This is a genomic window from Streptomyces sp. NPDC030840 (genome assembly GCF_055572015.1).
Window position 1 is genome coordinate 1 of record NZ_JBVIEE010000016.1, and the last position, 56,776, is coordinate 56,776.

Consider the following 56,776-nt stretch of genomic DNA (forward strand, 5'->3'; position numbering starts at 1 on the left):
GAGTCGACCGCGCCGGTGCAGGACATGTCGCCCACGGTCCGGTAGCGGATGAGGCGCTTCTCGACGGTCTCGCCGTCCTTGGGCCCGCCCCACTCACCGGCCGTCAGCCACATGCCGGCCCGCTGGAACACCTCGCGCTGGTGGGCGAAGTAGATCTGCGGCAGTTCGATGCCCTCGCGGGCGATGTACTGCCACACGTCCAGCTCGGTCCAGTTGGAGAGGGGGAAGACGCGGACGTGCTCGCCGGGGGCGTGGCGGCCGTTGTAGAGCTGCCACAGCTCGGGGCGCTGGCGGCGCGGGTCCCACTGGGAGAACTCGTCGCGCAGCGAGAACACCCGCTCCTTGGCGCGGGCCTTCTCCTCGTCGCGGCGGCCGCCGCCGAAGACCGCGTCGAACCGCTCGGACTGGATCTTCTCGGTCAGCGGCACGGTCTGCAGCGGGTTGCGGGTGCCGTCGGGGCGCTCCTTGAGCACACCGCGGTCGATGTAGTCCTGCACGGAGGCGACGTGCAGCCGTAGGTGGTGCTTCTCGACGGTGCGGTCGCGGTACTCGATGACCTCGGGGAAGTTGTGCCCGGTGTCCACGTGCAGCAGGGAGAAGGGGATCGCCGCGGGGGCGAAGGCCTTCAGTGCCAGGTGCAGCATGACGATGGAGTCCTTGCCGCCGGAGAAAAGGATCACCGGCCGCTCGAACTCGCCCGCCACCTCGCGGAAGATGTGCACCGCCTCGGACTCCAGCGCGTCCAGGTGCGACAGGGTGTACGAGCTGTCGGTCTCCGAGGAGACGGTCGCGGCGGTCGTCATGCCAGACCCCTTTCGACGAGCAGCTTGTGGACCGTGGCGGCGGACTCCTGCACGGTCTGGTCCTGCGACTCGATGCGCAGGTCGGGCGTCTCGGGCTCCTCGTAGGGGTCGTCGACGCCGGTGAGCCCGGAGATCTCGCCCGCGGCCTGCTTGGCGTACAGCCCCTTCACGTCCCGTACGGAGCAGACCTCGACCGGGGTGGCCACGTGGACCTCGATGTACGCGGCGCCGCTCGCCTGGTGGCGCTTGCGGACGGCCTCGCGGCTGTCGGCGTAGGGCGCGATGACCGGCACGAGAGCCTTCACACCGTTGCGGGCGAGCAGGTCGGCGAGGAAGCCGATGCGCTGCACGTTGGTGTGGCGGTCCGCGCGGCTGAAGCCGAGGTCGGCGGTGAGGAACTCGCGGATCTCGTCGCCGTCGAGCACCTCGACGAGGTGTCCGTCCTCGCGCAGCCGGTTCGCCAGCTCGTACGCGATGGTGGTCTTGCCGGCGCTCGGCAGACCCGTGAGCCAGACGGTGGCTCCGGTCGTCACGTGGTTCTCCCGGGGGTTCTGAGACGGTGTGGTGGGCGTCGGCTGTTTCGTGGCAGGCGGCGTCATCCGTGCAGCCCGCACTCGGTCTTGGCGCTGCCGGCCCAGCGGCCCGCGCGCGCGTCCTCGCCCTCCAGGACGCGGCGGGTGCAGGGGGCGCAGCCGACGGAGGGGTAGCCGTCCATCAGCAGCGGGTTGGTGAGTACGCCGTGTTCGGTGACGTACGCGTCCACGTCGTCCTGCGTCCAGCGCGCGATCGGCGAGATCTTGACCTTGCCGCGCTTCTCGTCCCAGCCGACGACCGGGGTGTTCGCCCGGGTGGGGGACTCGTCGCGGCGCAGGCCCGTCGCCCACGCGTCGTAGCGGGTCAGGCCCTCCTCCAGCGGCTTGACCTTCCGCAGGAAGCAGCACAGGTCGGGGTTGCGGTCGTGCAGCTTCGGCCCGTACTCGGCGTCCTGCTCGGCCACGGTCTGGCGCGGGGTGAGCGTGATGACGTTGACGTCCATCACGGCCTCGACCGCGTCACGGGTGCCGATGGTCTCCGGGAAGTGGTAGCCGGTGTCGAGGAAGACGACGTCCACGCCGGGCCGGGCGCGGGAGGCGAGGTGCGCGACCACGGCGTCCTCCATGGAGGAGGTCACGCAGAAACGCTTGCCGAAGGTGTCCACGGCCCACTGGAGGATCTCCAGCGCGGACGCGTCCTCGAGGTCACGGCCGGCCTGCTCGGCGAGCGCCTTGAGCTCGGCGCGCCTGGCCGCCTCCGGGTCACCCGCGTCGTTCACGGATGTGCCGGATGTATCGGAATCCGCCTGAGCGGTGGTCATATCTGGTCCCCTCCACTGTCGGCTCGCTGAAGTCCCCGGCTCAGCAGCCCGAGGAACTTCAGCTGGAAGGCTCGATTGCACGCCCCGCATTCCCACGCCCCATGGCCCTCATCGCTGGGACGCAGGTCCTCGTCGCCGCAGTAGGGGCAGTAGAACGGGGCGGCACGCTCGCTCACGACAGCGCCTCCTCGCCGGCCCGAGCGGCCCATGTGGCGAACCGCTCGCCGTCCTCGCGCTCCGCCTGGAACCGCTTGAGGACGCGCTCGACGTAGTCGGGCAGCTCGTCGGAGGTGACCTTCAGACCGCGTACCTTGCGGCCGAAACCGGCGTCCAGGCCGAGCGCTCCGCCCAGGTGCACCTGGTAGCCCTCGACCTGCTCGCCCTGGTCGTTGAGGACGAGCTGGCCCTTGAGACCGATGTCCGCGACCTGGATACGGGCGCAGGCGTTGGGGCAGCCGTTGATGTTGATGGTGATCGGCTCGTCGAAGTCCGGGATGCGGCGCTCCAGCTCGTCGATGAGCGAGGAGCCGCGCGCCTTGGTCTCGACGATGGCCAGCTTGCAGTACTCGATGCCGGTGCAGGCCATGGTGCCGCGCCGGAACGGGGAGGGCTTGGCGGTCAGGTCCAGGGCCTCAAGGGCCTCGACCAGCGGCTCGACCTGCGCCTCCTCGACATCCAGGACGATCATCTTCTGCTCGACCGTCGTACGGACCCGGCCCGAGCCGTGGGCCTCCGCCACCTCGGCGATCTTCGTCAGGGTGGTGCCGTCGACACGGCCGACGCGCGGGGCGAACCCGACGTAGTAGCGGCCGTCCTTCTGCCGGTGCACGCCGACGTGGTCACGCCAGCGCTCCACGGGTTCGGCGGGCGCGGGCCCGTCGACGAGCTTGCGCTTCAGGTACTCGTCCTCCAGCACCTGGCGGAACTTCTCGGCGCCCCAGTCGGCGACGAGGAACTTCAGGCGGGCGCGGGTGCGCAGCCGCCGGTAGCCGTAGTCGCGGAAGATGCCGATCACGCCCGCCCAGACGTCCGGGACCTCCTCCAGCGGCACCCAGGCGCCGAGCCGGACGCCGATCTTCGGGTTGGTGGACAGGCCGCCGCCGACCCACAGGTCGAAGCCGGGGCCGTGCTCGGGGTGCTCGACACCGACGAACGCCACGTCGTTGATCTCGTGGGCGACGTCGAGGAGCGGGGAACCGGAGATCGCCGTCTTGAACTTGCGGGGCAGGTTGGAGAACTCCTTGCTGCCGATGTACCGCTCGTGGATCTCGTCGATGGCGGGCGTGCCGTCGACGATCTCGTCCTCGGCGATGCCGGCGACCGGCGAGCCGATGATGACGCGCGGGGTGTCGCCGCAGGCCTCGGTGGTGGACAGGCCGACGGCCTCCAGCCGGTTCCAGATCTCCGGCACGTCCTCGATGCGGATCCAGTGCAGCTGGATGTTCTGCCGGTCGGTGATGTCCGCGGTGCCGCGCGCGAACTCCTGCGAGATCTCACCGATCACCCGCAGCTGCCGCGTGGTCAGCCGGCCGCCGTCGATGCGAACGCGCAGCATGAAGTACCGGTCGTCCAGCTCCTCCGGCTCCAGGATGGCGGTCTTGCCGCCGTCGATGCCGGGCTTGCGCTGCGTGTACAGCCCCCACCAGCGCATACGGCCGCGCAGGTCGTTGGGGTCGATCGAGTCGAAGCCCCGCTTGGAGTAGATCGTCTCAATGCGTGTCCGCACATTGAGACCGTCGTCGTCCTTCTTGAACTGTTCGTTGCCGTTCAGTGGGGTGAAGTGACCCACGGCCCACTGACCCTCGCCACGGTGACGGCTCACCTTGCGGCGGGGCGTGGCAGGGCGTTGCGGGGTGGCGGCCATGGCTGTTACGTCCTTCGGGACAGGCGGGAATGCGGCTCTGACCTGCGCGTACGGGAGCATTACGGCATGCGTGCCATACGTGCGCCTCGTTGCGCAGAGGGAGGCAGAAGGGGGGTGCGGCGAAGCTGCCCGGGGTCGGAGGCCCCTGATGGATGCAGCGGTCAGCTCGCCGGACAGATGGCGCTGGACATGCGGCCGAGGTCGACGTGCCGCCGACTCACCAAGGCAATTCCAGTTCCAGACATGACGGAAGCGTGTCATGCCTCTTTAGACTCAGTCCACCGTTATCCACATGGTGGACAGGGATGTCTCGCATACCGGGATACTGTGATGTGCGTCATGAAGAGGCTAGGCCCCAGGCCAGGGCCCTGGAGCCGGGACCTCCGGCTCCTGTTCGACCTTGGTGTCGAAGAGCCTGAACCCGCGCCGCTGGTAGTTCGCCATCGCGTGCTCCCCGTCCTTGCTGCACGTATGCAGCCAGACCCGCTTGGTCGGGGCCAGCCGCGGCCACCGCTCGGCCAGGTCCCAGGCCCGCGCGGTCCCGTACGACAGCAGGTGCCCGCCGATGCGCCGCCCCCGGAACGCCGGGACGAGCCCGAAGTACACGATCTCCACGACTCCGCCGTCCTGCGGTTCGAGCTCGACGTAGCCCGCGGGCGTTCCCCGGTCGTAGGCCACCCATGTCTCCACGCCGGGCCGCTCCAGGTGGTCGATCCACCGCGCGTACGACCACGACAGCCGGTCGGTCCAGCGGATGTCGCCGCCGACGGATGCGTACAGGAAGCGGCTGAACTCGGGGGAGGGGACTTCGGAGCGGACGATCCGGACATCGCCCTCCGGGGCCTCGGCGGGCAGGAGGTCGGCCGGGGACGTCTGCTCCAGGGACCAGGTGGTCACGGTGATGGTGGACATGGCAGCAGAAAATCACGAGGCCGGACCCGGCACCAGCGCCGGGCCCCGCGCCCGCATCGTGGACCCTCGGTGGACGCTCAGTTCATGGAACCGTTGACCGCAGACAAAGGCACCGCGTACAGCGCCCGTTCGGGAATGGCCACCGGCTCCCACTGGTTGTCCTGGTTCGCCGCCCACTCGGTCAGCGTCCACAGCTCGCCGGTCTTCTGGGAGTACGACATGGACTCGGTGTGCTGGCCCCAGCACGCGTACGACTGGTCGGCCGTGCACCGGGCGGCGTCGGCACCCTCCTCGTTCTGCCGCCACAGCGTGCCGTGCTTGCCGCGGCTGCCGGGGGCGTAGCCGACGTACCAGTCGGCCTTGCTCGCCCCGCTCGGCTTGTGCGAGATCACACCCTGCAGGCCGACCGCCTTGGTCTCGTACGCCTCGTCCGCGTTCACGATGTCGCTGGAGTTCGCCCCCAGCAGGCCCGTGCGGCTGAGCTGGGTGCTGAAGTAGTAGCGCCAGAGGCGGGCGGGCTGGGTGCCGCCCGAGCTGAACCACTCGTTCGCGACCAGGCTGTTGGGCGTCGAGGTCCGGTCCAGCGAGATGGAGCCGAAGCACGGGACCCCGTTGTCGTTCGACGCGTCGCACGCGCCGCCCGTCAGGTTGTACGAGCCGATGGCCGGCAGCACGTACTGGTAGCCGTGCGCCGAGTAGCCGCCGCTCACCTTGCCGACCGCGCTGCTGTTGACGTTGGCCTGGAGGATGCGGTGCATGTCGAAGACGAAGAGGGCGTTGTTGTGGTCGGCGCCGTTCTTCGCGGTGACGATCAGCTTGTCCTGGTACCAGACCATGCCGCCGATGTGGGAGCGCACGGCACCGAAGTCGTCGCCGCCCGAGAGGGGGGCGACGAGGAGGACCCAGCGGTACTTGAGGTTGTCCGGGTCGTTCGCGTCGATGAAGGCGACCCGGGCGAGGCCCTTGTCCTCCGCCGGCTCGCCCGCCTTGTGGTCGTTGTGCGTCCAGCCGGACAGGATGACGTTGTCCTCGCCCCACAGGCCGTCGTCGTCGGCGTCGGCGGAGGTGGTGACGGACTGGGGGAGCCACTTCTGGGTGGTGGCGTCGCCGGTGTCCCAGCAGTACGCGCGGGTCGCCGTGGGCTCGACCGGCAGGGCCGCCCGCTCGGTGTCGTAGCAGGCGGACTTGTTCCGCATGGTGTGGTTGGCGCTCTGCAGGACGCCGTGCACCCCGACGTTCCCGCCCATGTTGCTCGTCAGCTTGTCGAGGGTCGTCTCGCTGACCAGGTTCTCGTGCAGCTGGAGCTTCGCCATCTCGCTGCTCGACGAGGTGAGCGGCTTCAGGGGCCCCGGGTTGTCGCCGCCCGCGGCCTGCGAGGTGCTGATCAGGGTGGCCGCTGCGGTCAGTCCGAGCGCGGTGCCGGTCAGAGCGGCGCGCAGTGCACGGCCCCTTCTGCGTCGACGGTGCCTGCCGCGACTCATACAACCTCCCAGGGACGGCCAACTGCCTCTCATGATCAGCACGTTGACGGAGAGCCAGGTGGGGTGGCCTGGGAGTGATGCTACTTCAGAGGGCGCCCGTCGCGGTTGGACTCCTGCATAAATGCAGGGATATCCCTCACTCCTGGGCTACCGTTCGTTCACCCGCGCGCACGGACCACGCCCGGGGCCACCGAGTGCGGCAGCAGGTCCAACGGGTCGTCAGGCAGGAGGAGGTCGACCTCGGTGCCCTCCGTGAACCGGTACGGCCGGTGTTCCAGGAAGGCGCCCATGTAGCGGCGTACCCGGGACATCTCCGCGCGGACCGTGACGGTGCGGGCCGGGTCGCCGAACATGTCGTCGGCGAGGGCAGCGGCGGTGCGCCCGGTGGGGTGGAGGGCCAGGAGGTAGAGCAGTTCGGCGTGCCGGGGGCTGAGTTCATGGGTCCAGGACCCGGCGTCTCCCGACGCGGTGACCGTGCAGTGGCGGGGGTGCGCCAGGTCCAGCACGATACGGGTCGGGTCGTCGTCGGCCGGCTGTTCGGCACTGGGGCGTATCAACCACCCGCCGGGCAGGGGCTCGATCCGGCACAGGCCCAGGCCGGGCAGTCTGCGCCGGCCGGGGGAGAGGGACTTCGGCAGGGTCAGCCGGTTCGTGTACGGCATGCCGGTCACCGCGGCCGTCCAGCCGTCGGTGTCCACGGCCGCCGCCCGGCCGCCGATGCGCGCCAGCACCGGCGCGGCGACCGCGCGCAGCCGTTCCAGCGAGGTCAGGTGCAGTTCCCGCAGCCGGGCCTCGGCGAGCTTGGCGACCGAGCCGACGAGGGCGAGCGTGGAGGGGTGATACGTCTCCAGCGGGCCGCTGACGTCCACCGCGCCCAACAGCCGCCCGTCACGCGGGTCGGTGATGGGGGCGCCGGTGCACACCCACGACTGCAGGGAGCGCACGAAGTGCTCGGCCGAGACGACCTCCACGGGGCGGCGGGCCATCAGCGGGGTGCCGATCCCGTTCGTGCCGGCCACCTCCTCGCGCAGGTCACCGCCCACCCCGATGCCCTGTCCGTCCGCGCGGCGCAGCACGGCGTCGCTGCCCTCGCGCCACAGCATCCGGCCGTCGGCGTCCGCGACCGCCACGAGGTGCCGGGCCGACTCCGCATACGACAGCAACCCCTCGTGCAGCACGGGCAGGACGTGCCGCAGCCGTGAGGTCTGCCGGCGTCGCTCGACCTCGTCCAGGCTGAGCACATCGGCCCGGAAGTCGTGGTCGGGGTCGACCCCGCCGCGGACCGCGCGGTCCCAGGACTCCTTGATCTCCGGCCGCGGCGCCACCTTGGGCCGTTCTCCGGCGAGCGCGGCGTCGCGCGTCTCGCCGAGTACCCGTGCCGCCCGCCTCGGGTCCTGGGCGGCGAGCCGCGTGACATCCATCGGCGACATCGGCGAGTGCGCCACTCGATCCTCCTGGCGGACCCGTCCGCTGCCGGCCCTCTCCTGGTTCCTTCCGCCACGGACGTCCGCGTTCTGCGTTGACTGCGGGTCTCATAGTGTGCCGCCGAACGGCCACGGAGGGACACAGTCCGGCCACAGAGAGCTGATGAGTTGCAACCCCCTGCAACCCTGGCGAACGGCCGTACGGTGCTCGAAACTTGTTCAGCGCCGCCCGGTGGCGGCCGCGCGCCGGCACGGGGGGCCGAGTCAGCGGGGGTGGTGCCGTGTCGGCGCGGCATCACCCCCGCGCCGCCCACAGGGGTCCTTTCACTGTCCCGCCCGGGTCGCACGGCCTGGCACCGCACCTCACCGCGTTGCCGAAACGCCCACGTGGCTCCCCCCCCACTCTCGGCTTCGCTAGAGCGGGGACTCCCATCGAGGACCTTCCGGCGCCTTGCGATGCACGGCGCCAGACCACGCGACCTGATCGGACGCTCATAGCGAAAGGACCCCTCAGCCCCCCGTCCGCACCTCGTTGTCCGGCGCCCCGTCCCCCTCGGGCGGCAGGTCTCCGCGCTCCATCGGCCCGCCGGGACGCGGGGGCGGCAGGAGGAAGGCGAGCTCGGAGTCGGTCGGGCGGCGGGCCGCCTCGGCGGCGGCGCGCAGGGCGACCCGGTCGACCCTGGCCGTGTCACCGCTGACCCGGACCACGTGGTCCTTCTCCGGGACGGCGTACTCATGCTGCCCGCCGGAGACGCGGTACCACGTGTCACCGTCCTTCTCGCAGGTCACCGGCCCGCTCGCCCCCTGGCCGACCGGCTGCTCCGGGCAGCTCCCGGCCGTCATGGTGCCGCGGTCCACGAGGAGGAAGATCTGGGCGCCCTCCTTCCGTGACCAGTACGCGCTGGAGAAGCCGTCGCCGCCGTACACGCCGACGGACTGCCGGGCAAGGACGAACCCGGGGGACTCGGTGACGTGGACCAGCTCCGGTGCGAACCCCAGCGCCTCCGCCCGGGCCTGCAGCTCGGCCCGGTCCGGAGCGGGCCGCCGCGGCTCGGGGGCGCTCACCACCAACTTCTCGTCGGCGCAGCCCGTGAGCAGGACGGGCAGGAACGCGAGGGGCAGCAGTACGCGGCGTACGGCAGGGAACCTGCGTACGGCCGGGAACATGCGCTCATCCTGCCGCACAGCTGTTCCACAGGTGGCGCTCAGAGTGTTTTGCGTAGCACTACGCCATGCATGCACGCCTGTACCAACAGGTACCGGTGTCCGACCCCGTGGCGTCCGACTCCTCGGTGTCCGATTCCTTCAAGACCACCCCGGCCCGGCCTGCCTACGGTGACCGCATGACTCCACGATTCGACGCCATCGGCCTGGTCGCCTCCGACATGGCCGCCTCCGTCGCCTTCTACCGCCGTCTGGGCATCGCCTTCCCCGAGGGCGCCGAGACCCAGCCGCACGCCGAAGCGGAACTGCCGGGCGGGCTGCGGCTGCTGCTCGACACCGAGGAGACCGTCCGGTCCTTCCTCCCCGAGTGGCAGCCGGGCACCGGCGGCCGGACCTCGATCGCCCTGCGGTGCGAGAGCCCCGGGGAGGTGGACGCGGTGTACGAGGACCTGGTGGCCGCGGGCTACCACGGCGAACTCAAACCGTGGGACGCCGTGTGGGGCCAGCGGTACGCGGTCGTCCAGGACCCGGACGGCAACGGCGTGGACCTGTTCGCGAGCCTGCCCGGGTGAGGGCGACCGCTCAGCCCCCGAGCAGTTGTCCGAGCGGCCGGCCCGCCAGCTCCTTCACCTCACGTGCCAGGTGGGCCTGGTCGGCGTACCCGCTGCGGGCCGCCGTCTCCGCGAACGGCACCCCGCCGCGGGCGAGCCCGAGCGCGCGCTGAAGCCGCAGGACGCGGGCCAGCGTCTTCGGGCCGTACCCGAACGCCGTCAGCGAGCGGCGATGCAATTGACGTGCGCCGACGTCGAGCTCGTCGGCGGTGGCGGCCACCGGGCGCCCCGCGTTCAGCGCGGCCACGACCCTCCCCAGCAGCGGGTCGGGAGGCTCTGACTCGGCCGCCCGCGCCAGCGCCACCTCTTCGAGCCCGGTCGCCGGATCACCGGCCGCGTGCACCCGGGCCGCGAGGCGCCGCACCCGCGCGGCCGGCCACAGGTCCGCCAGGTCGACCCGCCGATCGCGCAGTTCGTGCGCCGGGACGCCCAGCAGGACAGGCGCCGTACCGGGAAAGAACCGCACCCCGGCCCAGCGCGTGGACAGGTCCTCGGCCCGCCCGGGAACGTACGCCCGCGTGTCCGGCCCGGCGACCAGCAGCCGTCCCTCCTTCCAGAGCAGGTCCATGCACCCGTCGGGCAGCACGAGCCCGGTCCCGGATCCGGACGGGGTGGAGGTCCACACCACGGCGCCCGTCAGACGGGACGCCCTCTCCGCATACACGGGCGCCAGGCTACGCCCCGCACGCCCGGCCGCGCCCTCCCCGGGGCGCTCACAGTAAAAGGACCCCTCAGTCCTCCGGAGGTGGCGCGTCCCCCTGCTTGGGCGCGCTCTTCGCATGCGTGCGCAGGCGCGACGTCACATCGTCCGGCGGCAGGAAGCGCGACCAGCGTTCCGGGAACTCCGAGGGCATGTCGGGGTCATCCGCGTCGGGCTCGGCGGAGCGGGCCGCGGCGGCCCGGGCGACGTACTCGGCGGCCTGCTCCTCGCGCAGCCGCTCGTTCGCCGCGCGCGCGGCGGCGGTGGCGGCGGCCGGCCAGATGTGGTCGATGGCCGCGTTGACGGCGGCCCCCACCAGTACCGCGAAGGCCGAGACGCCGATCCACAGCAGTACGGCCACGGGTGCGGCCAGGGAGCCGTAGATCGTCGGGCCCTCGACCGTGTTCGTCAGGTAGATGCGGAGCAGGAAGCTCCCCAGGACCCACATGCCGAGGGCCACCAGGGCGCCCGGGACGTCCTCCACCCAGGGGGAGCGGACCGGAACGGACACGTGGTACAGGGTTGTCAGGAACACGATCGACAGGATGATCACGACCGGCCAGTACAGGACCTGCACGACGGTCGTCGACCACGGCACGATGTCCACCACCGCGTCCGGCCCGGCCACCATCAGCGGCAGCGCGATGGAACCGATGATCAGCGCCACGATGAACAGCAGGAACGCCATCAGCCGGGTCTTCACGATCCCGCGCACCCCGTCGAGGCCGTACATGACGGTGATGGTGTCGATGAACACGTTCACCGCCCGGGACCCCGACCACAGGGCGAAGAGGAAGCCGATGGAGATGACGTCCGGCCGGCCGCCCTTCATGACGTCGTCGAGGATCGGCTGGGCGATCTGCCGGACACCCTTGTCGGACAGGACGGTGCGGGACGCCTCCAGGAGGTTGTTCTGCAGGCTGGCGATGGTGTTCGCGCCGGTCCAGTCGTCGACGTAGCCGAGCAGGCCGATCATGCTCAGCAGCAGCGGTGGCACGGACAGCAGCGTGAAGAACGCCGCCTCCGCCGCGAGCCCGAGGATGCGGTACTCGATGCAACTGTTGACGGTGTCCTTGAGCAGCAGCCAGGCCGTCCGGCGTTTGGAGACGTTCCGGTAGAGGGCGCGTGCCCGGTGGAGACGACCGGAGGCGCTCTCGGGAGACTCGGGGGGATTACTTGCTGGCTGCACGTCCTAAAGGTATCCGTCGTGGCAGGTCGTCCTCACCTTCCGGTACCGATGCCGGATACTGGTGACCGAGGCGCTACCGAAGGGTAGGTTCCGGGACATGGCAGCCAGCACCCATGAAGTGACCAACCAGGCTCCGCCCCTGGTGGCGTACGACGTCTTCGCCGCTGACCGGGCCCTCGTGGAGGCGGTCGAGCGGCACCTCGCCCCCCGGCTGCTCGACGACGTCCGCGACGAGCTCTCCCTGCTCGGGCGCACGGCCGGCTCCGCACAGGCACAGGAGTGGGGTGTGCTGGCCAACGAGAACCCGCCGAAGCTGCGCACCCACGACCGGTACGGCCACCGGATCGACGAGGTCGAGTTCCACCCGTCCTGGCACCGCCTCCTCGGCAAGGGCGTCTCGGCGGGGATGACGGCGGCCTGGGCGCGGCCGGGCGGGCACGTGCGGCGCGCGGCCTCCTTCGTGATCTGGACGCAGGTCGAGGCGGGCCACGGCTGCCCGCTGTCGATGACCCACGCCGCGGTGCCGGCGCTGCGCACCGACCCGGCGCTGGCGGCGGAGTGGGAGCCCCGGCTGACGTCGATGATCTACGACCACGAGCTGCGGCCCGCCGCGCAGAAGCCCGGCGTCCTCTTCGGGATGGGGATGACCGAGAAGCAGGGCGGCAGCGACGTCCGCGCCAACACGACGTCGGCGCGGCCGCTCTCCGAGGACGGCACGTACGAGCTGACCGGGCACAAGTGGTTCTGCTCGGCGCCCATGTCGGACGCCTTCCTCGTGCTGGCGCAGGCACCGGGCGGACTCACCTGTTTCCTGGTGCCGCGGGTACTGGAGGACGGCACGCGCAACGTGTTCCGCATCCAGCGGCTGAAGGACAAGCTGGGCAACCGGTCCAACGCCTCCAGCGAGGTCGAGTTCGACGGGACGTGGGCCCGCCGCGTCGGCGACGAGGGCCGGGGCGTGCGCACGATCATCGAGATGGTGGCCATCACGCGAGTGGACTGCGTGCTGGGCGCCGCCGCACAGATGCGGCAGGCGGTGGCGCAGGCCGTGCACCACTGCACGTACCGGGAGGCGTTCGGCGGCAAGCTGGTCGACAAGCCGCTGATGCGGAACGTGCTGGCGGACCTTGCGCTGGAGTCGGAGGCGGCGACGACGCTGGCGCTGCGGCTGGCCGCCGCGTACGACGACGGCTCGGAGGAAGAGCGCGCGTTCCTGCGGCTCTCGGTACCGACCGCCAAGTACTGGGTGACCAAGCGCGCCACACCGATGGTGGCCGAGGCCCTGGAGTGCCTCGGCGGCAACGGGTACGTGGAGGAGTCCGGCATGCCCCGGCTGCTGCGCGAGTCGCCGCTTAACTCCATCTGGGAGGGCGCCGGGAACGTGCAGGCGCTCGACGTGCTGCGCGCCCTGCAGCGCGAGCCGCAGGCGCTGAACGCCGTCCTCACGGAGGTGGGCCGCGCCCGTGGCGCCGACCACCGGCTGGACGGCGCGATCAAGAACCTGCTGACCGAGCTCGCCGACCTCGACGGCATCGAGGCTCGCGCCCGCCGCCTCGTCGAACGCCTCGCCCTCGTCCTCCAGGGCTCACTGCTGGTGCGGTACGCGCCACCGGAGGTCGCCGACGCGTTCTGCGCCTCCCGCCTCGGCGGCGACTGGGGCACGGCCTTCGGCACCCTGCCGCACACGCTGGACCTGGCGTCGGTGGTGGAGCGGGCACGTCCGGTGACGTGACGCGGGCCCCGGCGCCCCGTGGCTCAACTGCTGCCGTTGGCCAGCTTCAGGAAGGCGGTCCAGGCGGTGGGGGTGACGGTGAGGTGGGGGGTGGTGGGGGTTTTGGAGTCTCGGATGAGGATGGTGGTGGGTTGGACGGCGACTTCGATGCAGGCGCCGCCTTCGCTGCCGCTGTAGCTGGACTTGAACCACTCAAGTGCCGTGCCGGTCATCGCTCTCCCAGAAGCAGGTCCAGCAGGTCCCTCGTGTCTTCACTTGTGAGGGCCTGTGTCCGCAGCATCGCATATTTCTGGTTGAGGATCGCCACCTCGCTCGGGTCAGCGATGAGTTGGCTGCCCCGATGCGTTTCGGTGTAGGCGAGCCGCTGGTGTTCGGGCGTCTCCAGCAAGATGAACGGGCCGTCGAGCCCGGCGTGCGACGTGCGTCCAAGGGGCAGGATTTGCAAGGTGAGACCGGGGAGGTCGGCGTACTCCCGTAGGTGTCGTACCTGTTCGAAGTACACCTCGTCCCCGCCAAGCCGGTCCCGCAGCGCCGCTTCCCAGATCACGAAGCTTGCTGTCGGTGGCACCTTGCGGTGCAGGATCTCGCGGCGCTCGATGCGTGCCGCCACCAACTGCTCGATCTGGTCTTCGTCGTAGACCGGCACACGGCTGCGAAAGACCGCCCGCGCGTACAGCTCGGTCTGGAGCAGGCCAGGGATCACCACGCCCTCGTACCAGGAGATCGCGATGGCCTCCCGCTCCCGGTCCAGATACTCCTCCGCCCACAGCGGTACCAGATCCACCTCCGGCATGTACTGCAGCGCCTCCGCCAACGCACCCTTCGTGTCGAGGAGTTGGTCGAGCTGCTCGGCCAGATCCGGCTTCAGCGGCCGTCTCCCCTGTTCGATCGACGCGATCTGCTGCTCGCCGACGACGAACCGGTCGCCGAGTGACTTCTGTGTGTACCCGGCCGCCTGGCGGTAGAGGGCGAGCAGCGCGCCCACCATTTTCATCGCCGAGGCGTTCCTCCGTGCCCGTGACCGTGTCGTGGTGCTCATGCGGTCCAAACTCCCCATCCATGCGCGTACGTTCACCGCCGCGCGCCCGTACAAACCGCCTGTACGGGTGCACGCACTGTTCCATAATGGCCACTCAGCGTGACACTCGTTACGTGAACGCAGAAACCCCCCACCCGTCCCCCCGCGAACGCTTCTACCGTCGCGAACGAGCGTCCGTCCCCGCCGCCCGCGCCTTCACGCACGAGGCACTGGCCGACTGGGGCGTGCGGGACCGGGCCGACGACGTCGTGCTGTGCGTCAGCGAACTCGCCACCAACGCCCTCGTGCACGGCGTACCACCCGGGCGGGGCTTCCTGCTGCGGCTGCTGCCCCTGCCGTACGGCGGCGGGGTGCGCGTCGAGGTGCATGACAGCGGGGGCGGCGCACCGGCTGTACCGCAGGTGGACGCATGGGAGCCGGACGAGGGTGGGCGCGGGCTGCTGCTGGTGTCGGAGCTGGCGGACAAGTGGGGGGTGGGGGAGCGGGACCCGGGGAAGGTCGTGTGGTGCGAGTTCGCGGAGCTCGTCGACCGCTGATCAGGTCTGTTCAGACAGACCGCAGCCAGCCGCTGCCGCCCGCGCCGGACCGAGTGCACTGTGTCGCCGTGGGCGGCGGTTTCCCGGGTGTGAGACTGGTGGGCCCGCATGTTCAGGAGTCGCGTATTCGCCGTAGCCGTCGGTCGATCGTCACCCTGTGTCGGGGCTCTGCGGCATGATGACCGGCGTGAACGCCGAGATACTGATAGACGTCTGGCAGCGGCTCCTCGCCGACCCTCGCAAGTCGTGGGTGCTGTTCGAGCACGGCACTTGTGTCGTGCTGACCGCTCCGGAAGGGGAGCTTGCTGAACAGGCCACCGGCCTCCTGAGGAAGTTTGGCCCGGCGCATGCCGGGTCTTCGGCAGGAGACTTCGGGGTGATCGACCTCAAGGACGTCGAGGGATGGGTCGTCACCGGCCATCACAACGACGTCCTTACCTATGTAGGCCCCGATGAGCCTCAGGATCAATCGCAGATTGCTGTCGGGCTGTTCGGACGTTCCAAGCGCCACCGGGACGGTACCGAGCTTCGCATCGTCCACGTCGAGGACAAACGAGACTGAGCGAATCCAGCCTAAGAGGTCGCGCAAATAGAGTGGTGAGGTATGGCCCTGGTGGTGGGGCGGGCACAGGCATTGATGATCATGCGGTGTCTACGCTTCGTGATCGCCAGAGGTATCCGTGCCTACGTTGGCATCATGGCTGACTACCCCCGCTGTGGGACCAATTCGCCGCGTTGATTCCCGTCCGTAGCCTGATCCGCAAAGCCTCGGCCCTCTACCGGTGGGACACCCGACCCACACGCCGCCCCTGATGACCACCCATGTGCGCGGCCTCTTGCTCGTTCAGCGGTTGTCGTAGGCCGTGCGAGCGGCGTCGATGTGTGGCAGGTGCGTGATGCTCCATTCGAGCAGTGGCGCGGTGGCCTCGCGCAGGCTCCGGCCCATCGCGGTCAGTTCGTAGCTGACGTGCGGCGGCATGACGTTGCGGACCGTGCGCGTCAGGATCCCGTCGCGTTCGAGGTCGCGCAGCGTCACGGTGAGCATGCGCTGGCTGATGCCGTCGATGGCCCGCTTGAGCTCGGTGAAGCGCAACGGCTCGTCCTTGAGCATGCGCACGATCAGCAGCGCCCACTTGTCCCCGACGATCCCGAGGACTTCACGGGCCTGGCACGGGTCCTGCACGGTTACCTCCTGAGAACCGGGGCACCGAAAAGTGCCGTATTGCCCGGGGAGCGTCGTGGGGATCACGATGTTCGCGGTTACCAAAGAGTACCGAGGCACGAGGAGGAACCACACGACCATGGCCACATTTCTGCTGGTACACGGCGCCTGGCACAACGGGCGAAGCTGGGACCGGGTGGTCCCGCTGCTGGAGGCGGCCGGGCACCGGGTGCTCGCGCCGTCGCTGACCGGCTACGGCGACAAGGCACACCTGCTGAGCCCCAAGATCGGGCTCGGCACCCATATCGACGACGTCGCCGGCCTGATCGAAGACGAGCACCTCGACGACGTCGTGCTCGTCGGGCACAGCTACGCCGGGATGGTCATCTCGGGAGTCGCCAACCGGGTCCCGAAGCGGATCGCGCATCTGGTGTTCCTCGACGCGATGGTCCCCGAAGACGGCGAGACCGCTGTCGACGTCCTCCCTGTCACCCAGCAGCTCATCGACCTCGCCGTGGACGGCTGGCGGGTTCCGCCGATGCCCGAGCAGCCGCCGCCGCTTGGCTTGTTCGGCGTCACGGATCCCGACGACCTAGCCTGGTTGCGCTCGATGCTGTCGGACCAGCCGGTCCGGTGCCTGCGGGAGCCAGTCCTGCTGGACGACCCGGCCGCGCGCACGATCCCGCGCACACACATCCACTGCCTCGAGGGCCAGCCGGCGGACATCACCCGGCGTCCCGTCCCGGCAGGCGAACGAGTACGCGAGCTGCCGACCGGCCACGACTGCATGATCACCATGCCCGTCGAGCTCACCGCGCTGCTGCTCGAGACGGTCTAGAGGCCGCACACATGGGTGATCATCAGGGGGTTGAATTCCTGAGGAGGGAGTTCGAACCCGGTGCTGCAGGGGCGTTGGAGGACCTCCACGGGAGCTTGGAGCGGGCCTTCCCCGTCAGTGGACCTTGGCCCCACGTCCGCGACACCCTTCATACGGCCTTGCGCGATGCCCTGTCCCGCCCCGGTGCGGAAGCGCCGGCGGCCCGCGACGAACTCCTCGATCCGATCGTCAGGTTCGCCGAGGCTCATCGCACGGCCACCGCCACGGACGACGACCGTAAGGAATGAGCGGGCAGCCCACCACGGGTTCACCTGGCGAGACGGCTGTCCTCGGCTCCCTCGTGGGTCCCGGCCGGCCATTCGTACGCAGGCCCACCAGGACCTGGACGGCGAGCAACAAGATCGGCACGGCTGCGGAAGGGTGAATGATCGGCAAGATCGTTGATCAGGCACTCCGACGGGATGCCGGACGGGCGGGCGTTGGCACGTCAAGGAGCGGTTCGTGCTGTGCGCCGATGGGGTGGTTTGGCCGGCTGTAGGCCGATCGTGTGCGCGGAGCCCCTAACACTGAACGGGGGTGGCGCAGGCCACAGGGGAAGGGGGGCGGCATGGCCGACGGCACGGTGCTGGTGGCGGTGGCGGAGCATCCGCAGGACGGGGGCGCCACCGCTGGGCAGTTGGCGCGCATCGCCGAGGGGATCCAGGCGCGCGGCTTACAGGTGCGGTGGGTGGTGAGCGTCCCGGACGCCGAGGCGGTGCTCAGGACGGAGGCCGGTCTGGCCGCCGCGGTGGTCGCATGGGATCTTCCTCCCGGAGCCGAGGACGGGCCGGGCGGCGCGACGGTGCTGCGCGGGATCGGGCGCCGGTTCCGCGATCTGCCGGTGTTCCTGGTCATGGCGGACGAGGGGCTGCGTGAGCTGCCGCTGTGGGTGTCGCAGTCGGTGGTGGGCTACGTGTGGCCGCTGGAGGACACGCCGGCGTTCATCGCGGGGCGGATCACCAGCGCCGCGCGCGCCTACCAGGACGCCCTGCTCCCGCCGTTCTTCAAGGCGCTGCGGCGCTTCGACGACGCGCACGAGTACTCATGGCACACTCCGGCGCACTCCGGCGGTGTCGCCTTCCTCAAGTCGCCCGTGGGCCGGGCGTTCCACGACTACTTCGGGGAGCGGCTGCTGCGCAGCGACCTGTCGATCTCGGTGGAGGAACTCGGCTCGCTGTTCGAGCACACCGGGCCGATCGGCGAGGCGGAGCGCAACGCCGCGCGGGTCTTCGGCTCCGCCCACACGTACTTCGTCCTGCACGGCGACTCCACCTGCAACCGTCTGGTGGGCCACTTCAGCGTGACCCGCGACGAGATCGCCCTGGTGGACCGCAACTGCCACAAGTCGGTCCTGCACGGCCTGGTCGTCTCCGGCGCCCGACCGGTGTACCTGGTCCCCACCCGCAACGGCTACGGCCTCGCCGGACCGCTGCCGCCGGCCGAGATCGCGGCGGACTCACTGGCGGCGCGGATCGCGCAGAGCCCCCTCACGCAGGACGCGGTTTCGTCGCGTGCGCAGTACGCGGTGTTCACCAACTCCACGTACGACGGACTGTGTTACGACGCGGTGGCGGCGGCCCGGGCCTTCGCGGCCGGCACGCCCCGGCTGCACTTCGACGAGGCCTGGTTCGCCTATGCCCGCTTCCATCCGCTCTACGCGGGGCGCTACGGCATGTCGGTGGACGAGGAGGCTTTTCCCGGCCCCGACCGGCCGACCATCTTCGCGACCCAGTCCACCCACAAGCTGCTGGCGGCGTTGTCGCAGGGCGCCATGGTGCACGTCCGGCCCGCGCCGCGGGCGCCGGTGGAGCACGACCGTTTCAACGAGGCGCTGATGATGCACGGCACGACGTCGCCGCTGTATCCGATGATCGCCTCGCTGGACGTGGCCACGGCGATGATGGACGGTCCGCAGGGGCAGTGGCTGGTCGACGAGGCGGTGACGGAGGCCGTCCGGTTCCGCCAGGAGATGGTGCGGATCGGGCGGCGGATCGAGGCCGCCGGGGACCGGCCGCCCTGGTTCTTCGGGGTGTGGCAGCCGGATGAGGTGACTGACCCCGAGAGCGGGGCGCGGCTGCCGTTCGACGAGGCTCCGGCGGACCTGCTGCGCACCGATCCGTCCTGCTGGCACCTCGCACCCGACGCGGACTGGCACGGCTTCCCCGCTCTGACCGACGGCTACTGCATGCTCGACCCGATCAAGGTCACCCTGACCTGCCCGGGGCTCGACGCGAGCGGTGTCATGTCCGACTGGGGCATCCCGGCGCGGGTTCTCACCGCCTATCTGACCACGCGCGGCATCGTCGTGGAGAAGACCGACAGCTACACCACGCTGGTGCTCTTCTCCATGGGCATCACCAAGGGCAAGTGGGGCACGCTGCTGGACGCCCTGATGGACTTCAAGGACCTCTACGACGGCGATGCCCCGCTGGACCGTGTGCTGCCCGCGCTCATCGCCGACCACCCTCGACGCTACGCGGGGCTGACGCTGCGAGCCCTGTGCCAGGAGATGCACGACCACCTGCGCGAGGCCCGCCTGGTCGAACTACTCGACACGGCCTTCCAGCAACTCCCGGAGCCGGTCGCCCCGCCCCAGCTGTGTTACCAGCGCCTGATCCGCGGCGGCACGGAACGAATCCGCCTGACGGACGCCCCAGGCCGCATCGCCGCGGCGATGGTCACGGTGACGCCGCCCGGCATCCCGGTCCTCATGCCGGGCGAGAGCGTCGGGGAGGAAGACGGCCCTCTCCTGCGCTACCTCAGTGCCCTGGAGTCCTTCGACCGCCGCTTCCCCGGCTTCGGCAGCGAGACACACGGGGTAACCCGTGCCCCCGACACCGGCGACTACCTGATCGAGTGCCTGCGTCCGGACGAGCTGGAGGGGCCCGCCGGTGCCATGACGCCGGCGCAACGGAGGGGAGCGGAGGGCGCCAGGTCGGTGGATTGAGTCCGAGGGGGCGCGGGTGGGGTGGCGGTGCGCCGGCTGGGGCAGAGGTGGTCGGCCAACGGGAAGGCGTTGGTGCGAGTTCGCGGAGTTCACCGACTGGTGATCAGGTCCGCTTGCGCACGAGCCTGCGGCCCCACGCCTGGCCCGGTGCTTCGACGTAGCGGTGGGTCAGCACGCACAGCGGCAACAGCACGGCGAGGAAGGCCGCTTCGAGCAGGGGAGTGTCCCGCTGCCACCGGCCGTTCCTGTGGTCGATCACCGCCAGCAGCACCGGATGCAGCAGGTAGACCGAGTAGCTGATCGTTCCCAGTCCGGTCAGCGTGCGCGGTATCCGGCGGTGGCGCGCGGCCAGTCCGGCGCCGAAGGTGATCACGGCCAGCAGGAAGGCCGTGATCCAGCCGCGCCGTGTGAAGTGGTCCCCGTCGCCGTACCGGTACGCGCTGCCCACGGCGAAGGTGACCACCACGACGGCCGTGCCCGCCGCGCACCGCCACGTGCTGCGACCGTGCTCGGCACGGTGGACGGCGGTGCCGAGGAACATCACGGCGAGGATCACCAGGCCCTCCCACAGGGGGACCGTGCCGTTGAGAGAGACCAGGACGAGCGCCAGAGCCCCGCCCAACACGCCCCCGAGCACCCGGAGTGCGGGTGATCCGGCGCTCGCACAGCAGATGGCGACCACCATGGCGGCCGAGGCGAGCGCGACCAGTGGGCCGGTGCCGGTGACGCCCGAGAGGGCGGAGGCCGGCAGTACGACCCCTGCCGTCACGCTCACGGCGGCCGTCCCGGCGAGGCTGACGGCGACCACCGCCGACCGCTGGTGGAGGCGGACCGTGAAGAGCGCGACCACCATCAGGTAGAAGGCCATCTCGTACGACAGCGTCCAGAGGATGAGCAGGAGGCTGGACGTCCCCAGCAACTCCTGGAGCATGGTGATGTGGGCGGCCACCACCGTGGCGGCGCTCTGGCCCCCGACGTCACGCATCTCCGCCACGCCCCACAGATCGAGGACGAGAACGAGGGTGACGGCGGCGGCCCACAGCGGGTAGATGCGGAAGATCCGTCCGATCCAGAACGTCCGCACGCAGCCCCGGCGTTCCAGGGACGCGGGGATGATGTAGCCGCTCACCAGGAAGAACACCATGATCCCGTAGCGGCTGGTGTTGAACTCCGGCATGAGCTCCCGGCGGAACTCCGGCATGAAGGTGTACGACGAGTGGTCGAACACGACGACGAGTGCGGCGATACCGCGCAAGGCGTCCAGCCAGCCCAACCGTGGTGGACCGACCGAGGTGAGCGCGTTAGGTAATTCAATGAGTGCGGAGAGTGGTCGACTCGGGGGTGGCGGAACGAAGGGTGGGGGTTCCATCAAGTAGGCCTGGTCTCTGTGGTGGGACGTTTGTCGGGCGGGTCTTCCCCGTCCCCGGCGGCTAGTCTTCCGGCGTGGTGGGCTTCACCGGAACGCAGGGCTTCACCTGGCTCTTGGTGTAGTAGGTGACGACCGCGTACGGCTTGGTGCTGCCCCTGGTGTTCTCGAAGACCAGCACATTGCCCCGGTGCAGCCTGACCTTCCGCAGGACTTGCCAGCTAAAAACAGCTACACGTTCGACGGGTTCCCCCTGCGAATTGACCGCCCAGATCTCTCTGGGTTTGCTGCGCTCGCAGACATAGCCGGGAGCAAGCACGTCCACGGTCACCTTGATGCCCCACGGGCGCAGTCGCCTTCCGAGTTCATACTGGGCATCTGTGTCGATGCTCTGATCCTTGACGGTGAGCCAGACACTGCCGTCGCCCTGGCCCTCCACCGCGTACGCCGACGACTCAGCCGGCGAACCGGGCACGACCACCGGGGCGAGCCCGGCTACCGCACAGACCGCCGCGACGACGGCGATCCGGCGCGGAGTGAACAGACGGCGCACGAATGCGCTCGCCTTGCCCCCACGCGTTCCGACCTCAACCGCCCCGGTCTCCCGCCGCTCGATCTCCCTCGTCAGCTCACCCAGCAGCCGGTCCTCGAACGTCGACCCCTTGCTCATGCCTCTCCCCTCGCGACGTACACCAGCGACGCGTCCGGCGTCTCCGTGGCCTTGGAACTCGTCTCCTCCCGCAGCGCCTTGCGTGCCCGGTGCAGCCGGACCCGGGCGGTGACCTGGCGGATGCCCAGCGCGGCCGCGGCCTCGGTGACCGTGAGCTGGTCGACCGCTATCAGCTCCATGACGGCGCGCTCGCCCTCGGGGAGTTTCGCCAGGGCGGCCAGGGCACGCCGGCCCGGGCTCTCGGCGTCGAGCTTGTCCTCGATGCGGACGATGTCATCGGCCTCCAGCAACCGCCGCCCGGAGAAACGCCGATCGCGTTCCGTCTCCCGGGCGACCCGGCGGCGCTCCGACGACACGACGTTGCGCGCGATGCCGTACAGCCAGGCCGTCTCGCTGCCGAGGCCCGGCCGGTAGGAGTGGGCGGAGTCCAGGACGGCGAGGAAGATCTCGGCCGTCAGGTCGGCCGCCGTGTGCGGGTCGTCGACGCGCCGGGCCACGAAACGCATCACCGCGTCCACATGGCGCCGGTAGAACTCCTCGAAGAGCCGCGGGTCACGTACCGCCTCGGCGGGGCCGCACCGTAACCGTTCCGCGCCATCCACAGGCGTCTCCTTCCGTCAGAGCCCTCAGTGGCACTTCACTCGTTCTTGGTACGAGGCGCGAAAGGCGTTACAGAGGTGGCTCGTGAGGCCGGGATCGTCGCCGAATACAGCTATTGGCAGATCTGGGCCACATCCGACGGCCGTGACCAGGTCGTCACGGCGTCTCGTGTGGCCCAGATCTGCCAATCCGGCCGTTGGGGGAGCGCTTGGTGAAGTTGTCGGGGTGCGACTCAGGGAGTCGCGCCGCCCGGGCCGAACGCCGTCATGAAGCGGTCGCGGAACTTGTCCATGCGCCATTCGGGGGCGTCGTCGGCGGGCTTGAGGCCGTCCGTCCAGCCCCAGTCGGAGATCTTGTCCAGCACCTTCGGGTCCTGGGCGACGATCGAGATCGGCACGCCGTAGTTCGGCTTCTCGCCGGTGACCGTCTTGTTGGGCTGGTGATCGCCGAGGAAGACCAGGACGGTGTCCTTCGAACCGTACTTGGTCACGTAGTCGACGAGGCTGGTCACCGAGTACTGGATGGACTTGCGGTACTCGTCGCGCACCTTCGAGGCGTCCTTCCAGACCTCCTCCGGGTTCTTGCCCTCCCTCTTCTGGAGGTCGTAGTACACCGAGCCGTCGCCGACCTGGTCCTCCGGGATCGTGCTCGGGATCGGCGCCCACGGGTTGTGGCTGGAGGTCAGAATGATCTCCGCCATCATCGGCTTACGGTCCTTCTTGCCGTGCTCCAGCTTCTCGAAGGCCTGCAGGGTGTACTGGTCGGGCATGGTGGACCAGCTGAACTTCGGGCCCTTGTAGCCAAGTTCGTCCGAGTCGTAGATGTGGTTCAGGCCGAAGTACTTTCCTTCCGGCCAGGCCTTCTGGGTGCCCGGCACGATGCCGACCGTGCGCCAGGCCCCGGTGCGGCGGAAGGCCTCGGTGAGAGTGAGGCGGTCGCTCGCGACGAGGTTGTTGTACCGCGACTGGTTCTTGATCCACAGACCGGACAGGAACGTGGAGTGGCCCAGCCAGCTGCCCGCGCCCGTGATGGGGGAGCGCAGCCAGCCGCTGCGGGAGGCGTACCCGGCGTCCTTCAGCTGCTGCGTCTTCTCCTCCAGCGTCTTCCCCAGCGGCACACCCATCTGCGGGTCGTCGATCGCGGAGCGGCCGTAGCTCTCGATGAAGGTGATCAGGACGTCCTTGCCGCGCAGGCCGGTCAGCAGCTGGTCCGGCGGGACGTCGGCGAAGGCGTCGACGGCCGCCTGCCTCTCGAACGCCTTCCCGTCCTTCAGGCCCGTGCGCACCGCCTCGAAGCGGTTCTCGACGAGCGTGGCCGCGCTGTGCGAGGCGACCGGCACGCCGGAGAACTCCAGGGTCAGCGTGGAGCAGGTGATCCAGGCCGTGCCGAGGATCAGCAGCGTACGGCCCGTGGTGTGGCGGTTGCGCACCATGACGCGGGTCAGCCGGAGCACCGACAGCACCAGGAGGACGACGAGGGCGCCCAGGAGCACGAACAGCCCGATCGTCGCCGCCAGCGCGCCGCCCTCACCGAACGAGTCCTTCACGAACGACTGGGCGTCGTCGAGCAGGATCCAGTCCAGCACCAGGTCGAAGGGGCGGTCGAGGGTCCAGTAGAAGCCCATGTCGAGGGCTTTCAGGATGACCAGCAGCCCGAGCACCACGCCCACGACGACCGCCATCAGCTTCCGTGTCCTCGGCGGCAGGAGGAGCAACAGCGCGGCGCCGAGGATCCCTTCCGCCGGGATGCGCAGGAACCTCTCCGGTTCGAGCTTGGAGACGTCGTTCGGCAGGAGCAGCACGGCGACCACGAGCACGAGCGCGAGCCCGGTGACGGTCCAGGACAGCGCCCGCGCCATCCCGGGGCGCCGTGCGCGCCAACCGCGGGCGACGGGGGCGTGGTTGTCGGAGGTGTCCGGGGTGGACGGTTCGGGGGTGGGTGGCTCAGGGGACGCGGCGTGCGCGGCATCGGGGGCGTCCGCGGCATCCGGGGTGTCCGGGGTGGACGACTTCGCGGGTTCGTCGTCGGACGCGTCCGGCTCGGACGGCCGCGCCGCCTCCGCTCCGTGTGCCGCGGGCTCGTCGGCCGCCTCGTCGGGGCGCCCGGTCGGCTCCGGCGCCGAGGCGGTCCGCGCGTCGGCCTCCTCGGAGGTACACCCGTCCGCCTCGACCGGGCCACCGGCCCCGGTAACGCCGGGGGCGTCCCCGTCCGTCTCGCCCCGGGTACGCGCGCCGTCCTCGTCGGCGGGCTCGCTGGAGCCGCCCTCGCTGGACGCACTGTTCTCCGGCTCACTCGGGGCGGCGCTGTCCGCGTCGGGTGATCGCTCCTGCGCGGTGGCCTCTTCGTGGTCCGTTGCCGGAAGCTGCGAAGTGCGTGTGTGCGACAAACCCGGAGGTCCTTCCATGGAAACCGTGCGGTGGTACTACGGACCGGGCCCGAAGGCGGGGACCGCCACTCACGGTACGGGGCGACGACTCCTTCCGTTCACCGGGTTGCCATTCCTTTGTACGGGCGGGTGTTCGGGCACGTGTAGGGCAGGTGTACGTCGAGGACGGGAGCCACCTCACCGCCGGTCGGACTGCGGTTCCTCACCGCCGCGGCGCCCCCGTACTCGCCCGCTCCACCAGTCGCGTCGACAACTCCGTTCGCATGCCCTCCAGTTGCTCGCCGGCCATCAGCCGCACGAGTAGACGCAGCGCCGTCGCCGCCATCTCCGACAGGGCCGGCGGACCGTGGTGAGGCCGGGGGAGGCCCAGCGGGCCTCCGGCAGGTCGTCGACTACGGCTCCACCAGCGGCGGCTACGACCAGCTGGGCTTCGGCACCCTGACGTACGCCAAATAGCCGCCCGGTGGCGGCGCCCGCCCGGAATATCCGGAGGTGGTGCGATGCTCTGACGTCAACGACGGTTCGCGAGTGCGAGGAGCTGGCGGGCGCATGACGGCTGGGACCACGGGGACCACAGGCACCACAGGGGCGGCAGACCGGCCGGGGCCTGTGGTCCGTACCCCTTACGGCAGCGTGCGCGGCCGGTACGAACGCGGGATCGCGGTCTACCGGGGCATCCCGTACGCCGCGCCGCCCGTCGGCCCCCGCCGGTTCCGGCCGCCCGTGCCGCCCGAGCCCTGGGACGGCGTGCGCGACGCGGGCACCTTCGGGCCGACGCCGCCGAAGCCGCCGTACTCGGAGGTGTTCGCCCGGCTCCTGTCCGACCCGGTCGTGCCGGGCGACGACTTCCTCAACCTCAACGTGTGGACGCCGGAGCCGGGCCGAGGGGCCCGCCTCCCGGTGCTCGTGTGGATCCACGGCGGCGCCCTCACCCGCGGCTCGTCCGCCGTCCCCGTCTACGACGGACACGCCTTCGCCCGGGACGGTGTCGTGCTCGTCTCGATCAACTACCGGCTGGGTGTCGAGGGTTACGGCCTGTTCCCCGACGCCCCGGCCAACCCGGGCCTGCGCGACCAGCTCGCCGCGCTGGAGTGGGTGCAAGGCGCCATCGCGGAGTTCGGCGGCGACCCGGACCGCGTGACCGTCGCCGGCCAGTCCGCGGGAGCCATCAGCGTCGGCGCGCTGATCGCCGGTCCCCGCGCCCGGGGGCTGTTCCGGCGGGCCGTCCTGCAGAGCGGGCCGCCGGAGGCCACCGACCGCGACAAGGTGCGGCGCATGGTCCGCCGGATGGCGGCCCGGCTGAAGGTCCCCGCGACGGCCACCGCCTTCGCCGAGGTGGACCGGGCCGCCCTCGCCGCGGCCCAGGCCGAGGCCGGCCGGCTCAGCGGCCCTGTTCTCGGCGGCCCCGCCTTCGGCATCGTCGTCGACGGCGACATCGTGCCCCGCGACCCCCTCCAGGCCCTCCTCGACGACAACGGCGGCGGCCCGGGGCACGACGTCGAGCTCCTCATGGGCTGGACCAGCGAGGAGTACCGCCTGTGGCTGGTCCCCGGCGGGCTCCACGATCGTGTCGACCGGCTCGGCGCGGTCGCCCTGGCCGGAGCCCGCGCCCGCTGCCACTGCGGCCCCGAGGTCTCCCGCGGCTACCGCGAACTCCACCCCGACGCCGGTACCGCCGAGCTCGCCGGGCAGATGGTCACCGACCACCTGCTGCGGGTGCCGCTGCACCGGCTCGCGGACGCGCACGTGGGCCGCGCCCATGCCCCGTCGTACGTCTACGAGTTCGCCTGGCCCTCGAACGTGCCCGGCCTCGGCGCCTGCCACGCCCTGGAGCTGGGCTTCGTCTTCGACACCGGCGACGTGCCCGCGTCGGTCAAGCTCGCGGGCGAGGGCGCTCCGCGGGAGCTCTCCGAGGCGATGCACGGGGCGTGGGTGCGGTTCGCGGCGGACGGGGATCCGGGGTGGCAGGCGTGGGACGCGTCGCATCCGGTGCGGGTGTTCGACGGACCCGACGGCTCGGGTCCGGAGGTCGTGCACGGGCCGTACGACCGCGAACTCGCCCTGTGGCGGGCTGACTTGGCGCGGTCGCCGAGGGTCGCTTCCCTCCGGTCCGGCGATCCGTCGCCGGCCCCGGCGCTGCGTGGTACGGCAGCGCGGTCGGCCGTCCGGCGCTTTCGCCGACGGTGACGCTGGGGAGGAGGGGGAGTTGTTTCGCCCCCGCCGCCCCTACCCGTCCCATCCCTGGGGGCTGCGCCCCCAGACCCCCGCGTATCGGCCTTCGGCCTCGTCCTCAAACGCCGGACGGGCTGATTATTCAGGGGCGGCGGGGGCGACATCACGCCCTTACGCCCCGCGCAGGGCCCCCGCGATCCCTGCGATCGCCCCCGGCCCCACCCGGCAGCACCCACCGATCAGCCGCGCCCCCGCCCGCGACCAGCCGGTCACCTGCTCGGGCGCGAACGTGGAACGGCCGGCCCACGCACGGGCCCCGGCGTCCCAGGCCTCCCCGCTGTTCGGGTACACCACGACCGGCTTACCCGTCACCCGCGCGGCCGTGGCCACGGCGCCGTCAGCGTCCTCGGGGGCACAGCAGTTCACGCCGACCGCGACGATCTCGTCCACGTCGGCAGCGAGAGCGAACGCCTCCTCCAGCGGCTGACCGGCACGGGTGCGGTCCCCGGCGACCGTGTACGACAGCCACGCGGGCACGCCCAGCCCGCGGACCGCCCGGAGCAGCGCCTCGGCCTCCTCGGCGTCGGGGACGGTCTCCACGGCGAGGACGTCAGGACCGGCCGCGGCGAGGGCCTCCAGGCGCGGGCGGTGGAAAGCCTCCAGCTCGGAGACGGTGAGCCCGTAGCGGCCCCGGTACTCCGAGCCGTCCGCGAGCATCGCCCCGTACGGCCCGACGGACGCGGCCACCCAGAGGGGGCGCGAGGTGTCCTTGACCCGCCGGGTCGCCTCGCGTGCCAGCTCCACGCTCAGACCGAGGAGTTCGGCCACCCGCTCACGGGAGATCCCGCGCTTCGCGAAACCCTCGAACGTCGCCTGGTAGCTGGAGGTGATCGCCACGTCCGCGCCCGCCTCGTAGTAGGCGAGGTGGGCCTCCGTGATCGCCTCGGGGCACTCGGCGAGGAGCCGGGCCGACCACAGCTCGTCGCTGAGGTCGTGGCCCGCGGACTCTAGCTGGTTGGACATGCCGCCGTCGAGGACGAGCGGACCGCCGGAGGCGAGGGCGTCGACGAGGGTGGCGCGGGTGGTGTCGCCGGTCATGCCAATGACGCTAGTCGAAGAAGGGCACGGCACCGGACTGTGTCCACGTGGCGAACAGAATGACCGTCATGTGGGACGCCGGAATGCGATCCGGCCACTCCCGAAGGGCGGTCAGTCCAGCAACGCCCTCGTGAACGTCTCGCGCCGGTCCGCCAGCCAGTCCCGTATGCGGTCCCAGCGCTCCCAGCCACCGCGCTCGGCCACCGCCCGGGCGAAGACGGGGTCACCGTCGGCCACGCGGCCGGCCACGAAGGCCCGGCACGTGTCGGCGGCCTGTTCGACGACGCCGGGAAGTTCCGCGCGCTCCTGCCGCGAAAGGCCGTAGCCGTCGGCGAGGATCCGCAGCCGTGACGGTGCGTCCAGCCCGCCGGGGTACGCGAAGGCCGCCGACGCGGGGTCGACCAGGGGGACCCAGTAGCGGGCGGTCACGGCGACGTCCCACACGGGGCGGCCCGGAGCGGCTAGATCGAAATCGATCAGGGCGGCGGCACGGCCGTCGCGGAAGACGACGTTCTCCGGGCAGACGTCGTTGTGGCACAGCACCGTTCCGCCCTCCGGGTCGGCCATGTCCCGGGGCCAGTCGGTGTCCGTGTCGGTCGTGACGGAGGCGCCCGCGTCGTGCAGGCGCCGCAGCAGCTTCCCCACCGATTCCAGGGCGGTGGCGGTCAGCGCCCAGCGGGGGAAGGGCGGCAGCGCCACGTCCCCGGGGATGAAGGTCAGGTGCTCACGGCCGTCGGCGGTGAGGCGGACCGGGACGGGAGCCGCGTCGAACCCGTGCTGTCTGAGCGCGCGGAGATGCGCGTGCAGGGCTGGCGCGTGGGGCGGCGCCGGCCGGTCCACCCACGAACCCCGGCGGAAGACCGCGCCCGCGTTCAGCTTTCCGCCGACCAGCGTTTCGCCGTCCGCCGGCCCGCTGTCCGCCGCCGCGCTCTCCGCTTCCCCGCCCTCCGCCGTCATTCCGGTCACGTTACCGCCAGGTCCGCCCCACGGGGGCCGGGCCCTCGGCTCGGCATCCCAGGCGCCGGCCGGCCGGTGACGACCCCCGTCCACCCACCGGCCGGCCGACGCGGTCCAGTCACCCGTGTGCGGCGTGCCGTCCTCCGCCGCGCCGCCCGCCGCGTCCGCGCGCACGCCGTGCCACCGGCGCCGCCAGCCCGCTGATCAGCCCGACGGCCAGCGCGTACGGCCACCAGCCGAGCCCGTCGTCGTCGGCGCTCGCGTTGCGGGTGGTGTCCTTCGCCGCGTCGGGGGAGGCCGCGTCGAGGCGGGCGCTTCCGCCGGCACGGGCGGTGGTGGCGGAGGTCAGCACGACGTCGTTGCCGTCGCCCCCGCGGTAGCTGATCCGGTACGTGGTGCCGGCGAGCTTCACCCCGGCGCCCTCGCGCAGACCGGTGAACGTGCCCGTGGTGCGGGCCCCGCCCTTGTGGTCGATGACGGTGATCTTCCGCGCGGGCTCGTCGCCGACGCCCGAGACGTCGAGTCCCCCCGCCAGCGCGACCTTGCCCGACACCTTCAACGGCTTGGTGCGCAGGGCGAGTTCACCCTTGGCGCTCTGCGTGTAGTCACCCGTCACGGTGAGCCCGCCAGCGACCTCGCCCTGGTTCGTCACCGAGCCCTTCACCGTGCCCTTGCCGGACAGCGAGGTTGTCACCTTCAGTGCCGTAGTGCCGACGTCGAGCTTCGCCCCGCTCGTGGTGAGGCGGATGGCCCTGCTCCGGGCGAGCGTCGCCCCGGACCGCAGCGCCAGCGTTCCCTTCCTGACCGTCGTCGTTCCCGTGTACGTCACGGCGCCGCCCGTCAGGGTCGTCGTCGCGGCCCCGGCCTGGGTGAGCGATCCGCTGCCGCTGATGCGGGACAGGGACAGTGCCTTGCTTCGGTTGTTCAGCACGAGCGACCCGTTGTTGACGACCTTGTAGAGGTCGCCCTTGGTGTACAGCCCGCCGTCGCCGCCGCGTTTGCCGGACCCCAGCCGGAGCACGGCGCCCTTCTCGACCGTCGTCGAGCCGTTGTAGTACTGGACGGCGGCGAAGGTGACGTCGTTGCCCCTGGTGCCCTTGATGACGATGTCCCCGGCGCCGGGCGCGGACAGCGTGTCGTGGAACCTGCCGCCGCCGATGGGGGCGCCCAGCGTCACCGGGCCGTTGTAGTCGAACGTCAGCAGTGAACGGGACCGGGCCGCCAGGAGGTTGATGTAGACCGTCTCGGCGGTCCCCGGCATGAAGATCCGGTTCGTCGTCCCGTCGCCCCACTGGACGTTGGCGCCCTTGATGTTGGTGCCGCGCTTGTTGACGTTCTTGCGCGCGGGCGTCCAGTTCAGGGCCGGATCGCTGAGCGAGGGGTTGGTGTCGCCGCCCTGGTTCGACCAGCTGTACTGGCCCGTGAGGATCACCTTGCTGCCCGGCCGTGACTGGACGTTGATGTCGCTGCCGTACTCGCGCTGGTAGAAGTCCATGCCCATGGTGACGGTCTGGCCCAGCGGGGTGTCCACGGTCCAGGTGCCCTGGTTGAGGACCTTGCGGACGTTCGGCAGCGAGGTCGCGAACTCGGGAGCTCCGGCGTTCACCTGCGTGCCGTTGTCGATCACCCCGGAGAAGGGGTGGGTGCCCGACAGGGCCCAGCTGCCCCAGAGGAACCTCGGCTGGGTCACCAGCCCGGAGCCGCTGATGGTGCCCAGGTTGTAGGCGCTCGTCAGGGAGAGCCGCAGGGTGCCGTCGACCCGGATGTTGTCCTGGTTGAGCCGGAACGCCGGGGTGTTGTACGGGAAGTGGCCGATCAGCCCGGTGGTGCCGCCGTTGCCGTACTGGAGGGTGGCGCCCTTCGCGACGGTCACGGAGGGCGGGTCCGGGTTGGTCACGGTGACGTACGGGTGGTTCCCGCCCTGCGTCCTCACCGTCTGCCGCTGCCGGGACCTCGGCAGCGTGAAGTCGCTGTCCTTCGTGAGGATCAGCGTGCCGGTGCCGCGCACGGTGAGGGTTCCGGTGCCGCTGAACACGCCGTCGTACGTGGTCGTTCCGGGCGGCACGGTCACCACCGTGTCGCCGTCGAGCGTCACGTTCCGGTCCGCCAGTACGTCGGCGGTCACGTCACGTGGCCCGGCGGCGGACGCGGTCGGGGCGCCGAGGAGGACGGCGACCACCGCGAGGGCTCCGGCGGATGCCGCTGTCTTGTGGGGGAGGCTGCTGTGCACGTGGAGGAGACGGGCCGGGGCCGGGGCCGATAACAGAAATTTCAGGGTCACCTTCCGCATCGCGGGCCTCGCCGGTCCCTCGCCGCGTGTTCGTCGCGTCCGACCCGTTGACCTTGCCGTAACACGCCCTTACCTTTTCGGCGTTCGGAATGACAGAAGTTGTGCGGTATGCCGAACATTTCTGTTCTCTTTTGTGTCTCCTGTGTCACCCCCCCACTCCGAGAGGCAGTGCACATGAGCCGACGACTGCTGCTGAAGGGCGCCCTGGCCGCCGGCGCCCTCACCGCGATACCGGGCGTGGCGCAGGCCGCGAGTTCCCCGGCGAGCGCGGGCGCGGCCGCCCCGTACGTCAACCCGCTGGTCCGCAACCGCGCCGACCCCCACATCCACCGCCACACCGACCGCCGTTACTACTTCACGGCCACGTCCCCCGAGTACGACCGGATCATCCTGCGCAGATCCCGCACCCTGCGCGGCATCGCGACCGCCGACGAGGCCGTCATCTGGCGCAAGCACGCGACCGGCGTCATGGGCGCGCACATCTGGGCGCCGGAGATCCACCACATCGACGGCAAGTGGTACATCTACTTCGCCTCCGCGCCCGCCGAGGACATCTGGGCGATCCGCATCTGGGTCCTGGAGAACTCCCACCCCGACCCCTTCAAGGGCACCTGGGTCGAGCGAGGCCAGCTCAAGACCGCCTGGGAGACCTTCTCCCTGGACGCCACCACCTTCACCCACCGTGGCACCCTCCCCCACTCTCGGCTTCGCTCGAGCGGGGGGACCCCCACCCTCGCCTGGGCCCAGCACGAGCCCGGCATGGACAACAACACGGCGGTGTGGCTGTCGAAGATGGCCGACCCGCTGACCCTGACCGGTCCTCACGTGCGGCTCAGCACACCGGAGTACGCCTGGGAGACCATCGGCTTCAAGGTCCACGAAGGGCCGTCGGTCATCAAGCGGGGCGACCGCCTGTTCATGTCGTACTCGGCCAGCGCGACCGACTTCAACTACTGCCTCGGCCTGCTCACCGTCGACGCCGACGCCGACCTCATGAACCCCGCGAACTGGTCGAAGTCCCCGACCCCGGTCTTCACCAGCAACGACACCACCAAGCAGTACGGCCCGGGCCACAGCTGCTTCACGGTCGCCGAGGACGGCCGCACCGACGTCCTCGTCTACCACGCCCGTCAGTACAAGGAGATCGTCGGGGACCCGCTGAGCGACCCCAACCGCCACACCCGCATCCAGCGGCTCGGCTGGAAGGCCGACGGCACACCGGACTTCGGCATCCCGGTCGCCGACACCCTCACCCACGGCTCCCGGGGAGCGTGATCCACCATGAGACGCGCGTACGCGATCCTCCTCGCCCTCTGCCTGGCACTGGCCGCGGCGCTGGCCACGGCCGGCCCCGCGCAGGCGGCGCCGCAGACCATCACCAACGGCACGCAGTTCACCGACACCTCGGGCAACCCCGTGCACGCCCACGGCGGCGGAGTCATCAAGGTCGGCTCCTACTACTACTGGTTCGGCGAGAACCGCAACGCCGACAACACCTTCCGGTACGTGGACGCCTACCGTTCCACGGACCTGAAGAACTGGGAGTTCCGCAACCACGTCCTGACCCAGTCCAGCGCCTCCGAGCTGGCCACGGCCAACATCGAGCGCCCGAAGGTCATGTACAACGCGTCCACCGGCAAGTTCGTGATGTGGATGCACAAGGAGAACGGCACCGACTACAGCGAGGCCCGCGCCGCCGTCGCCGTCTCCGACACCGTCGACGGCAACTACACCTGGCAGGGCAGCTTCCGCCCGCTCGGCCAGCACATGTCCCGTGACATCACGGTCTTCGTGGACACCGACGGCGCCGGCTACATGATCTCCGCGGCCCGCGAGAACTACGACCTGCAGATCTACCGGCTCAACCCCGACTACACCGGCATCGCGAGCCTCGTCGCCGACCCGTGGCACGGCGGCCACCGCGAGGCCCCGGCCCTGTTCAAGCGGAACGGCGTCTACTTCATGCTGACCTCGGGCGCGACCGGCTGGAACCCCAACCAGCAGCAGTACGCCACCGCCACCAACATCGCGGGCCCCTGGACCGCCATGACCAACGTCGGCGACTCGACGACGTTCGGCTCACAGACCGCGTACGTCCTTCCCGTGCAGGGCAGTTCGGGCACCTCGTACCTCTACATGGGCGACCGCTGGGGCAACTCCTTCGGCGGCACCGTCAACGACTCCCGTTACGTGTGGCTGCCGCTGTCCTTCCCGACCTCGACGACGATGTCCATGTCCTGGTCGCCGGAGGTCACCATCGACACGGCCGCGGGCACGATCAGCGGCACGTCCGCCACCTACAACACGCTGATCGCCCGCCACTCCTCCAAGTGCGCCGACGTCACCAGCCAGTCCCTGTGGGCGGGCGCCCAGATCAAGCAGTACACGTGCAACGGCGGCAACAACCAGAAGTACTGGTTCAAGTCCGTCGGCAGCGGCTACTACCAGCTGATGGTGCGGGGCAGCTCGCTGTGCGTGCAGGAGAACGCCACCAACGTCACCCAGCAGAACTGCAACTCCTCGGCGACGAACCAGCAGTGGTCCCTCACCACCACCGGCTCCTACCTGAACGTCAAGTCCCGCGCGACAGGGAAGTGCCTGGACGTGAACGGCGCGTCCACCGCCGACTCGGCCGCCGTCATCACGTACGCGTGCAACGGCGGCACGAACCAGCAGTGGACACGGGGGACGTGACCCTTCGTGAGGTGGTCAGGCGAGCAGGTCGATCGCGTCGACCGCCGTGCCCGCGCTGAGGAAGCCGGTCGTCCCCGACCCGCTCACTACGTCGATCCGGAGCACGTTGTACTGGCCGGTGTCCGTCTTCCAGGCGGACGCCGGGACGCTGTAGGTGAACGTGTGGTTGTTGCCGCGGTAGGAACCGTTGGTCAGCGACCGGGTGTTCGGCTGGGTGGGCGGCGAGGGGATGGCCGACGTCCAGGTGTCGTTGACCGTGACCCGCGGGCGGCCGTTCGCGTACGCCGTCGTCACCCCGATGCGCAGGGTGTGCGCGGCGGCCGCCTGGGCCGCGGTCAGCCTGAAGTACACGAGGATGCCGCTGTTGACGTCCTTCCAGAGGTAGCAGGGGAAGGACGCCGTCTCGTTGTTGCCGATCACCACGTTGCCGGTCCAGGACGCGGCGCGGACATCGGACGGGTGGGCGTACGTCATCAGGTCGGCGTTCTTGAACCCACGGGGTGTGCCGTCCCAGGTGCCGATGCGCCAGATCGCGTTCGCGTTGGCGGGGTCGTTGGAGGAGGGGATCGCGATCGAGTTCAGCGTCGTCGTCCCGCCCGCCGTCACCGTCACCGTCTGGGTGTGCACGGCCAGTTCACGCTTGAAGACCGTCAGCGTGTACGTCCCCGGAAGGATCCCGGAGATCGAGAAGTAGCCGTCGGACGCCCGCGCCGAACCCCAGTACTGCGCCGCGGAGTTGGCGAGCCCGACCGTGTACGGGTACGCCGTGTCGCGCCCGGTGATGCCGACGCCCGCGACCCGGCCCCGGCCGCTCGCGCCGACGTACCCGGAGATGCCGAGCGAGTCCGCCCACGAGGTGGTCAGCGTGCCCGGGAACAGCGACGAGGAGGGTGCGCCGCCGTCCGTGAAGGCGATGACGTACGGGCCCTGGAGGCCGAAGCGCTGGGCCTCGGTCTGGTTCTGGCCGTAGTAGAGGATCTCGTACAGGCCGCCGCCGTCCGCGCTCTGGTGCCGCAGCAGGGAGCGGTAGAACGGGCCGCCGGACGCCTTCTCGTGGTTGCTGCGCACGATCCACAGTCCGACGCCGCCGCTGCTCCAGCCGATGTAGTCGTAGTCCATCACACGGAGCTTCGAGTAGTGCTTCGAGCGGGTCTGGCCGTCGGACTTCGCGAACACGTCCGAGGCCTCGATGGTGCTGTTCGTGTACGTGTAGGAGTCGGGCTCGTCGTTGAGGAACAGGCCCTTCCTGACGCGCACGATGTAACGGGTCGCGGAGACGGAGGAGTCGGCCTTGTTGGTCCACAGGTAGACGTTGTTCTCGCCGCTGCGGGCGGCGTAGTAGTGCCTCAGCGTGCCGTACGCGACGCTCACCAGGATCGTCGAGCCGGACTGCCTGACGGTGACGGTCGAGCTGCCGAGGCCGGACTCGATGTGCGAGTTCATGCCGCCGTAGCCCTGGTACTCCGTGCCCCGGTAGACGAGCGAGGTCAGGTCGCCGTTGGACTTGCCGACCTTGAAGACGAGGTTGGCGCCGGTGTCGATCACGTAGTTCGAGCCGTCGTCGGTGTAGCCGAAGCCCGCGGCCCGCGCGGTGCCGGACAGCGGGCCGGCGAGGGCCGCGCCCGCGGCGCTCGCGCTCGCGCCGAGGACGAAGCCGCGGCGGCCGAGGGGTCTGCCGGAGTGGGGGTGGCTGGACATGTGAGGTCTCCTCCGGAGGCGTGTGTGTGGGGGAGGGGGGGAGTGCGGGTGATCGGAAGGGTGACAGTTGAATCGATTTCGCGAAAGGGCTTTCACGCTGAGGAAGTTGGCTGTGGTGTGAAAAACCGCCGACATCTAGAAAGCGCTTGTCAGACGCGGTACGGTCCAGCGGCCAGGCCTTGTCGTTCGTCCGAGGAGCCGCAATGAGACGTTTCACCGTCGCCGCGCTGACCGCGGCGACCCTGGGCGCCGCCCTGTCGGCCGTACCGGCGCAGGCGCATCAGGGGCGCCCGGGACTGGGTCCGGGGCTGGGTCTGGAGAACTGCACCGCGGCCGCCTGCCACTTCGACGTGGCGCCCGGTACGTACGACGTGACGGTTCTCCTCGGCGGTGACGGCGCGGCGAGCACGAGCATCGGCGGTGAGACCCGGCGCTCGCTCCTGCCGGAGACGGCCACGGCGGCGGGGCAGCGGGTGGCCCGCAGCTTCACCGTCAACGTCCGCACTCCCGAGGGCGAGCCGACCGGCACCGAGGGAACGCCCGGCCTGGACCTCGTGCTCGGCGGCTCGGCGCCCGCGCTCGCGGACATCCGCGTGAGCCCGGCCCGGCACGCCCGGCAGATCCTCCTCGTCGGCGACTCCACGGTGTGCGACCAGCCCGGCGACCCGTACTCCGGCTGGGGCCAGCAGCTCCCGCGGTACCTCCGCAAGGGCGTGTCCGTCACCAACTACGCCGACTCCGGCGAGAGCACGGTGTCCTACCTCGCGAGCCCCCAGCTGTGGGGCACCGTCCAGCCGCTGATCCGCCGCGGTGACCTCGTCCTCATCCAGCTCGCCCACAACGACAAGCAGACCGACGAGGCCACATACCGGGCGAACCTGGAGACACTGGTGGCGGGTGTCCGCGAGAAGGGCGGGAAACCGGTCCTGGTTACCCCGATCGTCCGCCGGTGGTTCAACGCGGACGGCACACTGAACAACAACACCGCGCTGCTCGTGAACGGCCTCGGCGTGGACCACCCGGCGGTCACCCGCTCGGTCGCGGCGGACAGGGACGTCCCCCTGATCGATCTGACGGCGAAGACGAAGGCCCTCGTCGAATCGCTGGGTGTGGAGGCGTCCAAGTCGGTGTACTTGTACAACGAGAAGCGCGACAACACGCACACCTCCGTCCACGGCGCGACGGTCTACGCGGGCCTCGTCCGCGACGAACTCGTCGCCCAGCACCTGGTGCCGGAGGGCAGGGTGCGGATGTGATGAGCCCCTGGGGCGCCTCGACCGGAACCGGGGCGCCCCAGGCCTTTGCGCTCCGCTGGTTGGGCCGGCTTTCAAAGTGCGCGTTCGTTGTGGCTGGTCGCGCCCACGCGGCGGAGCCGCATATTGACACAGCCCCGCGCCCCTGATGGGGCGCGCTGTACCGCACCGGATCTTTCCAGCTCGCCTGCCGTGAACTGACGAACTTCAGGAAGCCCTCGATGCCTTCTGCGCCCGACGAAGACCGCGCCCTCAGCCCCCACACCGGCTACACCCGCGCCCACTGGGAGGCCGCCGCCGACTCGCTGCTCGCCGCGGTGGAGCCGTACGCGAGCGCCGACGGCGCCCTGTACCACCTGCCCGGCGACCGCACGAGCTGGTCCGGGCGGCTCTCCGACGGGCTGGAGGGGTATGCCCGTACGCTGCTGCTGGCGGCCTTCCGGCGGGACGAGAAGGCGCTCCAGCGGTACGGGGACGGTCTCGCGGCCGGAGTGTCGGGCGTCTGGCCGCGCATCGAGGACCGCCGCCAGCCTCTGGTGGAAGCGGCGTCGATCGCGCTCGCGCTGCGGCTCACCCGCCCCCTGCTGTGGGACCGGCTCGACGACGCCGTACGGCAGCGCGCGGCGGCCTGGCTCGGTGACGCTCTCACGGCCGAGGCCTGGCCCTGCAACTGGGAGCTGTTCCCGGTGACGGTCGGCGGGTTCCTCGCCGAGGTCGGCCACGAGGCGGAGGCGTCCCGGCGGGCGATCGACCGCGGCCTGGAACGCATCGAGCAGTGGTACCTCGGCGACGGCTGGTACACCGACGGCGACGGCCGGAAGTTCGACTACTACAACGGCTGGGCGATGCACCTGTACCCGGTGCTGCACGCCTGGCTGGAGGAGGACGAACGGCTGCTGGACCTCTACGGCGACCGTCTCTCGACCCACCTCGCGGACTACGCCCACCTGTTCGGCGGCGACGGCGCCCCCATGCACCAGGGCCGCTCCCTGACGTACCGCTTCGCGACCACCGCGCCCCTGTGGCTGGGCGCCCTCACGGGCCGTACGCCGCTGCCGCCGGGGCAGACGCGTCGGCTGGCGTCGGGCGCGCTGAGGTACTTCCTCGACCGCGGCGCCGTGGACGACCGCGGCCTGCTCACACTGGGCTGGCACGGACCCGACCCGGCCGTGCTGCAGGGTTATTCGGGCCCCGCCTCCCCGTACTGGGCGAGCAAGGGCTTCCTCGGCCTGCTGCTGCCGCCGGACCACGAGGTGTGGACCGCGCGGGAGGAGCCAGGACCGGTGGAGCGGACGGACACGGTGCGGCCCGTGGGCCCGCCCAACTGGCTCCTGCAGTCGACCCGTTCGGACGGTCTGGTCCGCCTCCACAACCACGGCAGCGAGGACGTCCGCTACGACCCCTACTACACGCGGCTCGCGTACTCGACGGTGACGCAGCCGTCGGCGGCGTACGACAACAGCGTGATCGTGGGCGACGACCCGAGCCGCACCGGTATCGAGCCGCTGGGGGTGGGCGAGGGCTGGGCGGCCTCGCGCCACACGGCGGCGTCCGGCGCCCGCGTCACGAGTCTCGTGCTGGTCGAGGGCGCGGCGGAGGTACGGGCGTTCCGTGTGTCGGGAGCGCCCGAGGGTACCTCGGTGCGGATCACGGGATGGGCGGCGAGGGACGGCGTACGGGCCGAACTCCGGCCCGTCCACGGCCTGTCGGACTCGCCGGAGGGTCCGGCTGGTGTCACCACGGCCGACGGCACGCTCTTCGTGGCCCTCGCCCGCCTGACCGGCGAGCCGGGCCCCGCGCCCCTGGAGGAGCTCGTCTCCGTGCGCGTGGACGGGACGGACGAGATGCACGTCCGCTGGAGCAGTGGCGCCGAGGCGCGGGCCCGGCTGGAGGACGGGACGGTCGTGGTCGGGGGCGTCCGAACCTCAGGGCGTGGGGCGGGCGATCCGCAGTGACGTGGCGGTCGGGGACGGCCCCGTGAGGGGAGCCGTGCAGGCCGGGGTGACCGGGACGTACGCCCGGGTGAGCGTTCCGTCCTTGAGCACCGCGACGTCCCCGGTGAGGCGCGCCACGACGACCTTGTCGGCGCCTTGGACCTCGCCGTTCCAGTCGACGAGACGGAAGTGGGTGCCGGTGAAGGTGCCCGTGCAGGTTCCGCTCGCGCACGTCGCGTTCTTCAGCGACTCCCAGGAGACGAGGAGCCGGTCCTTGCCGTACGGGGCGACGCGGACGTTGACGTGCTCCGTGCCCTTGGCGCTGGTCAGGCAGACCGGCTTGCCCGCGGGGGTGCCGCGGTTCCTGAGGAAGGCGACCGCCACCTGGGTACGCCACCGCCTTCGCCTCGCGGGGCGCACTGCACCCCCAGCCCCAGCCGCCGCCGACGGGGCCTGCCCCGGGGTGGGACGGCGCTGCGGGGGCGACGGGAGTAAGGTCGATGGGACGGCCGTTCGTGGCCGGCGTCCCGGGCGCCGTGTCCCGGCAGAGCAGGCCGGACGAGAGACGATGCAGACGTTCCTGCCCTATCCCGACTTCGCCCGCAGCGCCCGCGCCCTCGACGCGCGGCGCCTCGGGAAGCAGCGGGTGGAGGCCCTGCAGGTGCTCAGGGCGCTGACCGTGCCCGGCTACGGGTGGGCCCGTCACCCGGCTGTCCGCATGTGGGCGGGGTACGAGGAGGCACTCGTCCGGTACGCCCTGGAGGTCTGCCACCGGTGGCGCGGCGGTGGGCGCGCCGACACCTGCGAGGCGACACTCCTGGCGGACCTGCGGGCGGCGACCGGCATCACGAGGCCACGCTCGCAACGGGAGCTCGCAGCGGCGGGCGCGCTGCCGCCGTGGCTCGGGAACCGGGCGTTCCACCGCAGTCACCAGTCAGCGCTCGTCCGCAAGGACCCCGGTCATTACGCCGCGATGTTCGCCGGGGTGCCGGCGGACCTCCCCTACCTCTGGCCGACGTCCGACCGCGAGAGCGTCCGCGCCAGCCGGTCCGCGAACGAGACAGGGTGAGTGAGCGCTCCGACGTGGCCTCCGGGGAACTCCACGACGGCACCGCCGGTGCGTTCGGCGACGGACTCGGCGGTCCGGCGGGGGAGCAGGCCCTGTGAGTCCTCCCCGACGGCGACGGTGAGGCGGGCGGAGAGCGCCGCGAGGGCGGGCAGGTCCGGCGGGTGGGAGGTGAAGGGGCGCAGGACCCGGGAGAGGAAGAGATCCAGAGGAGTGGCGGGGCCGTCGTCGACGCGTTCCGGGACCTCGTCCGGGGGTGCCTCCCAGGGGCGCCCTTCCAGGGCGGCGCCGAGCCGGTCCACCGCCGCCCGCGTTCCCAGCCTGTGGTACGTCTCGTACACCTCGGCGAAGGCCGCCCGGTGCCGGGCGGCGTCGGGGAGGGCCTCGACGCAGGGCGGCTCGTGCGCGACGACGTGCCGCAGCCGCTCCGGGTGGCGGGCGAGCAGGTCGAGAACGGCGATCCCGCCGGAACTGCTGCCGAAGGCATACGCGGACGCGCCGTCCGGCAGCACCGCGTCGAGCACGCGCCGTGCCCCGTCGCTCCACGCCTGAACCCGCTGGTCCCCGGCGGGCTCGTCGGCGCACCCGTGCGCGAGGCCCATCGGGTCGTACGTCACGACGGTGAACCGTTCGGCGAGCCACCCCACGAACGCGTCGAGCCCCATGGGGTGCCCCGCGCCTCCGGGGACGACGAGCAGCACGGGTCCGCCGCCGCACACGTCGAAGTGCGGGTCACTCATCGTTCTTCTCCTGGTTCTCGTCCTGCTGGTCGCGGTGGGGCCAGTGCTCCAGTGCCACGTGCAGGGCGGCGACGGCCTGCTCCCAGGACGCCTGTACGTCACGGGGGGCGCCGAAGCCGCCGGAGGCCTCCAGGGCGCAGTAGCCGTGGAAGGTGCTGCGCAGCAGGCGAACGGCGTCGGTGAGGTCGGGCTCGTCGAGGCCGTAGGCGCGCAGCATGCCGTAGGTGATCTCGGCGGTGCGGCGGAGGTTGGGCGAGTCGGCGACCAGGGCCTGGTCGATCCGGATCTGGGTCGCGGCGTAGCGCCCCGGGCACTCCAGGGCGTACTCCCGGTAGGCGCCGGCGAACGCGGCCAGGGCGTCCTTTCCGGCGCGTCCGGCCACCGCCGCGGCGATACGGTCGATCATCTCGCCCCCGGCCAGGAAGGCCACCCGTGTGCGCAGCTCCCGCAGGTTCCTGACGTGCGCGTACAGGCTCGCGTCCTTCACCCCGAACCGTCGCGCCAGTGCGGACAGCGTGACGTTGTCGAACCCGACCTCGTCCGCGAGATCGGCGGCGGCCTCCACGAGCCGCTCGGTCGTGAGCCCGGCACGGGCCATGGCGGCCCCCCTTCCGTCCCTTCCGGAGCTGCGTCTCCGGGACATAACCTAGGCCCCCTAGGTTATAGCCTGGGGGGCCTAGCCGGGTATGGGGGTCCCGGTCAGCGGATCGGCGCGTACAGCACTCCCAGCTTGTCGATCTCGTCGCCCGCGCGGCCCGTGAAGCCGACGATCTGCCAGCCGGAGGGGGCGGTGAAGGTCTTCGTGTCGGACGTCGCCGTACCGGAGGAGAGGGAACGGCCCCTGTCCGTCGTGAAGGCCGCCGAGAAGACCCTTGTCCGACCGTCCTTCTGACCCTGCGTCAGCTTCACCGAGGTCAGGTGCTCCCCCGAGGCGAGGGTCAGCGAGGTGGCCGTGCCGCCGGTGCCGCCGTGGGCCAGGACCGTGCCGTCGTCGTGCCTCAGTGACACCGCGTCCAGGCGCGAGGCGCCGCGCAGGGTGAGGGTGCGCGGCGACACGGCGGAGGGCAGGTCGTCCGCGTCGTTGAACGCCGTGCCGTGCGGGCCGCCGATGAAGTCGCTCGCGCGCAGGGAGGAATTGCGGGTGTAGGAGAAGTCGACAGCGTGCGGGAAGTGGTCGGAGAGGTGCTTGCCGTCGGAGCGCAGGAACGACTTCCAGTCGTTGTTGTAGCGGGTGGCGGTGAGGCTGACCAGGTCGCTGCCGCGGTAGAGGACCTTGTCGACGACCTCGCACTCGTTCGTCGGGGCCGCCGCGTCGCAGACGAGCGCGTCACTGCCCTGGGCCGGGGGCGTGCCGCCCCTCACCAGCTTGACCCACGGGTCCGTGAGGCCGTTCTCGTTCACGAGCGTGCGGATGTTGTCGCCGGCGCGCGTGTAGCGGGTGTTGGTGTCGCCCATGACGATCACGGCGTTGCCCGCGGAGTTCGCCTGGATGAAGTCCGACAGTTGCTCGACGTTGGCGCGCCGGGCGGCGAGGGCGGCGTCGTCCGAGTCCGCGTTGGTGTGCACGTTGTAGAGGTCGACGAAGACGCCCTCGGCGAGGCGGACCCGGGCGAGGGTGAACCCCTTGGGCGTCAGGCAGTTCGTCCCCGTGCAGTCCTTCCACTTGACCCGCTGGAAGTCCTCGAAGGAGTAGTCCGAGAGTGTGTTGAGTCCGTCGCCGAACCCGGCTCCGCCGCTGGTCGCCGTGCGGTACGGGTGCGCGTCGTTCGCGTACAGCGACGCGTGGTAGTTGAAGTCCTCCTGCACGTTCACGATGTCGTACGGTCCCAGCCGCTGGCCGATCAGCGGGGTGTTGGTCTCCGGGTCGCTGTCGCCGAGGCCGAGGGGGAGCCCCGCGACGTTGTACGTGAGGACGTTGAACGTGCCGGAGTCGGCGGCGGCCGCGGGCTTCGAGCCGGCGGTGGCGAGGCCCGTGACCGCCAGCGCACCGGCCGCCAGGGCACCGATGAGTCTTCTCATGGGGGGTGTCTCCTGAAGGAGAGGGAGGGAACGGAGGGAAAAGGTGAGCGACACTCAGGTTGACCCGAACAGTGTGGCGCACGAGGTCAGTTGAGAGAACAGAGAAGAGAGAGGAAAGGAACTCTTCGAGGCTCCGGGCGTCGCGGCGTACGCCGAAGGGGCGGCCGAGGCGCGGTCGAGGGAGAGGACGGCCGGCATCGGGGTGGTCGCACGATCGGGACCGCAGCCATCGGCTGAGACGGTGAGGTGGTACGGAAGCGCCCCCGAGGAGCAGCCCGCGACCCATCACGGCCGAATGCCCGATTTGCGAGCTCGATCGGTGTCCGGGCCCGCGCTGTGCAACCATGCCTCACCCTCGTGAGTCATGGGGGGCGGAGAGCCGCTTCATCTGCTCTGCGGCTTGTGTGTCGATCCGGACCGAATATCGGAGCGTTTGAATTGATGACCCTTGAGAAGGACAGGCGTGTCCGCCGGGGTGCGGGCGCACGAAGATCCCGTGCCCTGACGGTGCGCAGGGCCGCGGCCATAGCCGTGACGGCGGGCACCGTGCTGCTGGCCACCCCCGTGGTCTCGCCCGCGTACGCGGCCACCGCGCCCACGGTCAGCGCCAAGGGCGCCTTCCTGCTGGACAAGGCGACCGGCACCAGGCTGATGAGCAAGTACGCGGACACCAAGCGGCAGATGGCCAGCACCACGAAGATCATGACCGCCCGCGTGGTCCTCAGCCAGCCCGGGCTCGACCTCGACCGCAAGGTCACCGTCCGGCAGGCCTACCGCGACTACGTCACCGCCCAGGGCGCGAGCACCGCCGACCTGAGGACCGGCGACCGCGTCACCGTCCGGCAGCTGCTGTACGCGATGATGCTGCCCTCGGGATGCGACGCCGCGTACGCGCTCGCCGACACCTTCGGCACCGGCGACACCCGTGCCGCGCGGGTGAAGTCGTTCATCGGCAAGATGAACAAGAAGGCCGACTACCTCGGGCTGACCAACACCCACTTCGACTCGTTCGACGGCATCTCCACGACCGGCTCGAACTACACGACGCCGCGTGACCTGGCGAAGCTCGCCCGCAGCGCGATGGGGTACTCGACCTTCCGCACCGTCGTCAAGACGCAGAAGACCGTGCAGTACGCCCCCACCAGCACCGGCGGCACCCGCACCTACACCTGGTACAACACCAACAAACTGCTCGGCTCCTACTCCGGTGCCATCGGCATCAAGACCGGCACCGGCACGGCCGCGGGGCCGTGTCTCGTCTTCGCCGCCACCCGTGGCGACAAGACCCTCATCGGTGTCATCCTGAACAGCACCGACCGCTACAACGACGCCGCGAGGATGCTGGACTACGGCTTCGGCACCAACACCGCGTCGACCATGAAGCTGCGCTCGCTGCCCGCGGGTGCCCAGCAGGACTGACCGGGGCGACCCACCGGGGCCCGGAACCGGCGACGCCGGTCCCGGGCCCCGGCCGTGTCCGCGCCCGGTGCGGCGAGCGGGAGCACCTCCCCGAACGTCACCCGTTCACCCCCGCATAGTGTCCGAGACTCCACCGCCACAACAGCCGGGACCCGAGGTACGCCAGCACCCCCACCAGCGGCGACACCGCCGCCAGCCAGAACGGCACACCCGTGTCGTGGCCGTGGCCGGTGAGCACCGCGGCCGGGAAGTACGCGACGAACGCGAGCGGAAGCCCGTACGTCAGGAAGCCGCCCACCGCCTTGGGCAGGACGTTCAGCGGATAGCTGCCGAACGTGCCGAGCAGTTCCTCCAGCCAGCGGCTCCAGTAGTCGGCGGCCGGGAAGCGCAGGGCGGCCGAGGCCACCACGGTGAACAGGGCCGCCTCCAGGAGCATGCCGCCGACGACCGCGGCGACCAGGTAGGAGATCCGGCCCGCCGTCCAGTCCAGGTCGCTGCGGCTGAGCGCGCCCACCATGAGCCCCGCCGCCACCGTCAGGTCACCGATCGCGTTGGTGGGGAAGTAGGACAGCTGGACCTGGCGGTGCACCGGCATGGGGCGCGTCAGGTAGACGTCGATCAGCCCTTCCTGGATCTGCCGGCCGATGTAGTGCACACGCCCCAGCAGCAGGACGAACAGCCCGTGCGCGAGCATCCGCGTGGCCGGGATCAGCAGCACGTCCGAGCTGTCCCAGCCGCCCATCCCCGTGAACCGGGACAGCAGCACCGTCGCGAACACGATCACCGACACCTGCCAGACCGCGCCGATCGCGATCATCAGCAGGAACTCGGTGCGGTACTCCATCTGGGCACGGAAGTTGAGCACCGTGACACGCCATGCGATCCGGACGCCGTTCACGGTCCTCAGCCTCCCTGGGAGATGACACGGCGGGCGGCCCGCCGCCACAGGAAACGGGTGAACAGGAAGAGCAGGACGGCCCACGCGGCCTGGATCGCCAGCTGCGCGGGCGCGTCCGACAGCGGGATACGGCCGATGTAGAGGGACAGCGGCACGCTCAGCGTGGCCTGGAACGGCAGGAAGGAGCTCATCGTGATGAACCAGTCCGGGAAGAACCACAGCGGCGCGTACACCCCGGACAGCAGGTTCTGCGCGAAGATCAGGATCAGCATGGCCGAGTTGTTGCGCACCGTCCAGAAGCACAGCTGGTCGAGGACGAGCATCACGAAGTACAGGACCAGCTGGCCGAGCAGCAGGCTGAGGAGGAACACCCCCGCCACGGCGGCCGACCGGGGCGGCTCCACCACTCCGGCCGCCAGACAGACCAGATATCCGCCCAGCGCCCACGCGAACCCGTACACCTGCTCGCCGACGGTGCGCAGGGCGTGGTAGCGCTGCGGCGGCAGCGGGCGCAGGTACCAGTAGACGATCGTGCCGAAGTGCATGTGCTGCAGCACGGTGTCCCGGTTCGCGATCTGCTCCAACTCCCGCAGGCGCGAGGCGAGTACGGCCAGTACGGCGTACGTGACGGCCTGGTCCTCGTTCAGCCCGGCGGTGGTGCCGGCGGACGAGTACAGGCCGTGCCACAGGGACGCCACCAGCACCACCTGCACCGTCAGCCGGAGCAGGACGGCGGTCATCCTGGGCGGTGTGTGCAGCTCGCCGAGCGGGGTGACGCGGGTGACGCGCCAGGCGTGCGGAACGGCCATCTCAGGCCCCTTCCGCGACCGGTTCCGCGACCGCTTCCGTGACGGGCTCCGACTGGGCGTACGCGGCCCGCATCACGTCCTCCAGGTCCGCCTCGTCGATGGCGATGCCCGTCACCTCGTACCGCTCGATGACCGCCTTCAGCGCCTGGTGCACGGTGGGGGCGTCCGGCCCGTCGGGGCCGAACACGACCTGCGGCCCGTCCTTCCGCAGTACCGCGATGCCCGGCAGCGCCCCGACGCCGGCGTGCGCGTCGGCGAGCGTCGCCCGGACCTGCCAGGTCGAGCCGAACTTCCGGCGGATCTCGTCGAGTGAGCCGTCCAGCACGAGCCGCCCGTGGTTGATGAGGACGACCCGCTCCGCGAGCCGCTCGACCTCCGTCATGTCGTGCGTGGTGAGCAGCACCGTCCGGCCCCGCTCGGTCACCTGGTACCGCAGGAACTCGCGCACCTGCTCCTTGACCACCACGTCCATGCCGATGGTCGGCTCGTCGAGGAACACCACGGGCGGGTCGTGCAGCAGCGCGGCGGCCAGATCGCTGCGCACCCGTTGGCCCAGCGACAGGTGCCGGACCCGCGTGTCCCAGAAGGACGACAGATCGAGCAGTTCGTCGAACTCCCTCAGCCGCGCCGCGTGTTCGGCCTCCGGCACCGCGTAGATGTCCCGCAGGATCGCGAACGACTCCCGCACCGGCAGGTCCCACCACAACTGGGTGCGCTGCCCGAACACCGCCCCGATGTTGCGGGCGTTGCGCTCCCGCTCCTCGTACGGCACCACCCCCGCGACCCTCGCCTCGCCGGCCGTGGGCGTGAGGATGCCGGTGAGCATCTTGATGGTGGTGGACTTGCCCGCGCCGTTCGGCCCCAGCAGGGCGAGGAGTTCGCCGGGCGCGACGTCGAAGCTGATGTCGCTGACGGCGTGCTTGGCCACCCGCTCCGGATTGACGAGGGATCTGACGGCGCCCAGGAACCCGGGGCGGCGGACGGTGGTGTGGAAGGTACGGGACAGGCCTCGGACCTCGATACTTCCGGACACTTCACGAACCTCCGGGACACGTGAATCGCGGCCGACCGGTGGGGCCCGGTCGGCCGCGGAGGATCTGATTCACCTTTGCGGATCGTCGATCAGCCGGTCAACGGATTAACCGATCCTTGGGAAGGCGAAGAGAAGACGAAGGAGAACTCCGCGGGTTCGGCCCTCAGGAAGTACTGCGGCAGCGGGCCCGGACCGCACGACTGCGAGCCGATGCCCTGCTGGCCGTGGTCGAGGTTCACCCAGACCGTGTCGCCGGGAGTGAGGTCGGTCCGGTGCCGGGCGGCGTCCAACTGCTCGGTCGTCCAGCGCCGCGCGCTGAACCAGAACTCGGGGTCGCCCTCGACGCGCAGCCCGCCGAGCTCCGCCCAGCGGACGTCCGCGCGGGCGCCGTTCTCCTGCGGGCGGACGTACGGCGTCTGCAGCTCGTCCACCGAGGAGCGCCAACGGCCCAGCATCGACGCCGCCCTGGTGTCGGGGTACGCCTCGCCGGGACCGCCGCCGAACCATTCCACCCGGTCCGCCCGGGCGAGCCCGAAGCGGATGCCGAGCCTCGGCAGCGGCACCTTCCAGTCGCCCTCGGGCGCCACGGACACGGTCAGCTTCAGCCGCGCCCCGTCGGACGTCCAGCGGTACACCGTGCGCAGGCCCACCTCCCCGGCGGCGGGCGCCACCCGGGTCCGCACGGTCAGAGCGTCGTCGCCCGTCTCCACCGCGTCCAGCCGGTGCCGCATCCGGTGCAGACCGTACGTGCGCCACAGCACACCCCAGCGCGTGTCGTCCTGCCAGGACGCGCCGTCGTCGTTGTCTGTCGGCGCCCGCCACACGTCCAGGCGCAGCCCGGTCACATCGACCCCGCCGACGGACATCAGCGCGCCCGTGCGGGCGTCGAAGGCGGCCGGGCCGAGCGTGATCACCCGCTCACCGGGCACGGGAGCGGTGGAGGCGGCGACCGGCACCGGCCGGCGCCCGGTGACCGGGAGCTGGGCCCAGGCCACCACATGGTCCTTCGGCCCCCACGCCGTCTCGTCCGCCAGCAGCGCCCGTACCGTCCACTGCGCCTCGCCGCTCCCGCCGCCCGCCGGCGGCTGCGGCAGCTTCACCTCCGCCGACTCGCCCGGCGCGAGCGGGGGCACCGACAGGGCACCCGCCTCGACCGTCTCACCGTCGACCTGGTACGCCCACGCGAAGGCCAGCGCGGACAGGTCGGCGAAGTCGTACGCGTTCGTGATCCGTACGGTGCCGTCCGTACCGTCGCCGTCGATGCGGACCGGCTCGATGACCTTCTTGTACTCGACGAGCCCGGGGGAGGGCGTCCGGTCCGGGAAGATCAGTCCGTCGCAGACGAAGTTGCCGTCGTGCAGCTCCTCGCCGAAGTCGCCGCCGTACGCGTAGCCCAGCTCCGGGTGCTTGATCCCGTGGTCGATCCACTCCCAGATGAAGCCGCCCTGGAGCCGCTCGTACCTCTCGAAGATCTCCTGGTAGTCGGCGATCCCGCCGGGGCCGTTGCCCATCGCGTGCCCGTACTCGCACTGGATGAAGGGCAGTTCGCGCCGCCTCCGCGTGCCTCCGTCCAAGCCCTGCCCGATGCGCTCGACCTCGGCGTGGTCGGCGTACATCCGCGAGTAGACATCGGTGTCACGGCAGTTCCAGTCGCCCTCGTAGTGCACGAGCCGCGAGCCGTCCCGGCCGTGGATCCACTCCGCCATGGCCGTCAGACCGCGCCCGGTGCCGGCCTCGTTGCCGAGGGACCACATGACGACGGACGGGTGGTTCTTGTCGCGCTCGACCATGCGGGCCGCGCGGTCGAGCAGCGCCGGGGTCCAGCGGTCGTCGTCCACGGGGTTGTCGCGCCAGGCCTGCTCGGTGAAGCCATGGGTTTCCAGGTCGCACTCGTCGATGACCCACAGCCCGTACTCGTCGCACAGGTCGAGGAAGGCCGGGTGCGGCGGGTAGTGCGAGGTGCGTACGGCGTTGAGGTTGTGCCGCTTCATCAGCAGCACGTCCTCGCGCATGGTCTCCAGGTCCAGCGCGCGGCCCGTCTCCGGGTGCCATTCGTGCCGGTTGACGCCCTTGAACAGGATCGCCCTGCCGTTGACCTTGATGAGCCCGTCCTCGAGGACGACGGTGCGGAAACCGATCCGCAGCGGCACCCGCTCGCCCTCGGTGGCCAGCACACCGTCGTACAGGCGCGGGGTCTCCGCGGTCCACGGCTCGACCGGCACGGTCACCGGCTCGCCCGTGGCGACATCGATGTCGAGGGCGGGCACGGTGACCCGGCCGTCGACATCGGAGTCGACGCGCAGGGTCCCCTCACCCGTGACGTGGTCGTACGAGGCGTGCACGAAGAAGTCGCCCACGCTGCCCGCCGGACGGTGCAGCAGCGTCACATCACGGAAGATGCCCGGCAGCCACCACTGATCCTGGTCCTCCAGGTACGAGCCCGCCGACCACTGGTGGACCCGGACGGCGAGCACGTTCCCCTTCGGCTTCAGCAGGTGCCCGACCGTGAACTCGTGCGCCAGCCGTGAGCCCTTGAACTCACCGATGTCCGTGCCGTTGAGCCACACCCGTGCGCAGGACTCCACCCCGTCGAAACGGATCACGGCGCCGCCGTCCGCGGGCCATTCGGCGGGCAGGTCGAACACCCGCAGGTGGTCACCGGTCGGGTTCTCGGTCGGCACCCGCGGCGGGTCCACCGGGAACGGGTACAGGTGGTTGGTGTAGATCGGCGCCCCGTACGCCCCGTCGCCCTGCAGGACCCAGTGGCCGGGGACCGCCACCTCCGCCCAGTCCCCGGCGTCGTACCCCTCCGCGGCGAAGGAGTCGTCCTCGGCGTCGGCGGTCGGCGACAGACGGAAGCGCCAGGCGCCGTTCAGTGACAGGGACGTGGCGTCGGAGGACGCGTACCAGGCGCGCGGTGGCAGGGCACCGCTGCCGGGTGAGACGTCCTCGACATAGGCGACGGAAGAGGTGGGGGTGGTGCGGGAAGTCATCGGTCTCCAGGTCTTGGGAAGGATGCGTCAGCCCTTGATGCCCGTCTGCGCGATTCCTTGCACCAGCCAGCGCTGGAGGAAGAGGAACACGAACACCAGGGGCAGGATGGAAACGGCCGTGGCCATGAAGATCAGATGGAAGACGACGGTCTGGTTGGTCATGTAGCTGGAGAGCGCGACCTGGACGGTCCACGCACTCGGGTCCTGGCCGATGACCAGGGGCCACAGGAAGGCGTTCCAGCCGGCGATGAAGGTGATGGTGGCGATCGCCGCGAAGAAGTTCAGCGAGTTGGGCACCACGATGCGCCAGTACGCGCCCCAGTAGCCCAGTCCGTCCACGCGCGCCGCCTCCTCCAGCTCCTTGGGGAACCCCAGGAAGTACTGCCGGAACAGGAAGCAGGTGAAACCACTGAAGAGGCCCGGAATGATGAGACCTCGGTAACTGTCCACCCAGCCGAGCGACGACACCAGCACGAAGCTCGGGACGAAGGTCACGGCGGTCGGGACCATCAGGGTTCCCAGGACGGCGTAGAAGACCTTGTTGGCGTGCTTGTACGGGATGCGGGCCAGACCGTAGCCGGCGAGGGAACACACCAGCAGGACGCCGACGGTGTGCAGGGTGGCCACGACCGTGGAGTTCCACAGCGACTGGGCGAAGGGGACGGTCTCGTCGGTGAACAGTTCGCTGATGTTGCCCCACTGGATGTCCGTGGGGAAGAACTTCCAGGTCTCGCCGGTGATCTCGGCGTCGGTGGACAGGGCGTTGCGGACGAGAATGTAGAACGGCACCAGGAAGAGGAAGGCGGCGACGCCCACGGAGATGTAGAGGCCGGTGGAGCTCATCACGCCGCCACCGCGCCTGACGCGGCGGGGCTTGCCCGCTGTCGGCGCGGACTTCGGCACCTCGGGCATGGTGGTGGTCACTTGGACTCGTCCCCCCTTCCGAAGCCCATGAGCTTGCCCTGCAGCAGGGTCACGGCACAGATCAGGACGGTGAGGATGAGTGCCCCCGCGCTGCCGGCGCCGTAGTCCTGGCTCTCGCCCAGGGCCTTGTAGTACAGCTCCATGAGGGGCGGGCGGCCCCAGGTGGTCTTCGACAGCAGGTTGTAGAACTCGTCGAAAGCCTGGTAGGCGGCGACGAGCAGCAGCAGGATCACCGCCGTGGAGGTGGCGCGCAGCTGCGGCAGGGTGATGTGCCGGAAGGTCTGCCAGCCCGGCTTGGCGCCGTCGATGGCGGCGGCCTCGTACAGCTCGTCCGGGATGTTCTGCAGCGCCGCGATGAACAGGATCATGTAGAAGCCGGACTGCAGCCACAGTCGGGCGGTGACGATGACCAGCCAGTACCAGGGTGGGTTGGGGTCGATCAGCCAGGCGATGTTGTCGATCCCGAACCAGCCGAGGACCGTGTTCATCAGGCCGAAGCGGACGCCGCTGAAGATGGACATCTTCCAGATCAGCGAGGCTGCGACGTAGGAGACCGCGGTGGGCAGGAAGAAGACCGACCGGAAGAACGCCCGCATGAAGCGCAGCCGGTTCACCAGCAGGGCCAGGCCCAGCGACAGCGCCCAGGTGGTGGGCACGATGAAGGCGGCGAAGACGGTGAAGGTGCCGAGCGAGCCGACGAAGTCGTCGTTCGTCAGCATGTACGTGTAGTTGTCGAAGCCGACGAACTTGTCGGGCGTGACGGTGAAGCGGGCCTCGAAGAAGCTCAGCCAGAGGCTCCAGAGGATCGGCGTGTAGACGAAGATCGCCAGACCGATGAGGAACGGCCCGGTGAAGAGCCAGAAGTTGACAGTGGAGCTGCCCCGCAGACCCCGCCGCGGTTTGGCTGGTGAGGCCTTCGCCGTGGCGGGGCGCGCGAGGTCGCGCGTCGTGGAGGTCGACATGTCGTGGTCCGTCCCGCGGCCTATCCGAACAGCTTCTTGAGCTCGCGGTTGACGGCCTTGTCGCACCTGTCGAGGGCGGCCTCCGGGTCCATGCTCTTGCGCACGCAGTTGGCCCAGACGTCCTCCATGGCGGTGCGCATGGCCTGGGTCCAGCCGATGTTGTCGAAGTGCCCGAACTCGTTGAAGAGCCTGACGCCCTCAGCGGCGTTGCCCGACTTGAGCTTGGTGGCCTCCTTGGCGAGCGAGGTGCGCGGCGGGATGTGGAAGCCGTAGGAGGTGGCCCAGTCCTCCTGGTACTCCTTCTGGTCGATCCACAGCCACTTGACGTACTCCTTGGCCGCGTCGACGTTCTTGCCCTTGGCGTTGACGAACATCGACCAGCCGCCGTTGTAGACCGACTGCTTGCCGTCGTCCGTGACCTTCGGGAAGGGGAAGACGCCCCAGTCGTCGCCGAGCGCGTCCTGGATCTGCGGCATCGCCCACATACCGCAGAACTGGATGGCGCACAGGCCCTGGTTGAGCGAGGAGGGGTCCCAGGACTCGGTCGGGGCGCCGAGGAGAAGGTTGCCGCTGGTGAACAGCTTGCGCATCTTCTTCAGGCCCTCGACGACGCCGTCCGTGTGGTAGGCGATCTCGTTCTTCTCGGTGAGGTGCTGGGCGCCGGCCGACCAGATCAACGTGTCGTTGACGCTGTGCAGGTCGTTGCCCATGTACAGGCCCTTGACCTTGCCGGTGGTGAGCTTGGCGGCTGCTTCCATCAGCTCGTCGAGCGTGGTCGGCACGTCGACCTTCGCCTTCTCCAGCATCGACTTGCGGTAGAAGAAGAACTGCGGGTCGTCGATCATCCGGACGCCGTATATCTTCCCGTCGACCGTGTGCGACTTGATGTCGGCCGGGTTGAAGTCGTCCTTGACCGGCTCGATGATGTCCGTCAGGTCCGCCACCTGACCGCTCTTCACCATCTGGATCTGCGGGTGGAACTCGAAGAGATCCGGCGCGTTCTTGGTGAGCAGGGACGAGAACAGCTTGCTCTCGAAGTCCGAGCTGGTGATCCACTGCGTGGTCACGTTGGCGTCCTTGTAGGCCTTCGCGTAGCGCTTGATGGCCTGTTCGGTGCCCGCCTCGCCGTAGGCGTGGAACATCTGCACGAGGTTCTTGCCCGAACCACCGCCGCTGGGGCGGCCGGTGTTGCTGCCGCACGCGGCCAGTCCGCCGGCGGCGGCCAGGCCCATGGCGGCCCGCAGAACGGTGCGGCGGTCCCAGTTGCTGTTGCTCAATGCCGACATGCTGACGTCCTTGTCTCGAATGGTGCGGCTGCGGCTCTTGCTGCTCAGCGCCAGAGGGCTCAAAGGGAGGCGCGGAGCGGGACGTTAACCTTCGGCTAAGGCTTCGGCAAGGGGTTGAACGAAGTCTGCACGAAGCGTTGTACGCGGTTCGGGATGTCGAACGCGGCGCCGGGAGGGAGGTGGGTTCCCCGCCGTTCAGTTCCTGGAGCGGGTGGTGCGGCGGGCGGGTCGCTGGCCGCTGATCGACGACAGGGCGCCCTCCAGGGCGAAGGTCGCCGCCCCGAGGCACACCGGGTCGGTGGGGATGGGGGAGAGGACGATCCCGGTGGCCGCGAACGGGCGGCGCAGCGCGTGCCGGGCCACGGCCTCGCGCACCTCGTGCAGCAGCGGCTCGCCCAGCGTGGCCGCGACCCAGCTGCTGAGCACGACCACCTGGGGGTTGAGGAGATTGACCAGGTCCGCGATACCGGCGCCGAGGTAACGGGCCGTGTCACGGACGACCTTGAGGGCCACCGGATCCTGTGCGGCCACCCCGCGGGCGAGCGCGTCGATGGTGGCGGTCTGGTCCTCGGGGTGGAGCAGCGTGCTCTTCGGGCTCAGCTCCCGGAGGTTGAGCATGATCCCGGGCGCGCCCACGTACGTCTCCACGCAGCCGTGGTTGCCGCAGTGGCACAGCCGCCCGTCGAGCACGAGGGTCGTGTGCCCCCACTCGCCGGCGCTGTTGCTGACACCCCGGTGCAGCCCGCCGCCGAGAACCAGTCCGGCACCCACTCCGGTGCCCAGGTTGACGACCACGGCGTCCCCGTGCCCGCGGGCCGCGCCGAACCACTGCTCGGCGACCGCGCAGGCGCGCAGCGGATTGTCCAGGTACAGCGGGTAGGCGATGTGCTCGGCGAGCAGGTCGACCAGCGGTACCTCGTGCCAGTCCCAGTTCGGGGCGTACTCCGCGAACCCGGTGTCCCGGTCGACCTGCCCCGGCACGCTCACCCCGACGCCCAGCACCCGGGCGCCCTCCACTCCCGCCTGCGTGACCACCGAGCCGACGGCCGCCGCGACGTGGCCGACGACCTGCTCCGGGCGGCTCTCTCCCGGTCGCATGTCCTCGTCGGCGCGCGCCAGCACGTTCAGCCCCAGGTCGAAGAGCTCGACGCGGACGTACGTCTCCGCGATGTCCACGCCGATCAACGCGCCCCCCGACGCGTTGACGGCCACGAGTCCCCGCGGGCGCCCGCCCGCCGAGTCCTCGAACCCGACCTCCGTGATCATGCGCAGGTCGAGCAGTTCACCCACGAGGGTGGCCACCGTGGCGAGGCTCAGCCCCGTGGCGGCGGCCAGTTCCTGCCGGGACGTGGGCGACTCGGCGATGATCTGGCGCAGCACCTCGTAGCGGTTCGCGGTGCGGATGTCACGTGATGTGCGCTTCACCACCGACACGAGAGCCTCCTAGTTTCCTCCGGCCCACGCCAGGGGCGTCCCTGGGCTCCGGCGCGGCGCAAGGCTATGGCCTGCCGGGACTTTCGACAAGGGGTTAGGAAAGGGGGTTTACAAAGTACGGCGGTGGCGGGGCCGCACGTCAGCGTACAGGGCGTGAGGAACGCGCCCGGAGCCCCCGCGCGCGTCGGGCCGGGCCCGGGCGTCAGCCGCCGAGCACGTCCCGTACGAAGGCGTTCCGGAACGTGCCGTGCGGGTCCAGCTCCTCGGCCAGCGCCCGGAAGTCGTCCAGCCGCGGGTACCGCTCGCGCAGCACCTCGGACGGCGCCGTGAACACCTTGCCCCAGTGCGGTCGCGGATCGTACGGGTCCAGGGCCTCCTCGACCCGCCGCACCACGGGCAGTACGGCCGTGGTGTCGTCGATCCACGTGAAGTGCAGGGCGACCGTGTCCCGCCCGAAGGAGGGGCTCAGCCACTGGTCGTCGGCGGCCACCGTCCGCACCTCGCAGATCTGGAGCACGGGCGCGATCGAGTCCCGTACGGCGTCCAGCGCGTGGAGCGCGTCCAGGGCGTACCGCCGGGGCAGCAGGTACTCGGACTGCAGCTCGGCCCCGCTGCTCGGGGTGAACTCGGCCCGGAAGTGCGGCAGCCGCTCGTGCCACGGCCCCGGCACCCCGAACTGCCGCGTGCAGTTCTCCGCGGGCATCCCCGGCACCGGGTGCACCGCCTCGGTCGCGGGCGCCGCCCACGGGAAGTCCGGCAGCGGCTGGTCGGTGCGCCGCTTGACCCAGACGTGGTTGAAGCGCGGCCGGCGCCAGTCGGTGAACAGGCTCACGCTGTACGCCGACGCCGCCACGGCCGCGTGGTCGAGCCCGGCGAGCGGCAGGTCGACGTACACGTGCTGGCTCATCTCGAAGCCGGGCTCCAGGTCGAGGGTGAGCGCGGTGACGACACCGAGGGCGCCCAGAGACGTCACCGCCCCGCCGAAGCGAGCGTCCCCTCGCCCGATCACGACGACCTCCCCGTCCGCCGTGACCAGCTCCACCTCGCGCACGGCCGAGGCGAGCGGGCCGTTGGTGTCGCCCGAGCCGTGGGTGCCGGTCGCCACCGAACCGGCCACCGAGATGTGGGGGAGGGAGGCCATGTTCGGCAGGGCCAGACCGTGCCGGTGCACCGCGGCCGCGAGTTCCGCGTACCGGACGCCGCCCCCCACCCGGACCGTACGGGCCGCCGTGTCCACCTCCGTCATCGGCGGCAGCGCGGCCAGCGACAGCAGCACGCCCTCGCGTCCCGGATCGGCGACCTCGTTGAACGAGTGCCCGCTGCCGAGGACCCGCACCGCCCCACTGCCCGCGACCAGTGCCCGCACCCCCTCGACCGAGAGCGGCCGGTGCACCTCCTTGGCCGTGTACGTGATGTTGCCCGCCCAGTTGGTCACGGTGTCGCTCATCCCCGGTGTCCCTTCCCCGAAGTCCGGTACCGCCGCCCACGTGCGTGTACGACGGCATCCCAACCCAAGGGCACCGCGGGATCAACCCCGTACGGCTCCCGTGCGGCGCGCGTGGTCGGCGAGTACCTCGTGGATCACGCGCCGGGCGTGGGCCGCCATGACCGGGTTCGAGTCCCGGTACGCCCGGAGTTCGAGGAGCGCGATCGACAGTGCCCATCCACGGCCGCGCGCCCAGCAGGCGTCGTCGGCGTCCACCCCGGCCCGGAAGGCGGCGCGCGCCCCGGCCGGCAGGACGTACCAGGCCACGATCAGGTCGACGGCGGGCTCGCCCAGGCCCAGGCAGCCGAAGTCGATGACCGCGCTGAGGCGGCCTCCGGCCAGCAGCATGTTCCCGGGCTGCAGGTCCGCGTGGATCCAGACCGGCGGGCCGGACCACGCGGGGGCGCGCAGGGAGGTCTCCCACGCGGCGGTCGCCGCGTCCGTGTCGATGATCCCCCGCAGCTCCGCCAGCGCGGCCCGGGTCTCCTGGTCCCGGGACGCGAGGTGCTCGGCGCGGTAGGACGGCGGACCGTCCGCGGGATCGACGCCCCGCAGCGCGGTCACGAACGAGGCCAGGTCCCTGGCGAGCGCGCCGGGTTCGGTGAGGCGCCCGACGGCCGGCGGCTCGCCGTCGAGCCAGCCGTAGACGGACCACGGCCACGCCTGGCCCTCCCCCGGCACGCCCTTCCCCAGCGGTACGGGAATGGCGACGGGAAGCCGGAGCGCGAGCCGCGGCAGCCACCGGTGCTCCTTCTCGACGTCGAGCGCGGCCCCGGGGGCGAGGGGCAGTCGGA

Annotated in this window: 51 protein-coding genes and 1 pseudogene (1 of these 52 cut by a window edge); 14 read left to right on the forward strand and 38 right to left on the reverse strand. The window is 70.7% G+C overall.

The window, feature by feature from the left end:
• The 10 genes from cysD to ACZ49J_RS29455 all read right to left on the reverse strand — a co-directional run.
• On the reverse strand, positions 1-803 hold an 803-nt coding region (gene cysD / locus ACZ49J_RS29410; RefSeq protein ID WP_467453470.1), incomplete at its 3' end, for a sulfate adenylyltransferase subunit CysD.
• Entirely contained in the window at positions 800-1,336 is a 537-nt protein-coding gene (gene cysC, locus ACZ49J_RS29415; RefSeq protein ID WP_467453469.1) for an adenylyl-sulfate kinase, read from the reverse strand. The genes cysD and cysC, both read right to left, overlap by 4 nt.
• Before the next feature lie 62 nt (positions 1,337-1,398).
• A complete protein-coding gene (locus ACZ49J_RS29420; RefSeq protein ID WP_467453468.1) occupies positions 1,399-2,157 on the reverse strand; it encodes a phosphoadenylyl-sulfate reductase in 759 nt (252 codons plus the stop codon).
• Complete coding sequence (locus ACZ49J_RS29425; protein ID WP_467453467.1) at positions 2,154-2,333, reverse strand: hypothetical protein; 180 nt, start codon at positions 2,331-2,333, stop codon at positions 2,154-2,156. Before ACZ49J_RS29425 ends, ACZ49J_RS29420 begins: the two co-directional genes overlap by 4 nt.
• The gene (locus ACZ49J_RS29430; protein WP_467453466.1) at positions 2,330-4,021 is read right to left on the reverse strand and encodes a nitrite/sulfite reductase; all 1,692 of its coding nucleotides are present in this window, start codon (positions 4,019-4,021) and stop codon (positions 2,330-2,332) included. The genes ACZ49J_RS29425 and ACZ49J_RS29430 overlap by 4 nt, the downstream gene beginning before the upstream one ends.
• Before the next feature lie 161 nt (positions 4,022-4,182).
• Complete coding sequence (locus tag ACZ49J_RS29435) at positions 4,183-4,266, reverse strand: putative leader peptide (protein WP_309486338.1); 84 nt, start codon at positions 4,264-4,266, stop codon at positions 4,183-4,185.
• A 103-nt stretch (positions 4,267-4,369) separates the two neighbouring features.
• The gene (locus tag ACZ49J_RS29440; RefSeq protein WP_467453464.1) at positions 4,370-4,933 is read right to left on the reverse strand and encodes a GNAT family N-acetyltransferase; all 564 of its coding nucleotides are present in this window, start codon (positions 4,931-4,933) and stop codon (positions 4,370-4,372) included.
• 77 nt (positions 4,934-5,010) lie between these two features.
• Entirely contained in the window at positions 5,011-6,414 is a 1,404-nt protein-coding gene (locus ACZ49J_RS29445; RefSeq protein WP_467453463.1) for a hypothetical protein, read from the reverse strand.
• Between the two features lie 158 nt (positions 6,415-6,572).
• Positions 6,573-7,835 (reverse strand): GAF domain-containing protein, encoded by a 1,263-nt coding sequence (locus tag ACZ49J_RS29450; protein WP_467453490.1) that lies wholly within the window; start codon positions 7,833-7,835, stop codon positions 6,573-6,575.
• Positions 7,836-8,348: 513 nt separating this feature from the next.
• A complete protein-coding gene (locus ACZ49J_RS29455; RefSeq protein WP_467453462.1) occupies positions 8,349-9,005 on the reverse strand; it encodes a hypothetical protein in 657 nt (218 codons plus the stop codon).
• Positions 9,006-9,181: 176 nt separating this feature from the next.
• Here ACZ49J_RS29455 and ACZ49J_RS29460 point away from each other — a divergent pair, with 176 nt between their 5' ends.
• The gene (locus tag ACZ49J_RS29460; protein WP_467453488.1) at positions 9,182-9,574 is read left to right on the forward strand and encodes a VOC family protein; all 393 of its coding nucleotides are present in this window, start codon (positions 9,182-9,184) and stop codon (positions 9,572-9,574) included.
• A gap of 10 nt (positions 9,575-9,584) precedes the next feature.
• Here the strand turns inward: ACZ49J_RS29460 and ACZ49J_RS29465 are convergent, their stop codons facing one another.
• Entirely contained in the window at positions 9,585-10,277 is a 693-nt protein-coding gene (locus tag ACZ49J_RS29465; protein WP_467453461.1) for a helix-turn-helix domain-containing protein, read from the reverse strand.
• A 67-nt stretch (positions 10,278-10,344) separates the two neighbouring features.
• Complete coding sequence (locus ACZ49J_RS29470) at positions 10,345-11,502, reverse strand: YihY/virulence factor BrkB family protein (protein WP_467453460.1); 1,158 nt, start codon at positions 11,500-11,502, stop codon at positions 10,345-10,347.
• A gap of 97 nt (positions 11,503-11,599) precedes the next feature.
• Between ACZ49J_RS29470 and ACZ49J_RS29475 the strand changes: the two genes are divergently transcribed.
• Positions 11,600-13,234, forward strand: a complete 1,635-nt coding sequence (locus ACZ49J_RS29475; RefSeq protein WP_467453459.1) for an acyl-CoA dehydrogenase family protein — start codon at positions 11,600-11,602, stop codon at positions 13,232-13,234.
• 23 nt (positions 13,235-13,257) lie between these two features.
• Here ACZ49J_RS29475 and ACZ49J_RS29480 read toward each other — a convergent pair whose 3' ends face one another.
• Together ACZ49J_RS29480 and ACZ49J_RS29485 are read right to left on the reverse strand one after the other, a co-directional pair.
• Entirely contained in the window at positions 13,258-13,446 is a 189-nt protein-coding gene (locus ACZ49J_RS29480; RefSeq protein WP_467453458.1) for a DUF397 domain-containing protein, read from the reverse strand.
• Positions 13,443-14,273, reverse strand: coding sequence for a helix-turn-helix domain-containing protein (locus ACZ49J_RS29485; RefSeq protein ID WP_467453485.1), 831 nt, complete (start codon positions 14,271-14,273; stop codon positions 13,443-13,445). The genes ACZ49J_RS29480 and ACZ49J_RS29485 overlap by 4 nt, the downstream gene beginning before the upstream one ends.
• A gap of 113 nt (positions 14,274-14,386) precedes the next feature.
• Here ACZ49J_RS29485 and ACZ49J_RS29490 point away from each other — a divergent pair, with 113 nt between their 5' ends.
• Both ACZ49J_RS29490 and ACZ49J_RS29495 read left to right on the forward strand, forming a co-directional pair.
• Positions 14,387-14,809 (forward strand): ATP-binding protein, encoded by a 423-nt coding sequence (locus ACZ49J_RS29490; protein ID WP_467453457.1) that lies wholly within the window; start codon positions 14,387-14,389, stop codon positions 14,807-14,809.
• A gap of 175 nt (positions 14,810-14,984) precedes the next feature.
• Positions 14,985-15,371, forward strand: coding sequence for a hypothetical protein (locus ACZ49J_RS29495; protein WP_467453483.1), 387 nt, complete (start codon positions 14,985-14,987; stop codon positions 15,369-15,371).
• A gap of 282 nt (positions 15,372-15,653) precedes the next feature.
• Here the strand turns inward: ACZ49J_RS29495 and ACZ49J_RS29500 are convergent, their stop codons facing one another.
• Positions 15,654-15,992: a winged helix-turn-helix transcriptional regulator gene (locus tag ACZ49J_RS29500; protein WP_450287275.1), complete on the reverse strand. Its 339-nt coding sequence runs from the start codon at positions 15,990-15,992 to the stop codon at positions 15,654-15,656.
• Between the two features lie 118 nt (positions 15,993-16,110).
• Here ACZ49J_RS29500 and ACZ49J_RS29505 point away from each other — a divergent pair, with 118 nt between their 5' ends.
• The 3 genes from ACZ49J_RS29505 to ACZ49J_RS29515 all read left to right on the forward strand — a co-directional run bounded on the left by ACZ49J_RS29505 (position 16,111) and on the right by ACZ49J_RS29515 (position 19,795).
• Positions 16,111-16,809 carry an alpha/beta fold hydrolase gene (locus ACZ49J_RS29505; RefSeq protein ID WP_467453456.1) on the forward strand — a complete coding sequence of 233 codons (699 nt, stop codon included), beginning with the start codon at positions 16,111-16,113 and terminating at the stop codon, positions 16,807-16,809.
• Positions 16,810-16,967: 158 nt separating this feature from the next.
• Entirely contained in the window at positions 16,968-17,096 is a 129-nt protein-coding gene (locus tag ACZ49J_RS29510) for a hypothetical protein (protein ID WP_467453455.1), read from the forward strand.
• Positions 17,097-17,416: 320 nt separating this feature from the next.
• A complete protein-coding gene (locus ACZ49J_RS29515) occupies positions 17,417-19,795 on the forward strand; it encodes an Orn/Lys/Arg family decarboxylase (protein ID WP_467453453.1) in 2,379 nt (792 codons plus the stop codon).
• Positions 19,796-19,898: 103 nt separating this feature from the next.
• Here ACZ49J_RS29515 and ACZ49J_RS29520 read toward each other — a convergent pair whose 3' ends face one another.
• The 5 genes and pseudogenes from ACZ49J_RS29520 to ACZ49J_RS29540 all read right to left on the reverse strand — a co-directional run.
• Positions 19,899-21,068, reverse strand: a complete 1,170-nt coding sequence (locus ACZ49J_RS29520) for an acyltransferase family protein (RefSeq protein ID WP_467453452.1) — start codon at positions 21,066-21,068, stop codon at positions 19,899-19,901.
• Between the two features lie 157 nt (positions 21,069-21,225).
• Positions 21,226-21,831, reverse strand: a complete 606-nt coding sequence (locus ACZ49J_RS29525; protein WP_467453451.1) for a hypothetical protein — start codon at positions 21,829-21,831, stop codon at positions 21,226-21,228.
• On the reverse strand, positions 21,828-22,433 hold the full coding sequence (locus ACZ49J_RS29530; RefSeq protein ID WP_467453450.1) for an RNA polymerase sigma factor: 606 nt from the start codon (positions 22,431-22,433) through the stop codon (positions 21,828-21,830). Before ACZ49J_RS29530 ends, ACZ49J_RS29525 begins: the two co-directional genes overlap by 4 nt.
• A gap of 230 nt (positions 22,434-22,663) precedes the next feature.
• On the reverse strand, positions 22,664-24,289 hold the full coding sequence (locus ACZ49J_RS29535) for an alkaline phosphatase family protein (RefSeq protein WP_467453482.1): 1,626 nt from the start codon (positions 24,287-24,289) through the stop codon (positions 22,664-22,666).
• Between the two features lie 730 nt (positions 24,290-25,019).
• Positions 25,020-25,207: pseudogene (locus ACZ49J_RS29540) on the reverse strand (substrate-binding domain-containing protein); the annotation flags it as partial.
• A gap of 159 nt (positions 25,208-25,366) precedes the next feature.
• On the opposite strand from ACZ49J_RS29540, the gene ACZ49J_RS29545 reads away from it, so the two are divergent.
• On the forward strand, positions 25,367-27,004 hold the full coding sequence (locus tag ACZ49J_RS29545; protein WP_467453449.1) for a carboxylesterase/lipase family protein: 1,638 nt from the start codon (positions 25,367-25,369) through the stop codon (positions 27,002-27,004).
• A gap of 156 nt (positions 27,005-27,160) precedes the next feature.
• Here ACZ49J_RS29545 and mmuM read toward each other — a convergent pair whose 3' ends face one another.
• The 3 genes from mmuM to ACZ49J_RS29560 form a co-directional block, all read right to left on the reverse strand.
• Entirely contained in the window at positions 27,161-28,087 is a 927-nt protein-coding gene (gene mmuM, locus ACZ49J_RS29550; protein WP_467453447.1) for a homocysteine S-methyltransferase, read from the reverse strand.
• A gap of 111 nt (positions 28,088-28,198) precedes the next feature.
• Positions 28,199-29,044 carry a phosphotransferase gene (locus ACZ49J_RS29555; protein WP_467453446.1) on the reverse strand — a complete coding sequence of 282 codons (846 nt, stop codon included), beginning with the start codon at positions 29,042-29,044 and terminating at the stop codon, positions 28,199-28,201.
• Between the two features lie 118 nt (positions 29,045-29,162).
• Positions 29,163-31,274 (reverse strand): autotransporter, encoded by a 2,112-nt coding sequence (locus ACZ49J_RS29560; RefSeq protein WP_467453445.1) that lies wholly within the window; start codon positions 31,272-31,274, stop codon positions 29,163-29,165.
• Between the two features lie 234 nt (positions 31,275-31,508).
• Between ACZ49J_RS29560 and ACZ49J_RS29565 the strand changes: the two genes are divergently transcribed.
• Together ACZ49J_RS29565 and ACZ49J_RS29570 are read left to right on the forward strand one after the other, a co-directional pair.
• Positions 31,509-32,609: a glycoside hydrolase family 43 protein gene (locus ACZ49J_RS29565; protein WP_467453444.1), complete on the forward strand. Its 1,101-nt coding sequence runs from the start codon at positions 31,509-31,511 to the stop codon at positions 32,607-32,609.
• 6 nt (positions 32,610-32,615) lie between these two features.
• Positions 32,616-34,028, forward strand: coding sequence for an RICIN domain-containing protein (locus tag ACZ49J_RS29570; protein ID WP_467453443.1), 1,413 nt, complete (start codon positions 32,616-32,618; stop codon positions 34,026-34,028).
• Between the two features lie 15 nt (positions 34,029-34,043).
• On the opposite strand, the gene ACZ49J_RS29575 is transcribed toward ACZ49J_RS29570, so the two are convergent.
• On the reverse strand, positions 34,044-35,726 hold the full coding sequence (locus tag ACZ49J_RS29575; RefSeq protein WP_467453442.1) for a rhamnogalacturonan lyase B N-terminal domain-containing protein: 1,683 nt from the start codon (positions 35,724-35,726) through the stop codon (positions 34,044-34,046).
• A 203-nt stretch (positions 35,727-35,929) separates the two neighbouring features.
• Between ACZ49J_RS29575 and ACZ49J_RS29580 the strand changes: the two genes are divergently transcribed.
• Positions 35,930-36,982 (forward strand): rhamnogalacturonan acetylesterase, encoded by a 1,053-nt coding sequence (locus tag ACZ49J_RS29580; RefSeq protein ID WP_467453441.1) that lies wholly within the window; start codon positions 35,930-35,932, stop codon positions 36,980-36,982.
• A 218-nt stretch (positions 36,983-37,200) separates the two neighbouring features.
• Entirely contained in the window at positions 37,201-38,934 is a 1,734-nt protein-coding gene (locus ACZ49J_RS29585; RefSeq protein ID WP_467453440.1) for a DUF2264 domain-containing protein, read from the forward strand.
• On the opposite strand, the gene ACZ49J_RS29590 is transcribed toward ACZ49J_RS29585, so the two are convergent.
• Positions 38,905-39,297 (reverse strand): hypothetical protein, encoded by a 393-nt coding sequence (locus ACZ49J_RS29590; RefSeq protein WP_467453438.1) that lies wholly within the window; start codon positions 39,295-39,297, stop codon positions 38,905-38,907. The genes ACZ49J_RS29585 and ACZ49J_RS29590 overlap by 30 nt on opposite strands.
• Positions 39,298-39,481: 184 nt before the next feature.
• Here ACZ49J_RS29590 and ACZ49J_RS29595 point away from each other — a divergent pair, with 184 nt between their 5' ends.
• Positions 39,482-39,982 (forward strand): MSMEG_6728 family protein, encoded by a 501-nt coding sequence (locus ACZ49J_RS29595; RefSeq protein ID WP_467453437.1) that lies wholly within the window; start codon positions 39,482-39,484, stop codon positions 39,980-39,982.
• Here the strand turns inward: ACZ49J_RS29595 and ACZ49J_RS29600 are convergent.
• The 3 genes from ACZ49J_RS29600 to ACZ49J_RS29610 all read right to left on the reverse strand — a co-directional run bounded on the left by ACZ49J_RS29600 (position 39,916) and on the right by ACZ49J_RS29610 (position 42,738).
• Positions 39,916-40,719 (reverse strand): alpha/beta fold hydrolase, encoded by an 804-nt coding sequence (locus ACZ49J_RS29600; RefSeq protein WP_467453435.1) that lies wholly within the window; start codon positions 40,717-40,719, stop codon positions 39,916-39,918. The two genes, ACZ49J_RS29595 and ACZ49J_RS29600, sit on opposite strands and share 67 nt — an antisense overlap.
• On the reverse strand, positions 40,712-41,317 hold the full coding sequence (locus ACZ49J_RS29605; RefSeq protein ID WP_467453433.1) for a TetR/AcrR family transcriptional regulator: 606 nt from the start codon (positions 41,315-41,317) through the stop codon (positions 40,712-40,714). Before ACZ49J_RS29605 ends, ACZ49J_RS29600 begins: the two co-directional genes overlap by 8 nt.
• Positions 41,318-41,418: 101 nt before the next feature.
• Positions 41,419-42,738, reverse strand: coding sequence for a jacalin-like lectin (locus tag ACZ49J_RS29610; RefSeq protein WP_467453432.1), 1,320 nt, complete (start codon positions 42,736-42,738; stop codon positions 41,419-41,421).
• Between the two features lie 441 nt (positions 42,739-43,179).
• Between ACZ49J_RS29610 and ACZ49J_RS29615 the strand changes: the two genes are divergently transcribed.
• On the forward strand, positions 43,180-44,157 hold the full coding sequence (locus ACZ49J_RS29615; RefSeq protein ID WP_467453431.1) for a D-alanyl-D-alanine carboxypeptidase family protein: 978 nt from the start codon (positions 43,180-43,182) through the stop codon (positions 44,155-44,157).
• A 97-nt stretch (positions 44,158-44,254) separates the two neighbouring features.
• Here the strand turns inward: ACZ49J_RS29615 and ACZ49J_RS29620 are convergent, their stop codons facing one another.
• The 10 genes from ACZ49J_RS29620 to ACZ49J_RS29665 form a co-directional block, all read right to left on the reverse strand.
• Positions 44,255-45,055 carry an ABC transporter permease gene (locus ACZ49J_RS29620; RefSeq protein ID WP_467453430.1) on the reverse strand — a complete coding sequence of 267 codons (801 nt, stop codon included), beginning with the start codon at positions 45,053-45,055 and terminating at the stop codon, positions 44,255-44,257.
• Between the two features lie 5 nt (positions 45,056-45,060).
• On the reverse strand, positions 45,061-45,864 hold the full coding sequence (locus ACZ49J_RS29625) for an ABC transporter permease (RefSeq protein ID WP_467453429.1): 804 nt from the start codon (positions 45,862-45,864) through the stop codon (positions 45,061-45,063).
• A 1-nt stretch (position 45,865) separates the two neighbouring features.
• Positions 45,866-46,897, reverse strand: coding sequence for an ABC transporter ATP-binding protein (locus ACZ49J_RS29630; RefSeq protein ID WP_467453428.1), 1,032 nt, complete (start codon positions 46,895-46,897; stop codon positions 45,866-45,868).
• An 89-nt stretch (positions 46,898-46,986) separates the two neighbouring features.
• Positions 46,987-49,890: a glycoside hydrolase family 2 TIM barrel-domain containing protein gene (locus ACZ49J_RS29635; RefSeq protein WP_467453427.1), complete on the reverse strand. Its 2,904-nt coding sequence runs from the start codon at positions 49,888-49,890 to the stop codon at positions 46,987-46,989.
• Positions 49,891-49,917: 27 nt separating this feature from the next.
• Positions 49,918-50,814, reverse strand: coding sequence for a carbohydrate ABC transporter permease (locus tag ACZ49J_RS29640; RefSeq protein ID WP_467453426.1), 897 nt, complete (start codon positions 50,812-50,814; stop codon positions 49,918-49,920).
• Positions 50,811-51,776, reverse strand: coding sequence for a carbohydrate ABC transporter permease (locus ACZ49J_RS29645; RefSeq protein WP_467453425.1), 966 nt, complete (start codon positions 51,774-51,776; stop codon positions 50,811-50,813). Before ACZ49J_RS29645 ends, ACZ49J_RS29640 begins: the two co-directional genes overlap by 4 nt.
• A 20-nt stretch (positions 51,777-51,796) precedes the next feature.
• The gene (locus ACZ49J_RS29650) at positions 51,797-53,062 is read right to left on the reverse strand and encodes an ABC transporter substrate-binding protein (RefSeq protein WP_467453423.1); all 1,266 of its coding nucleotides are present in this window, start codon (positions 53,060-53,062) and stop codon (positions 51,797-51,799) included.
• Between the two features lie 195 nt (positions 53,063-53,257).
• A complete protein-coding gene (locus ACZ49J_RS29655) occupies positions 53,258-54,487 on the reverse strand; it encodes an ROK family transcriptional regulator (protein WP_467453422.1) in 1,230 nt (409 codons plus the stop codon).
• Between the two features lie 211 nt (positions 54,488-54,698).
• Complete coding sequence (locus ACZ49J_RS29660) at positions 54,699-55,943, reverse strand: D-arabinono-1,4-lactone oxidase (RefSeq protein ID WP_467453421.1); 1,245 nt, start codon at positions 55,941-55,943, stop codon at positions 54,699-54,701.
• Positions 55,944-56,024: 81 nt separating this feature from the next.
• A protein-coding gene (locus ACZ49J_RS29665) for an aminoglycoside phosphotransferase family protein (RefSeq protein WP_467453419.1) crosses the window boundary here: on the reverse strand, positions 56,025-56,776 show its 3' portion. Its footprint extends 148 nt past the window's final position; the window shows 752 of its 900 coding nt (coding positions 149-900); its start codon lies beyond the right edge, outside the window; its stop codon occupies positions 56,025-56,027.

Coding starts and splice junctions, on each gene's coding strand:
- ACZ49J_RS29420 (WP_467453468.1), bottom strand. CDS start 2,157: ATGACCACCGCTCAGGCGGATTCCGATACATCCGGCACATCCGTGAAC.
- ACZ49J_RS29430 (WP_467453466.1), bottom strand. CDS start 4,021: ATGGCCGCCACCCCGCAACGCCCTGCCACGCCCCGCCGCAAGGTGAGC.
- ACZ49J_RS29435 (WP_309486338.1), bottom strand. CDS start 4,266: ATGTCTGGAACTGGAATTGCCTTGGTGAGTCGGCGGCACGTCGACCTC.
- ACZ49J_RS29440 (WP_467453464.1), bottom strand. CDS start 4,933: ATGTCCACCATCACCGTGACCACCTGGTCCCTGGAGCAGACGTCCCCG.
- ACZ49J_RS29445 (WP_467453463.1), bottom strand. CDS start 6,414: ATGAGTCGCGGCAGGCACCGTCGACGCAGAAGGGGCCGTGCACTGCGC.
- ACZ49J_RS29450 (WP_467453490.1), bottom strand. CDS start 7,835: ATGGATGTCACGCGGCTCGCCGCCCAGGACCCGAGGCGGGCGGCACGG.
- ACZ49J_RS29455 (WP_467453462.1), bottom strand. CDS start 9,005: ATGTTCCCGGCCGTACGCAGGTTCCCTGCCGTACGCCGCGTACTGCTG.
- ACZ49J_RS29460 (WP_467453488.1), top strand. CDS start 9,182: ATGACTCCACGATTCGACGCCATCGGCCTGGTCGCCTCCGACATGGCC.
- ACZ49J_RS29475 (WP_467453459.1), top strand. CDS start 11,600: ATGGCAGCCAGCACCCATGAAGTGACCAACCAGGCTCCGCCCCTGGTG.
- ACZ49J_RS29480 (WP_467453458.1), bottom strand. CDS start 13,446: ATGACCGGCACGGCACTTGAGTGGTTCAAGTCCAGCTACAGCGGCAGC.
- ACZ49J_RS29485 (WP_467453485.1), bottom strand. CDS start 14,273: ATGAGCACCACGACACGGTCACGGGCACGGAGGAACGCCTCGGCGATG.
- ACZ49J_RS29495 (WP_467453483.1), top strand. CDS start 14,985: ATGATGACCGGCGTGAACGCCGAGATACTGATAGACGTCTGGCAGCGG.
- ACZ49J_RS29505 (WP_467453456.1), top strand. CDS start 16,111: ATGGCCACATTTCTGCTGGTACACGGCGCCTGGCACAACGGGCGAAGC.
- ACZ49J_RS29515 (WP_467453453.1), top strand. CDS start 17,417: ATGGCCGACGGCACGGTGCTGGTGGCGGTGGCGGAGCATCCGCAGGAC.
- ACZ49J_RS29525 (WP_467453451.1), bottom strand. CDS start 21,831: ATGAGCAAGGGGTCGACGTTCGAGGACCGGCTGCTGGGTGAGCTGACG.
- ACZ49J_RS29535 (WP_467453482.1), bottom strand. CDS start 24,289: ATGGCGCGGGCGCTGTCCTGGACCGTCACCGGGCTCGCGCTCGTGCTC.
- ACZ49J_RS29545 (WP_467453449.1), top strand. CDS start 25,367: ATGACGGCTGGGACCACGGGGACCACAGGCACCACAGGGGCGGCAGAC.
- mmuM (WP_467453447.1), bottom strand. CDS start 28,087: ATGACCGGCGACACCACCCGCGCCACCCTCGTCGACGCCCTCGCCTCC.
- ACZ49J_RS29555 (WP_467453446.1), bottom strand. CDS start 29,044: ATGACGGCGGAGGGCGGGGAAGCGGAGAGCGCGGCGGCGGACAGCGGG.
- ACZ49J_RS29565 (WP_467453444.1), top strand. CDS start 31,509: ATGAGCCGACGACTGCTGCTGAAGGGCGCCCTGGCCGCCGGCGCCCTC.
- ACZ49J_RS29570 (WP_467453443.1), top strand. CDS start 32,616: ATGAGACGCGCGTACGCGATCCTCCTCGCCCTCTGCCTGGCACTGGCC.
- ACZ49J_RS29575 (WP_467453442.1), bottom strand. CDS start 35,726: ATGTCCAGCCACCCCCACTCCGGCAGACCCCTCGGCCGCCGCGGCTTC.
- ACZ49J_RS29580 (WP_467453441.1), top strand. CDS start 35,930: ATGAGACGTTTCACCGTCGCCGCGCTGACCGCGGCGACCCTGGGCGCC.
- ACZ49J_RS29585 (WP_467453440.1), top strand. CDS start 37,201: ATGCCTTCTGCGCCCGACGAAGACCGCGCCCTCAGCCCCCACACCGGC.
- ACZ49J_RS29595 (WP_467453437.1), top strand. CDS start 39,482: ATGCAGACGTTCCTGCCCTATCCCGACTTCGCCCGCAGCGCCCGCGCC.
- ACZ49J_RS29600 (WP_467453435.1), bottom strand. CDS start 40,719: ATGAGTGACCCGCACTTCGACGTGTGCGGCGGCGGACCCGTGCTGCTC.
- ACZ49J_RS29605 (WP_467453433.1), bottom strand. CDS start 41,317: ATGGCCCGTGCCGGGCTCACGACCGAGCGGCTCGTGGAGGCCGCCGCC.
- ACZ49J_RS29610 (WP_467453432.1), bottom strand. CDS start 42,738: ATGAGAAGACTCATCGGTGCCCTGGCGGCCGGTGCGCTGGCGGTCACG.
- ACZ49J_RS29615 (WP_467453431.1), top strand. CDS start 43,180: ATGACCCTTGAGAAGGACAGGCGTGTCCGCCGGGGTGCGGGCGCACGA.
- ACZ49J_RS29625 (WP_467453429.1), bottom strand. CDS start 45,864: ATGGCCGTTCCGCACGCCTGGCGCGTCACCCGCGTCACCCCGCTCGGC.
- ACZ49J_RS29635 (WP_467453427.1), bottom strand. CDS start 49,890: ATGACTTCCCGCACCACCCCCACCTCTTCCGTCGCCTATGTCGAGGAC.
- ACZ49J_RS29645 (WP_467453425.1), bottom strand. CDS start 51,776: ATGTCGACCTCCACGACGCGCGACCTCGCGCGCCCCGCCACGGCGAAG.
- ACZ49J_RS29650 (WP_467453423.1), bottom strand. CDS start 53,062: ATGTCGGCATTGAGCAACAGCAACTGGGACCGCCGCACCGTTCTGCGG.
- ACZ49J_RS29660 (WP_467453421.1), bottom strand. CDS start 55,943: ATGAGCGACACCGTGACCAACTGGGCGGGCAACATCACGTACACGGCC.